This is a genomic window from Pseudomonas sp. URMO17WK12:I7, assembly GCF_003269045.1.
In the GTDB taxonomy this organism is placed as follows: Bacteria; Pseudomonadota; Gammaproteobacteria; order Pseudomonadales; family Pseudomonadaceae; genus Aquipseudomonas; species Aquipseudomonas putida_J.
The window spans coordinates 1-54,187 of the sequence record NZ_QLTL01000009.1 but is presented as its reverse complement, the minus strand read 5'-3'; the positions used below and the strand labels follow the sequence as shown (position 1 = coordinate 54,187).

Genomic DNA, 54,187 nt, shown 5'->3' with positions numbered 1-54,187 from the left:
CGTTTCGCGGGCGTGCCGATGATCACCGTCAACGGCGCGATCTCGATGTTCGCGGAACAGGGTGTGCGCCCGTATTTTTATGTGTGCACCGACACCGGGTTTGCGCACCAGCAGCCTGAGCTCTACGCCAAGGCGGTACGGCTCAGCCAGCGCCTGGCGATCTGGCCTAGTGAGGTCGAGGGGTTGCCGGTCACCTGCAAGGCGCAGATCTTCCCGCTGGCCAAGGCGGCTCGCTCGGGCCTGTACGACGCGCTGTTCAACCCCGATCCTCAACTCGTGCGCAGCCGGGCAATCTGGGGTAGCCGCTCGCGTTCGGTGGGCTTCAGCAAAGACCTGTCTCAAGGGTTTTTCGATGCGCGCACGGTGGCCTATGCGGCTATTCAACTTGCCTGTCACTTGGGTTTCAATCAGGTTTTTTTGGTGGGTGTGGACCTCGACCAGTCGGTGGGGCGGTTCTACGAGGCCCCCGGCCAAACGGTGTCGCGCTGCCATCTGGATGAAGCCTTTGAGCGACGCATCCTGCCCTCGCTCAAGCTGATGGCGGACCGGGTTGTCGATGAGCATTTCGCCGTCTACAACCTATCTGCCACCTCGAAGATCCCGCACACTGTCATCCCCAAGGTCACCCTCGACCAGGCCCGGGCGATGATCCTGGGTAACGCGCCTCAGGCCTTCATGTGCAGCCACCCTGCGTAACGGTTTTCTGCCTTCAGCACGCAGGGCGACCTTCAGCTAGCTGAAAGCGACAAGCTCATAGCTATTTGACACCATTTTGGCGCCAGCCCCTTGTTAGCAGGCCGGTAACGTTGCCACGCTTGGCCCTTGGCTAAACCTTGCACGGTGAAGGGGATCGGCGATGGCGGCGAGCAGGCACGGTGTTTTGGCCAACCTGGGCATGGCCCGCAAACTGGGCCTGGGGTTTGCCCTGGTGTTGCTGCTGACCGTAGCGGTGGCAGCCATCGGCATTGCGGCGCTGCATGGCGTTGGCCAGCGTTTCGACGGCCTGCGCCAACTGGGCCAATTCAATACCGACCTGCTGCGGTTGCGCCAGCACGAGCAGGCGTTTGCCTTGCGCTCCGACATCAAGGAGGCCGAGGCTTTGCGCAGCGGCTTGCAGAACCTTGCCGAGCGCGCCCGCAATCTGCCGGCGCTGGTTGCGGCCGAGGCTGACCTGTTGGCTTATGGCCAGGCCTTCGAGGCTTTCGTCGAGGCGGTGCAGGCCAAGGAGCTGGCGCTGGACATGGCCAGCTGGTCGGTGTCCAGCGTCGCTAACAACCTCGATGTGCTGCAGGCCGGTCTGGCCGACGATGCCGCCTACACGCTCAAACAGTCCCAGGGCCAGCAAGGGAGCGAGTTCCTTGAGCAGGCCGGGCAGGTGGCGCAGGTGTCGCGGCTGATGCTGCGGGCCATGGACGAGGCACGGGTGCGCCTGGACAAGAACCGCAAGGGCGAGGAGGGGGAACAAGGCCGTATCGCCCAGACGGTCGAGGCGGCGCAGTTGGTCGAGCAGCTCAAGGCCGGTGTCAGTGACGCGGGTTACCAGAGTGTGCTCGGCGAGGTGGCCGGGCACATTGCAAGCTTCTCCGACAAGCTCGACGAATACACCGACCTCCTGGGCAAGGAGCAAGGCATCAAGGCTCAGTTGCAGGCGCGTGCCGAGCAGGTCACTGGCCGGGTCGACCAGGCCTATGCCGTCGATCAGCAAGCCATGCAGGCTGAACTGTCGCGCAACCGCGTGGCCATTGCGCTGGCAACCGGGCTGGCGTTGCTGGTGGGCATCCTCGCTGCCTGGCTGATTACCCGAGCTGTAGTTGGCCCGCTCAAGCGCGTGATAGGCCGTGCCCAGCGCATCGCCGCTGGCGAGTTGGGCCTGGAGCACGAAGCGCCGCGCACGGACGAAGTCGGCCAGCTGATGCAGGCCATGCAGCAGATGGCTGCCGGGTTGTCTGGCGTGGTCAGCGGCCTGCAGCAAGGTATCGAGCAGCTGGAGGGCAGCGCCCAGGCGTTGTCGGCAGTGACCGAGCAGACCAACCGTGAAGTCGGCAGCCAGAAGGAAGAGACAGAGCAGGTGGCAACTGCCATGCAGCAGATGACTGCCACCGTGCACGACGTGGCGCGCAATGCCGAAGAAGCGGCGCAGGCGGCACAGGCGGCCGATGACAAGGTCGACGCCGGCCAGCGCGTGGTGCGCGAAAGCATGCAGCGCATCGAGCAACTGGCAACGGCTGCGGACACAGCCAGCGCCGGCATCGACAGCTTGAGTGCCGAGATCCACACCATTGGTGATGTGCTGGAGGTGATCAAGAGTGTTGCCGAACAGACCAACCTGCTGGCGCTCAACGCGGCCATTGAAGCGGCCCGGGCGGGTGAGCAGGGGCGTGGTTTTGCGGTGGTGGCCGACGAAGTACGGGCGCTGGCCCGGCGTACCCGGCAGTCGACCGAGGAAATCGAGCAACTGGTGGCCAGCTTGCGTGGCAATGCCCAGCAGTCGGTGGCGCAGATCCGTGGCAGTACCGAGCTGGTGCGCCTGGCCGTGGCCGATGCGCTACAGACCGAAAGCGCGCTGGACAGCATCGCGGTGGCGGTGTCGTTGATCCAGCAGATGAACCAGCAGATTGCTGCAGCGGCCGAGCAGCAGAGTTCGGTGGCCGAGGAAATCAGCCGCAGCGTGACGCAGATCCGTGGCAGTGCCGACCAGGCGGCGTTGGCCATGCAGGATAATGCCCGGTCCAGTATTGAGCTGGCTCAGCTGGGCAGTGACCTCAAAGGCATGGTCGGCCACTTCAGATTGTGAGGGGCTGGCGCAAGAATTTGCGGGGGGGGGATCGAGCGCCGCCCGCACGGCGCATCGCGGATGAATCCGCTCCTACATCTTTTTCGGGCCCATCGCGCCTGTGAGGTCACCGCTGTCCGCGTGTTCGTGCCTTTCAATATCGAGGTGGCAGCCCCTCTGGCACAGGACACACTGGCACGAAACAGATGCAGGAGCGGATTCATCCGCGATGCGCCGCGCGGGCGGCGCTCGGTCTCAATCGCGACACCGATCTACTGCCGAACACCTCGCGGATTGAGGATCAGCAAGGTCAGCACCCCCGCCACGATCCCCCAGAACGCCGAGCCGATCGAGAACAGGGTCAACCCCGAAGCCGTCACCATGAAGGTGATCAGCGCCGCTTCCCGCTCCCGTGCCTCACTCATGGCAACGGTCAACCCGTTCATGATCGAACCGAACAACGCCAGCGCCGCAATCGACAGCACCAGCTCCTTCGGCAACGCCGCGAACAATGCCGCCAGGGTGGCACCGAAGGTGCCGGCAATACCATAGAAAATCCCGCACCACACCGCCGCGGTATAGCGCTTGTTCGGGTCTTCATGGGCATGCGGCCCGGTGCAGATCGCCGCACTGATGGCCGCCAGGTTGACCCCGTGCGAGCCGAACGGTGCCAGCAGCAGCGAGGCGAATCCGGTCGCTGTAATCAGCGGCGAGGCGGGCACCTGGTAACCGTCTGCACGTAGCACGGCCACGCCAGGCATGTTCTGCGAAGTCATCGCCACCACGAACAGCGGAATGCCGATGCTGATGGTCGCGGCCAGCGAAAAGCTTGGCGTAGTCCACACTGGAGTAGCCACCTCCAGCTTGAAGCCGCTGAAGTCCAGCAGGCCGAGGGCGCCGGACAGTGCCGTGCCCACCAGCAATGCGGCCAGTACGCAGTAGCGCGGCGACAGGCGCTTGACCAGCAGGTAGCTGAAGAACATGCCCAGTACCAGCAGGGTACGGTGCTGAGCAGCAACGAAGATTTCGCTGCCGATCTTGAACAGAATGCCGGCCAGCAAGGCCGATGCCAGGGACGCCGGAATGCGCTTGACCAGCCGCTCGAAGCTACCGGTCAGGCCACAGATCACCACCAGCAGCGCACAGGTAATGTAGGCACCGATGGCTTCGCCGTAGCTGACTCCGCCAAGGCTGGTAATCAGCAGTGCGGCACCCGGGGTCGACCAGGCCACGGTGATCGGTGTGCGGTAGCGCAGCGACAGGCCGATGCTGCACACCGCCATGCCGATCGACAGCGCCCAGATCCACGAAGAAATTTGCGCGCTGGTCAGGCCGGCTGCCTGGCCGGCCTGGAACATCAGTACCAGCGAGCTGGTGTAGCCGGTGAGCATGGCGATGAAGCCGGCGACCACCGCGGACGGTGAGCTGTCTGCCAGGGGCCGCAGGCGTGCGGAGGTGGCATCGGTCATTGGGTTGGGTCCTTGTCCATGTGTAAGCAGTTTTTTCAGACTAACGCGGGCCGGATTGATCTTTGCCATACAGCAGGCATTGCTTTTAGCCGTACAGTCGCCAACTATTGGGCAAGTTCGCGTAACTGCATGGGAGGGGAGGGTCGATGTTCAAGGTGTATGGTGACTACCAGTCGGGCAATTGCTACAAGGTCAAGCTGATGCTCAGCCTGCTCGACCGCCCGTATGAATGGCAGGCGGTGGATATCCTCAAGGGCGAGACCGAGACGCCTGAGTTTCTGGCCATGAACCCCAACGGCAAGGTGCCTGTGCTCAAGCTTGAGGACGGAACCTGCCTGTGGGAATCGAACGCCATCCTCAACTACCTGGCCGATGGCAGCGAATTCCTGCCCAGCGAGCCGCGCCTGCGAACCCAGGTGCTGCAGTGGCAGTTTTTCGAGCAGTACAGCCATGAGCCATACATTGCCGTGGCGCGTTTCATCCAGTTCTACCTGGGGCTGCCGGACGAGCGCGTGGAGGAATACCGCAAGCTGCACAAGGGCGGCTACAAGGCGTTGAGGGTGATGGAGCGGCAGTTGCAGATGACGCCGTATCTGGTCGGGGACCAGTACTCGATCGCTGATGTGGCGTTGTATGCCTACACCCATGTGGCGCATCAGGGTGGCTTTGACCTGACGGATTACCCGGCAGTGCGCGAGTGGCTGGCGCGGGTGGCCAGCCATCCTCGGCATGTGCCGATGGTCGAGTAAGGCAGGACTGCCTTCTGTGGGAGCGGCCTTGCCGGGGCGCCGGACCGGTCGGAAAGCGCCGCAGAGCGACCCCGGAATTTCAGCGACGGTGCCACTATTGCTGGGGCTGCCTTGCAGCCCTTTCGCGACGCAAGGCCGCTCCTGCAAGGGCCGCGCAGGGCTTACGCGAAGCGCTTGTCCAGATAGGCAATGATGGCCTTGGATTCATACATCCAGGTCACCTTGCCTTGTTCCTCGATGCGCAGGCACGGCACTTTCACTCGGCCGCCACCTTCGAGCAACGCCTGGCGATGTGCGTCGTCATTCTTGGCATCACGCAACGCCACCGGCACGTTCAGGCGGTGCAGGGTGCGGCGGGTCTTCACGCAGAACGGGCAGGCATGGAACTGGTACAGCGCGAGGCCCTTGGCCTCTTGCTCGACACGCGCCTGGGCCGCCGCATCACGCTTCTGCTTGGCCGGGCGGCTGATCCAGTCGCCGAAAACGATGAGCTGGCCGAGGCCGACCCGCAGGGCTTTGACGATCATGGGCTACTCCTGAAATGAAAAAGCCGACCCCTGGGGGCCGGCTCGGGACACGCGCCGATCACTTGATCAGGCTGAGGAACTCGCCACGAGTCGAGGCGTTTTCACGGAACTCACCCAGCATCACCGAAGTGAGCATGGTCGAATTCTGCTTTTCAACGCCGCGCATCATCATGCACATGTGCTTGGCTTCGATGACCACCGCCACGCCTGCGGCGCCAGTCACTTGCTGCACGGCCTCGGCGATCTGGCGGCTGAGGTTTTCCTGGATCTGCAGGCGGCGGGCGAACATGTCGACGATGCGTGCGACCTTCGACAGGCCCAGGACCTTGCCCTTGGGCAGGTAGGCCACGTGGGCCTTGCCGATGAAAGGCAGCATGTGGTGTTCGCACATCGAGTACAGCTCGATGTCCCGGACCAGCACCATCTCACTGTTGTCGGAGGTGAACAGCGCGCCGTTGGTGACTTCTTCCAGCGTCTGCTCGTAACCGCGGCAAAGGTACTTCATCGCCTTTGCAGCCCGTTTGGGCGTGTCGAGCAGGCCCTCACGGGAGACGTCCTCGCCAAGTTGGCTGAGGATCTCGGTGTAGTTCTGTTCCAGGGACATGTATCTACCTGTGGGTAAAAATCGCAAAAATGAAGGGTACGGCGGAGCGGGCGGCGCTGCAAGCACGGCGTTACTCGTCGCGGCCTTCCATCATGGTTCGCTTGAGCATTACATACACCGCGCCGGTGCCGCCATGGCGGGCCTGGCACGAGGTGAAACCTAGCACTTGCGGGTGCTGGCGCAGCCAGGTGTTGACGTGGCTCTTGATCATCGGGCGCTTGCCGTCCAGGCGTGCGGCCTTGCCGTGGGTCACCCGCACGCAGCGTACTTCGAGTTTGGTGGCTTCGGCGATGAAGGCCCACAGGGTTTCCCGGGCCTTCTCCACGCTCATGCCATGCAGGTCGAGGCTGCCCTCGAAGGCGATCTGGCCGAGCTTGAGCTTGCGGATCTGGCTTTCCTGCACACCATCGCGGCGCCACATCAGTTCGTCTTCGGCACCGACGTCGATCACGAACTGGTCGGACAGGCCGTCGATGACCAGTGCCTGGTCACTGCGGATGGTTGCCGCCTGGCGCAGGCCGGCCAGTTGCTTGCGGTCAGTTTTCGGCTTGCCCACATCGGCGCGGTCGTGCTTGATCGGCTTGACGCCGCGCACTTCGGCACTGAACAGGGAAAAATCGTCGTCTTGCATGCTGCCTCCACGTGGGCGGCGTAGTTTACGCGATCAGCCTTGTGTCGTCAGTACCGGCCTCTTTGCGGCGTTCCGACGTCTCGATAAACCCGCTCCCCTGTACTTGTGGGAGCGGGTTCACCCGCGAAGCGCTCAGTGGCACAAACCACTAGTCGTGCTTCTTCATCAGGTGTGGCGACAGGTTCAGTTCGCGCCCGCGGCGCAGGCGAATGCGGCTGCGCCGCCAGAAGCGCACGCCAAGATACAACAGCAACAGCCCGACCACCGCCAGGATGCTGGCCAGCGGGCGGTTGGCATTGAGTTCGGCCAGGGCGGTGTAGTTGCCGATCAACCCGGCGATGCCGGCCATGGCCAGCAACACGCCGAGGGTGGCGATCAGGGCCGACAGGCCGGCGGCAATGCGCGCGCCCCAGTTACGCGGTTCCCGCGGGCGCAGACGCTTGGCGTCGAAACTGCCTTTGAGCTTCATTCCAGTTTCCTCTGTGGACATCCGGAATTCGACCTGGGCGCGGCCCTCGGGTTCCGCCCGGCTGCCGGGCGGTCATCGTAACGCCAGCTCAGATCAGGCTGGCGGTAGGGGCGACACAGGCGAAGTTGTCGGCCATCACGGCCATTTCGCACGCGTGGATCTGCGCGGCGGGGATCACCTGATCCTTGAGCGCCAGGTCGCGTGTTGCCGAGGCGTCTTCCACCAGGGTGCAACGATAACCATAGTCCTTGGCGCGGCGCACGGTGGTGCTGACGCTGGAGTGGCTCATGAAACCGCACACGATCAGGTCCAGGTGCCCCAGCTCCTGCAGTGTGTCGTGCAGCTTGGTGTTCTTGAAGGCGTTGGGCATGCGCTTTTCGATGATGATTTCACCTTCGCGCGGCTCCAGGCCCGGGATGAACTGGCCGGCCGGGCCCTGCGGGTCGAAGCGCCCACCAACGGTACCGAGGTGGCGAACGTGGATGATCGGACGGCCGGCCTTGCGGGCGGCGTCGAGCAACCGGGCGATGTTGGCCACGGCCTCGTCCATGCCCGACAGTTGCAGAGGACCGCTCAGGTATTCCTTCTGCGCATCGATGATGATCAGGCTGGCTTGGCTCAGCTTGGCCGGCGGATAGTCGCGGCCAGTGAGGCGGAACATCGTGGTTGGAACGGACATCAAGGGCTCCTTGGGTAGGGCTTTTGTATACCTATTCTCCCTTGCCTTGGCGCCAATGGGAATGGTTGACATCGCAAGCAGCGTGGTTACTGGCCTGTGGCCTGCCGTTGGGGCATCGCGAGGAACAATTGTGCGGGTTGGGCTGTTAGACTTTTGTACGGTCTGAATAGGAGTACCCCGTGATCACATCTCGTCTGCGCTCGTTGCGCGACCATATCCGCTGGGCGGTCAGCCGCTTCCACGAACACGAGCTGTTCTTCGGCCACGGTGCCGACAATGCCTGGGATGAAGCCCGCCTGCTGGTGCTGGGCGCGGTGCACCTGCCGTGGGAAATCGCCGACAGCTACCTGGACTGCCAGCTTGAGGACGACGAGCGGGTACGCCTGCAGCACCTGCTCAAGCGCCGCATCGAAGACCGTGTACCAACCGCCTACCTGCTGGGTGAGGCCTGGTTCTGCGGCATGTCGTTCATCGTCGACGAGCGCGTGCTGGTGCCCCGTTCACCGATCGGCGAGCTGATCGAAAAACGTTTCGAGCCGTGGCTGGCGGCCGAGCCGGCCCGTATCCTCGACCTGTGCACCGGCTCTGGCTGCATTGGCATCGTGGCTGCTGAAGTGTTCCCCGAAGCCGAAGTGGTGCTGGCCGACCTGTCGTTCGACGCGCTGGAAGTGGCCAACCAGAATATCGAGCGCCACGGCCTCGACGAGCGCGTGTTCACCGTGCAGGGTGACGGCTTCGCCGGCCTGCCGGGGCAGCGTTTCGACCTGATCCTGTCCAACCCGCCGTACGTAGATGCCGAGGACTTCGGTGACATGCCGGCCGAGTATCACCACGAGCCAGAAATGGGCCTGGCCTGCGGCAACGATGGCCTGGACCTGGTGCGGCGGATGCTGGCCGAAGCGGCGGATCACCTGACCGAAAAGGGGCTGCTGATCGTGGAGGTTGGCAACAGCCAGGTGCACGTCGAGGCGCTGTACCCGGAGGTGGACTTCGCTTGGCTGGAGTTCGAGCGTGGCGGGCATGGCGTGTTCATGCTCACCGCCGAGCAGTGCCGTCAGCACCAGGAGCTGTTCAAGGCTCGCGTCTGACGTGGGCCTGCCGGGGCTGCTTTGCAGCCTGTTCCGATCGGCCCGGCGCCCCGCTCCTTACCGGGTAGCGATCCAGATCAGCAACCCTGCCTGGAAAACGGCAAACGCCACCAGGCAGGTGATGGTAAAGCGCAAGCCGCTGTCTTCACGCCGGTACTTGGCTACCCGCTCATCGCGCTCGCGCAGCTGGCCCTCTTTTTCCAGCAGCTGCTGCTCGGCCTGCTGCAGCATGCCCGCAGCATCGAGCATGCTCACCTGCTGCACCTTTTCGGTATTCCAGCCGCCCTTGAGTTGGCTTACCGTGGTATCGAGCGTACGGCCCTTGAGGTGCTGCGGGTCGGCGTATTCCACTTCCAGGCCGGTGGCGGTGATGAAGCGGTCGCGGCGCAGGCGGGTGTCTTCGTTGAGCGCATCCTTGTTCGGCAGGGCCATGCCTTCGACCCGGTAGTTCGACCAGCGCCGCTGCAGCCACTGCACGGCCTGGCCCAGCATGAAGCGGCCGATGCCGCGATTGAGCGGCTCCAGTTGCAGGCCGCTGTCGCTGCCGAGGGTCACCAGGCGTTCCGCGTGATCCACCCGCACATCCAGCCGGTTCTGCTCCTTGCGAACCTTCTGCCCGGGCAGGCGGATTTCCATGCGCAGCAGGCTGTGGGCCTTGTCATGGCGCTCGGCATAGGCGAATTCGACGAAGCGCAATGGCCGTGCACCACTGTTGCGGTCGGTGGGCAAGGGCGCCAGGCGCAGCAGCTGGAAGTGTTCGACAGCAAGGTCGGCCCAGGGCAGGGCGGCGGGTTCCGTGGCGTGCGGCTCTTCGGCTGGCTCTACGGCGGCAGGGGCATCGGTCATCAGGGTGTTTCCTCGGATACGGGCTTGCACTGACCGGGGCTGCTTTGCAGCCCACCGCCGGCAAGCGCGGCGCCCGTAGGGGCAGCACAGGCCTGGATCCTGTGCGCACCCTGTAGGGGCCGCGCTTGCCGACGATGGGCCTTAAAGCGGCCGCAATCAACACCAATACCGCGTTATCGGCAGGTTTTGCCGATGTTTGAGGGTCAGGCCGATGGCAGTTGGTGAATGAAGCTGACCACCCGCTCGCCCAGTTCCCTTGCCAATGGCAATTCCGGGTTGAGGTAGCTGTCACGCTGCAGGTGCATGTCCTTGGGGCTGATGCGCAGCATGTGGTTCATGCCGTCGATCAGCACCAGCTGGGCGTCCGGCTTGGCCGCCTTGAGGCGTTCGGCGTCGGCCACGTCGACCTGAACGTCGTTGCGGCCCTGCACGATCAGCGCCGGCATCGGCAACCGGGCGAAGGCCTGCGCGGGGTCTTGCTGGAGCAGGGTGATCAGGTAGGGCTGCACGCTGGGGCGAAACACCTGGCGCAAGGGGGCCGGCACGTCCAGGCTGGTCTGCCCGGCTTGCAGGCGGTCGAGCAAGGCACTGCCTTGGGCCATCTGTGCCGGTGGCATGCGCTGGGCCAGTTGCTCGCGCAGTACGTCCGCCAGTGGCCGGCCCATGCCGGCCAGGGTGATCACTGCGCTGGCGCCCGCGCGTTCAGCGGCCAGGCTGGCGATCAGCGCACCTTCGCTGTGGCCGACCAGGATCAGCGGGCCGAAGCGTGGGTCTGCCTTGAGCTTGCGGCTCCAGGCCACCACGTCGTCGACGTAGCGTTGCACGCTAAGGTCGCGCTCATCGGGGGTGGCCGGCTGGCTGGCGGCCACTCCGCGTTTGTCGTAGCGCACGCTGGCGATGTGCTCGTTGGCCAGTACCAGCGCCAGGCGCTTGAGGTTGTCGATGCGCCCTGAGGCCGGGTTGTTGCCGTCGCGATCGGTCGGGCCGGAGCCCGCGATGATCAACACCACTGGCGGCGGTGTGGCCTGTTGCGGCAGCAGCAGGCTGCCATGCAGCACACCCTGGCCGGTGTCAAGGTCGATGGGGCGTTGCAGCACGGTGGGTGCAGCGGCCTGGGCCAGGCCCGTGCACAGCAGAAGGAAAAAGGCGACAAGGCGCGACATCATGCGGTACTACATGGAGAGATGACGGTTTGACCCAATGTTTGCGGGAAGGTTCGATGGCTGATACGGCAGGTCTGGCCTGTTCGGGGCGGTTCGACGCTTCGATGAACCCGCTCCTGCAGGCTTGGCGCGGCCCCTGTGGGAGCGGGTTTACCCGCGAAGAGGCCAGCACAGGCTACCAAAGCATCTGTATACTGCCCGCTTTCGTTCATCTCAGGCAGATTTCGCGGAGCGTCCATGTCCGGCAATACCTACGGCAAGCTGTTCACTGTCACCACCGCAGGCGAAAGCCATGGCCCGGCGTTGGTCGCCATTGTCGATGGGTGCCCACCTGGCCTGGAAATCTCCCTCGCCGACCTGCAGCACGACCTCGACCGGCGCAAGCCTGGCACCAGCCGGCATACCACCCAGCGCCAGGAGGCCGACGAAGTGGAGATCCTTTCTGGTGTGTTCGAAGGCCGTACCACGGGCTGCTCGATCGGCTTGCTGATCCGCAACACCGACCAGAAGTCCAAGGACTACTCGGCGATCAAGGACCTGTTCCGCCCGGCCCACGCCGACTACACCTATCACCACAAATATGGCGTGCGCGACTACCGTGGCGGCGGCCGCAGTTCGGCCCGCGAAACTGCCATGCGCGTGGCTGCTGGTGCCATCGCCAAGAAATACCTGGCCACCCAGGGTATCCAGGTGCGTGGTTACATGAGCCAGCTGGGCCCGATCGAAATCCCGTTCAAGAGCTGGGACTCGGTAGAGCAGAACGCCTTCTTCAGCCCAGACCCGAGCAAGGTGCCGGAACTTGAGGCCTACATGGACCAGCTGCGCCGTGATCAGGATTCGGTCGGCGCCAAGATCACCGTGGTCGCCGAAGGCGTGATGCCCGGCCTGGGCGAGCCGATTTTCGACCGCCTCGATGCAGAACTGGCCCATGCGCTGATGAGCATCAACGCGGTCAAGGGCGTGGAAATCGGCGCCGGTTTCGCCAGCGTTGCCCAGCGTGGCACCGAGCACCGTGACGAGCTGACCCCGGACGGCTTCCTCAGCAACAATGCCGGCGGCATTCTCGGTGGCATCAGCTCGGGCCAGCCGATCGTTGCCCACCTGGCGCTGAAGCCGACCTCCAGCATCACCACGCCGGGCCGTTCGATCGACGTCGATGGCAACCCGGTCGACGTCATCACCAAGGGCCGCCATGACCCGTGCGTTGGCATCCGTGCCACGCCGATCGCCGAAGCGATGATGGCCATCGTGCTGATGGACCACCTGCTGCGCCACCGGGCGCAGAATGCCGATGTGAAGGTCAACACCCCGGTGCTGGGCCAGCTCTGACTTAGCCAGGCCTGGCCTCTTCGCGGGTGAACCCGCTCCCACAGGCACTTCACTGAGCCTGCGGGCAGCGGGGCCTGCGGGAGCGGGTTTACCCGCGAAAGGGCCGGCACAGGCATACCACAAGGCCCATCCCATGCCCCCGATTCCCTACTGGCGCCTGTCCAGCTTCTACCTGTTCTACTTCGCCCTGCTGGGCTCCACTGCCCCGTTCCTGGCCTTGTACTTCGACTACCTGGGTTTCTCCCCGGCACGCATCGGCGAGCTGGTGGCCATCCCCATGCTGATGCGCTGCATCGCCCCGAACCTGTGGGGCTGGCTTGGAGACCGCAGCGGCCAGCGCCTGCTGATCGTGCGCCTTGGCGCCTTGTCGACCCTGGCCACCTTCTCGCTGATCTTCTTCGGCAAGAGCTACGCCTGGCTGGCGTTGGTCATGGCCCTGCACGCGTTCTTCTGGCACGCGGTGTTGCCGCAGTTCGAAGTCATTACCCTGGCCCACCTGCATGGGCAGACGTCGCGCTACAGCCAAGTGCGCCTGTGGGGCTCGATCGGCTTCATCCTCACCGTGGTCGGCCTGGGGCGGCTGTTCGAATGGCTGAGCCTGGACATCTACCCGGTGGCGCTGGTGGCCATCATGGCCGGCATCGTTGCAGCCAGCCTGTGGGTGCCCAACGCCCAGCCGGTAGAGCAGGGCGAGCGCCGTGAATCAGGCGGCTTCCTGCGCCAGCTCACTGCGCCGGGGGTGATTGCCTTCTACCTCTGTGTGGCGTTGATGCAACTCAGCCACGGCCCGTACTACACCTTCCTCACACTGCACCTGGAACACCTGGGCTACAGCCGCGGTGCCATCGGCTTGCTGTGGGCGCTGGGGGTGGTCGCCGAAGTGCTGATGTTCATGCTCATGAGCCGCCTGTTTGCGCGCTTGAGCGTGCAGCGGGTGCTGCTGGTCAGCTTCCTGCTGGCGGCGCTGCGCTGGCTGCTGTTGGGCAACCTGGCGGATGAACCGGCCGTGCTGATCTTCGCCCAATTGCTGCACGCGGCCACATTCGGCTGCTTCCATGCCGCTTCCATCGCCTTCGTCCAGGCCAGCTTCGGCGCACGTCAGCAAGGCCAGGGCCAGGCGCTGTATGCGGCTCTGTCGGGTACCGGTGGTGCACTGGGCGCCTTGTATTCGGGCTACAGCTGGAAACTGCTGGGGCCGACCTTCACCTTTGGTATGGCCAGCGCCGCAGCGTTGGCCGCAGCCGTTATCATTGCCACTCGTTCTAAATCGATCAGGACCCGCAGCCGATGAGCATCCTCTGTGTTTTCCACCCCTCCAGCCCGGACCTGCCGAACAAGGTGCTGACCCACCACGATGACATCGCCGCGACCCTGGCCGAGCAGGGCGTGCGCTTCAGCCACAGCCCGCTGGCGCTGCGGGTGCGCCCGGGCGGCAGCCAGGCTGAAGTGCTCGACGCCTGCCGTGAGCACCTCGACCAGCTGATGACGGCCCAGGGCAGTGTGGCGTTCACGCTGCTCAACCGTGATGGCCTCGCCCCGATGCAAATTGATGTGCGTGATGAACATGTACACGACAGCGACGAAGTGTTCGCCGTGGTAACCGGCCGCGCGCAAGTCGGCCTGCGCCTGGGTGAGTACGTGTACGCGGTGCTGTGCGAGAAGGGGGATCAACTGGTGGTGCCTGCGGGGACACGGCGCTGGGTGGAGCTGGGGGAAAATCCGTTCTGCCTGGCATTACGCCTGTATGCCAATGAGCAGGGGGTGGAGCCGCGGTTTACCGGTGATGCGACCGCTCGGGCGTTTCTTGGGATCGACGAGCTTTAAAGCCTGACCGGACCTCATCGCGGATAAATCCGCTCCTACAGTCAGGTACCCCGCCATCCCTAGGGGCAATGCAGTACCTGTGTAGGGGCGGACTGATCCGCGAGAGGCCGGTACAGACAAACCTCAGCGGTAGGTCGGCAGCGCAAACCGTTGCTGACTCTGCAGCATGGAAATCACCGGCAGTTCACTGGCCTGCTCGGCCAAGTCACGGCGAATTGCACTGATCGCCCAGGACAGTTGCTCGGCACTGTGCAATTGGCCGTAGGTCAGCACGCGGCGGGTAACCTTGCCGTCGGCAGCGCGCAGCGTCAGCAATACGCCACCGTCAGGGCGGGGCTGGGTGGCAACCTGGTAGGCCGAGAACACCGAGACGAATTTTTCCTGGATGAGGTCCATATCAACTCCTGACTGTTGTGTGGGCAGACTTGAGTTGATCGTTGCAGTGACCGTGCCAGAACGCAGGTGGCGAGAAAACCCAGTAAATACAGGGTGTTATGAAGCTTTTTCAGAAGGGGCATCGTGCAGGCTGCATGGTCGTGCATTTTGCACAGTGCATTTTGCACGGCTCAGGCTTTGCCTATCGACCTTATAGAATCTGAACCTTTGACCGAACTGGCATGCCTGACAAAGACTTGGGCAATCATTTATGCCAGGAGGTTCCTGATGTCCGCTCAACCCACCGCAACCGCCATGACCGATGATGAGACCGCTGCCTTTGCCGAGCAGGTATTCGAGCGTGCCCGCCAGGGCGACGCCGAGATGCTCGGGCGCCTGCTGGGCAGCGGCCTGCCGGCCAACCTGCGCAATCACAAGGGCGACACCTTGCTGATGCTGGCCAGCTACCACGGCCAGCATGAAGCGGTACGCGTGCTGCTGGCCAACGGTGCCGACCCGCTGATCGCCAACGACAATGGCCAGCTGCCAATCGCTGGTGCGGCATTCAAAGGGGACCTTGCGATGATCCGCCTGTTGCTGGACAGCGGCGTTCCGGTGGATGCCGCCGCGCAGGACGGGCGTACCGCGTTGATGCTGGCGGCGATGTTCAACCGCGGCGAGATTGTCGACTTCCTGCTGGCCCAGGGCGCCGACCCGGCGCACCAGGATGCCCGTGGCGCCACGGCGCTGATGGCGGCGCAAACCATGGGCGCGGTGGACGCCGCCGCGCGCCTGCAAGCGCTGGTCGGCTAACCGCCTGGGGGCATTTGCGGCTATCCTTGGCGACTTTTCACCCGCCGCAGGCCCCCGTCATGAAAAAACAGTTGCTCGAATTCATCAGCCTTATCGGCGCCGGCTGCATGCGCGATGAGGAAATCGAGCGTATCGCCGACGAGGCCGCCCAGGCCTACGCCGACTCCGCCGCCTTCCTGGCCGCCAACCCCGATATCAATTACGACGACAGCTTCCCGATCCCGCTGGGTGAATGGGTAGTGCTCGGGAGCCTGCCAGACACCGTGGTGTTCCAGGCTGACAGCTATCAGGAGCTGTTCCAGCACATCAGCGATTCGTTCGACCAGAGCGTGCCGTTCACCCTCAAGCCCAAGCAGCTGGCGCGCACCGAGCCACTGACCGCGCTCAACCGCATCCAGGTGCAGATGGGCGCGTTGAACAAGGAAGCCGGTGGCTATGTGCTGCTCAACTTCAGCCAGCTGCTTGATGACGAACTGCAGATGGTGATGGTTGGCCAGCACGACCTGGCGCGGGTGCTGGAGCTGGGGGCAGAGCTCGGGATCAAGGTGGAGCCGGCGCTTGAGGCACTGAAGGTCGCGGTTCACATCTGACAGCATTGTTTGCTTTTTCGTGGGCAAGCCCGCTCCCACAGGATCTCCACCCTCTCGAATAGAGTGCGGTCCCTGTGGGAGCGGGTTTACCCGCGAAGAGGCCAGTACAGGCTAACGATTGTTCCTAGCCCAGCGCGGTGTCGAGAAACATCATCACCGCAAACCCCCCCATCAACCCTAGGGTCGCCGATGTCTGGTGCCCGTTACGGTGGGTCTCGGGAATCACCTCGTGGGACACCACGAAGATCATCGCCCCTGCCGCCAGCCCCATGCTGATCGGGTAGGCCAGGGCAAAGCCGGTGGAAATGCCAAGGCCGATCACCGCGCCCAAGGGTTCCATCAGCCCCGAACCAATCGCCACCAGCGCAGCTTTCAGGTTCGACAGCCCGGTCGCCCGCAAGGCCAGGGCCACGGCCAAGCCCTCGGGGATGTCCTGGATGGCAATGGCGCTGGTCAGCGGCAGGCCGATGTTCATGTCGCCATTGGCAAAGCTCACGCCGATCGCCATGCCCTCGGGCAGGTTGTGCAAGGTGATCGCCAGCACGAACAGCCATACCCGGTTGATGCGCTCGGCCTCCGGGCCACAGGGGCCAGTGCTTTCATGCTCGTGCGGGGTGAAACGGTCGAGGCCGAGCATCAGCAGTACGCCCAGGCCCATGCCCAGCACCACGGTGAACGCGGCCGCCGGGCCATTGCCAGTGATCGCGCGGGCAGCATCCAGGCCCGGCAAAATCAGCGAAAACGAACTGGCAGCCAGCATCATGCCAGCGGCAAAGCCGAGCATCACATCCTGACTGCGCGCGCTGACATCGCGCAGCACCACGGCCAGTACCGCACCCAGAGCGGTGGCGGCAAAACCGGAAAGCCCGCCGAGCGCAGCCAGGTGCAGGTTGTCGGCATGGTCGCCGTTTATGGCGTTCCAGAAGCTGGCTGCCAGCAGCACGATGACCGCCAACAAGCTCACGGCCAGGCCTGCGCTGAGCCATGGCGTGCTGAGCGCTTGCTGGCGCCAGGCGCTCAGCAGGGAGGGTGGGTTGGCGCTTTGGCTGTGAGCGGGGGGCATGTGAACCTCGGATCCATGAATGGTTGCAGTTTATCCAGTGACCCGCGTGGCAGGCCAAGGATTCCCTTCTATGGCCTTGATAGAGGACTATGCTCAGCAACAGCCTTTCAAGGAGAACGTGGCAATGGGCTCTACTTTCAATGGCCTGGTCGGCCTGATCATCCTTGCCCTGGATATCTGGGCGATCCTCAACGTGATCAAGAGCGGTAGCGAAGTGGGGATCAAGGTGCTGTGGATTCTGCTGATTGCCCTGCTGCCGGTGATCGGCCTGGTGATCTGGGCGATTGCCGGGCCGCGGGGCAATGTCCGCATATGAAAGCCGCGTCCCAGACAAAATCAGCAACAGGGTCGTGACAAAATTTTCACATTGGTTTAAACAGAATCCGCACCCGCATAATGCTGCGTTGGGCCAGCCCCATCGCCATCTCCGCAAACCGCAATCCTAGGACTTTCCCATTCATGGCTAACACGGATGCCTTGAAGCAACAGGGCGCGCGAGCTTTCACGCCGACCTTGAAATCGCACCTGGCCTACACGCTGCTCAGCGGCCTGGTGATCATGTTGATGCTCAGCCTGGTGCGCCTGGCGCTGCTGGTCTACAACAGCGACATGATCGGCGACACCCCTTACTCGACCGTCGCCGAAGGCTTCCTCAACGGTTTGCGCTTCGACCTGCGGGTGGTGGTGTACCTGAGCATTCCTCTGCTGCTGGCCATGCTGAGTCCCTGGCTCATGGCTCGGCGCGGGCTGTTCCGCTTCTGGCTGACCCTCACCTCGAGCGTGGTGATGTTCCTCGGCCTGATGGAGATGGACTTCTACCGTGAGTTCCACCAGCGCCTCAACGGCCTGGTCTTCCAGTACATCAAGGAAGACCCGAAGACCGTGCTGAGCATGCTCTGGTACGGCTTCCCGGTGGTGCGCTACCTGCTGGCCTGGGCCTTCGGCACCTGGCTGCTGAGCCTGCTGTTCAAGGGTATCGACCGCCTGACCCGCGGTACCGGCGAGCAGCGCGTGGCGCCGTGGTACAACCGCCTGGCGGTGTTCATGGTGGTCCTGCTGGTAGCCGTGGTCGCCGCCCGCGGCACCCTGCGCCAGGGCCCGCCGATGCGTTGGGGTGATGCTTTCACCACCGACTCCAACTTCGTCAACCAGTTGGGCCTGAACGGCACCCTGACCTTGATCGATGCCGCCAAGAGCCGCTTCGGCGAAGACCGCGCCAATATCTGGAAGCCGGTGCTCAAACAGGAGCTTGCCACCGAGACCGTGCGCAAGCAGCTGCTGACCGCCAATGACACCTTGGTCGATGCCGACGAGGCTGCCGTGCGCCGCGATTTCGTGCCGCCGGCCGACCGCACCCTGCCGATCAAGAACGTCGTGGTGATCCTCATGGAAAGCTTCGCCGGCCACTCGGTAGGCGCCCTGGGCAGCCCGAACAACATCACCCCGTACTTCGACAAGCTGGCCAAAGAAGGCCTGCTGTTCGACCGCTTCTTCTCCAATGGCACCCATACCCATCAGGGCATGTTCGCCACCATGGCCTGCTTCCCCAACCTGCCAGGCTTCGAGTACCTGATGCAGACCCCTGAAGGCGGCCACAAGCTGTCGGGCCTGCCGGCGCTGCTCAGTGCCCGCGACTACGACGACGTCTATGTCTACAACGGCGATTTCGCCTGGGACAACCAGTCCGGTTTCTTCGGCAACCAGGGCATGACCACCTTCATCGGCCGTAACGACTTCGTCAACCCGGTATTCTCCGACCCGACCTGGGGCGTGTCCGACCAGGACATGTTCGACCGCGGCAACGAGGAACTGGCCAAGCACGACGGCAAGAAGCCGATCTACGCGCTGCTGCAGACCCTGTCCAACCACACCCCGTACGCGTTGCCTGCCAACCTGCCGGTCGAGAAAGTCACGGGTCAGGGCCGCCTGGACGAGCACCTGACCGCCATGCGCTACTCCGATTGGGCGCTGGGCCAGTTCTTCGAGAAGGCGCGTAAAGAACCGTACTTCAAGGAGACCCTGTTCGTCATCGTCGGCGACCACGGCTTCGGCAACCACCAGCAGGTCACCGAGCTGGACCTGGGCCGCTTCAACGTGCCGCTGCTGCTGATTGCCCCGGGCATCCAGGAGAAGTTCGGTGCGGTCAGCCACACCGTGGGTACCCAGGTCGACATCGTGCCGACCATCATGGGCCGCCTGGGCGGCGAGACCCGTCACCAGTGCTGGGGCCGCGACCTGCTCAACCTGCCTGAGGGCGACCCGGGCATGGGCATGATCAAACCGTCGGGCAGCGAGCAGATCGTCGGCCTGGTCAAGGGCGATCACTTGCTCATCGAGTCCAAGGACATGAGTCCGCGCATGTACCGCTACCAGCTGGGCAGCGAGTTCAAGGCCGAGCTGATCGAAAGCCCTGAGCAGCCGCAGATGCTGCAGCAGCTCGAAGCCTTCATCCAGACGGCGACCAAGAGCTTGCTGGACAACACGGCTGGTGTGGTTCACGGCACGCCCAAGAAGTAACCACTAAACAGCCAGCACCAGACAGAACGGGCCGCATTGCGGCCCGTTCTGTTGCAGGAACGAATCGCCAGGTCCAAGGTCTGCATCTACAGGCGTCACTGACCGGGTCTTCTTTGACTGAGGGCAATTCAATGAAAGAGTGGGAAGTCATCTTTGCCGACCAGAAAGGCGAGCCAACCACTTTGCTGCTGCACGGTGAACAGTGCCCCAGCGAGGAAGAGGCGGCCCGTGCCATTCGTTCGCACCTGTTTCCGGTCATGGATGAGCTGGACCTCAACGACTTCCAGGACCGCGCCCCATCCCCTACCGCACGCTGGCTCAAAGAGCAGAACGGCGTGATCATCACCAGCATCCACGAAGCGCCTTGATCACAGGTTGGCGTGGTGCCTGCGCAGGCACTACGCTGGTGGGAGGTGCCGGCCTTTTCTGCGGGCCTGCATCCATTCAATTCGCGTCTTGCATCAGCTCGATCTGCTGGCAGTGCCGGCAGGTGCGTAGTGCACGGAAAGTCTATCCATCGCATTATTCGGGAGGACGATTCATGAGCAGCCTGAACGACGATATCAGCAGTAATGTCCTGCGCCAGATGAAAGCTGGCGGTTTCGACTTCACCCGCATCCACCCCATCGAGTTCTATGCGGTATTTCCAGATGAAGCCGGCGCGCGAAGGGCAGCCGGGCAGTTTCGTGGCGAATCGTTGAATGCTCAGGTGCGTGAACGGGACGATGGTGCTTGGCACCTGGAACTGAGCAAGGTCATGTATGCCACCTACGGTGGGATTGGTGACTTCGAGGAGGCTTTCGAGCAGGTCGTGTCACCCTATGGCGGCGAAGTCGAAGGGTGGGGCGTCAAGCAGGAAAGGCCAATCGCCTGAGATTTTGGGGCCGCTCTGCGGCCCATTGCAGGCAAGCCAGCTCCCACAGGATTTCTACAGCACTCAGGGCTTGCAATGCCCCTGTGGGAGCTTGCTTGCCTGCGATGGGCTGCGCACCAGCCCCAACCATCTCAAAGCTTGCGCCCGGCCATATGCGCCAGATAAGCGAGCAGCTCATCCAGCTCCTGTTCACTCAGCACACTCTCGGCAAACCCCGGCATCCGCGCCTGCGGCCATTGCCGCAAGCTCTGCGGGTCTCGAATGTACTTGCGCAGGTATTCAGGCCGGAAATACTCGGTCGGGTTGTGCGGCACGTTCAAGTCCGGCCCGAACTGCGCATCCCCTGCGCCATTGAGCCGATGGCACGCCAGGCAATTCTGCTGGAACAGGGCAAAGCCCTGGCGCACCGGGTCATTGGCCGGCAGCCTGGGGTCGGGCAGCAGCGCCGGAAAACGCTGTTCTACCGGCGCCAGTCGGCGGATCGTGGCGACCTGGAAGGGCCATTGCTCGGGGCGGATGCCGCTTGCCTGTGGGTTGCTCCAGACCAGGTAGAACGGCCCTGCGCTGGGTTTGCCGTTGCCCAGCGCCGGCCACGGCCTGGCTGGGTCTTCGACGGCCAGCCAGGCGCGTGCCGGGCCTTCTTGCAGCAACGGCCCGGCCGGCATTTCGGCGGCAAAGCCATCCAGCGCCACTGCCTGCAGATGGTCATCGGCCATGACCCCTTCCAGCAGGGTTGCCAAAGGCACGGCGCGAAAATGCATGGGCCGCTTATAGGAAACGTCCTGTTCGATATCGATGTCGCGGGCCTGAGGGTGCTTGAGCAGTTCTTCAGTGGACCACTGCCGGGCGCTGTCGCCCAGCTCCAGGTGCAACTGCGCCGCCGATAGCGGCAGGCTCAACAACAGGGCTAGCGCGGCAAGGCCATGGCGCATGGGCAATCTCCGACCATAAAGCCGGAAGATTAACCCAAGCGAAGCATTGGCGCTGTCAGCCGAACAACCGCGTGAGGTTGGGAAGAATAAGCAGCAAAGTCGTGGCGAAGAGAATAAGCCCGGCTTGGCGAAGTTTCGATTGTCTGAACATGGCGGACCGCCTTCTTGTTGTTATTCCTGAATACCCGGTGGCTTCCTTGTCGGGTCTGCTTGCCTCATGTATGTGGATATAAACCACCCGCAGGCCGAGCGTTATCCATTATTGAGAACCCTTTGTTCTAAGCGGATAACTGATCAAGCACCATTCGCTATGAGGCCAGTGGCCATAACGCTGGCAAGCTCCGCCTAGACAGCCGCGTATCCACCAGCGTCTCTCCGACACAATGTGACCGTTCGTCAGTGCAGCCTACTTGCTTGTACGTGGCTTTCGCGGCAGTCTCTACAAGAGATTCCCACCCATGTCGTTCAGGACTATCCCTATGTCGTTACGCATCTGCATCCTTGAAACCGATGTCCTGCGACCGGAGTTGACCGCGCAGTACCAGGGCTACGGAAGGATGTTCGAGCAGCTCTTCTCGCGTCAGCCGATCGCAGCCGAGTTTCGCGTCTACAACGTGATGAACGGCGACTACCCGCCCGACGGCGAACGCTTCGATGCCTATCTGGTCACGGGCAGCAAGGCTGATTCGTTCGGCAGCGATCCATGGATCCAGACGCTCAAGGCTTACCTGCTCAAACTCTACGAGCGGGGCGAGAAGCTGCTGGGTGTGTGCTTTGGTCATCAGTTGCTGGCGCTGACCCTGGGTGGCAAGGCTGAGCGCGCCGACAAAGGTTGGGGCGTAGGTGTTCACCGCTATTCGCTGGCGGCGCATGCGCCGTGGATGGACCCGGAGGTTTCCGAGCTGACCTTGCTGATCAGCCACCAGGACCAGGTCACCGAGCTGCCCGAAGGCGCCACGGTGATTGCCTCCAGCGACTTCTGCCCGAATGCGGCGTACCACATCCGTGACCAGGTGCTGTGCTTCCAGGGCCACCCAGAGTTCGTTCATGACTACTCGCGGGCGCTGCTCGATGCGCGTCAGGAATACCTGGGTGACGAGGTGTACCACAAGGCCATTGCCAGCCTGGCCACCGAGCACCAGGGCGACCTGGTAGGCGAGTGGATGATGCGCTTCATTCAGCAGCCGGCCAAGGCCAGCGACAGCGCCGCCTGATCAATAGCTGGGGGCGCAAGCGCCCCCGGCAAACTAAAGCCAGCCGGATTTCTTGAAGCTGGCAAAGAGCCCGGTACACCCCAGCACGATCACACCCAGCACCCCGAAGTAGCCATAGTGCCACCCCAGTTCCGGCATGTTCTGGAAGTTCATCCCGTAGATGCCGGCAATCGCCGTGGGGAAGGCCAGGATCGCTGCCCAGGCGGCAAACTTGCGCTGTACGATGCTCTGCCGTGACGACTCCAGCAGCATGCCGATCTCGATGGTCTGGCTGGCAATGTCGCGGATCCCGGCCAGGTCCTCCATCTGCCGCGTGACGTGGATCTGCACATCACGGAAATACGGGCGCATGTTCTTGTCGATGAACGGGAAGCTCAAGCGCTGCAGTTCCTCGCTGACTTCCACCATCGGTGCCACGTAGCGGCGCAGGCGCAGGATATCGCGGCGCAGGCTGTGCAGGCGCTGAATGTCCTCTTCCTGCAACGAGTTGCTCAGTACGCTCTGCTCCAGCTCCTCGATTTCACCATGAATGGCCTCGCTGACCGGCTGGTAGTTCTCGGTGACGAAGTCGAGCAGGGCGTACAGGACGAAGTCTTCGCCATGTTCGAGCAGCAACGGGCGCGCCTCGCAGCGCTGGCGCACCAGTGCGTAGGATTTCGAGTGGCCGTTGCGGCAGGTGATGATGTAGCCATTGCCGGCGAAGATGTGGGTTTCGATGAACTCCAGCTTGCCTTCGTGGCGCACCGGCGAGTAGGTGACGATGAACAGCGCGTCACCGAAGGTTTCCAGCTTGGGCCGGCTGTGCTTTTCCAGCGCATCCTCGATGGCCAGTTCGTGCAGGTTGAACTGGCACTGCAGGTTGGCCAGTTCCTCGGCATTGGGTTCTTCCAGGCCAATCCACACGAAGTGCCCCGGCTTGCGCGCCCACTCGCTGCCTTCGTCGATGCTGATGTTGGTGACCTTTCTGCCAGCGGCATACACCGCCGATGCCACGACTCGACCCATGGTTATCCACTTTTTCGGTTGCACACGGGTTACAGCTTGGGCTGTAGTTGGCCGCAGAGCAACCTAGTGCTGGGCGAGTTCACCTTCCATATGGTCGATGCACTGCTGCATCTGCGTGCGGCACTGCTCGATCAGTGCCGGCACATCCTGCTGGCTGAGGCCGCTGGTGGCGATCGGTGGCAGTGAGCGCACGATCACGGTACGCCGCCGCCAGCTGTTGAGGCTCAGGCGCCGGGCATAGCGGCTGACGCACACCGGGACGATGGGCACGCCGGCTTCGATGGCCATGTGGAACGCCCCTTTCTTGAACGCCAGCAGCTGTTCTGCCGGGTTGCGCGTGCCTTCCGGGAAGATCCAGATCGAAGTGTCGTCACGCAGGATGCGCGTGGTGGTCTGCATGGCCTTGCGCGCCTGGTAGGCGTTCTTGCGGTCGATCAGCACATTGCCGCCGAGCCAGAACAGCTGGCCGAACAGTGGAATCCAGCCAAGGCTCTTCTTGCCGATGGCAACGGTGCGTTGCGGCACCACATGGCCAAGGATGAACAGGTCGAAGTTGGACTGGTGATTGGCGACGATCACGCAGCCGGGCGGCTGGTCCCACAGGGGGCCGACTTCAGCCTTGACCTTGATGCGCATCAGCCAGGTGGCCGGCAGGCTGTAAAGGCGGGCAAAGAGGCGGCTGTTGTCGCGGTTGAAGGGGCGCAGCAGGCCGATCAGCAAACCAACAGCGCCAACCAGCAAAAAGTGCAGCGCCAGCAGGAGCATGCGAAGGGAGTAAAGCATGGTACGACTCACACCAGACAGTCGCGGCGCAGTGTACGGCTGTGCACTGGCCGGGGCAAACCTTGGTGTGAGTCGGTGCAGTCAGCCCATGTGGCCCTGATCGAGCAGAATGGCTTCGTCCAGGGTATCCAGCAGCCCCTTGCGCACTTTCAGCTTGGTGTTCTTGTGCGCCAGCATGTTTAGCTTCTTCAGCTCTCGGGCAACGCCTTGGGCGACTTCAAGCAGCTGCTCGGCCGGTACCACCTGATCGAGGAAGCCGGCGTCCAGTGCGTCCTTGGGCTCGAACATTTCGGCATTGATCACCGAGCGGTGGAAGGCCGAGCGACGCAGGCGGTCGCGGGCCAGTTCGATGCCTGCGTGGTGCATGGTCATGCCGATCTGCACTTCGTTCAGGCCGATCTTGTAGGGGCCTTCGACGCCGATGCGGTAATCCGCCGACAACAGCAGGAAGGCGCCCTTGGCCACGGCATGGCCGGGGCAGGCGACGATCACCGGGAACGGGTGCGACAGCAGGCGGCGCGCCAGGGTGGACCCGGCAGTGACCAAGGCCACGGCTTCTTTGGGGCCGGAGGTCATTACCTTGAGGTCGTAACCGCCGGAGAGGATGCCCGGCTGGCCGGTGATGATCACCACGGCACGTTCTTGCGTGGCGCGGTCGAGGGCGGCATTGAAGGCTGCGATGACGTCTGGCGAGATGGCATTGACCTTGCCGTTGTTCAGGGTCAGGGTGGCGATGCCGTCTTCGGCGTGGTAGGTAATCAGCTCGCTCATGGCGGAATCCTTTGGGTGGCGTGGCGACGACGTTACCCAGCACGGCGGGCCAGGTAAAGCAGCAAGGCTGACCGGCCAGTCAGCGCCAGGGCGCGACGCCTTGCACGGCGAGGGTAGGGCGCTGGCAGGGGGGAAAAGCGCTGGCGAGATTGGCAGCTTTGCCCTGGCAGCCTCGGTTTTTCAGTGGGTTGGCTTAAATGCATGAAAAATTTGAAAAAAATGCTTGCCAAAGAAAAGCTCTTCTACTAAATTAGCGCGCCTCGACGGGGTGAAAGCCTTGAAGAGAAAACGGTGAAGTGTCCGAGTGGTCGAAGGAGCACGCCTGGAAAGTGTGTATACGAGAAATCGTATCAAGGGTTCAAATCCCTTCTTCACCGCCACATTCTGCGAAAGCCCCCGAGCTGAGAAGTTCGGGGGCTTTTTGCATTCTGGGCCTTTGTAGGAGCGGCCTTGCGTCGCGAAAGGGCCGCGACGCGGCCCCACGGTTTCAGCATCCCTGCCGATATTGCCGGGGCTGCTCTGCAGCCCTTTCCGACCGGTCCGGCGCCCCGGCAAGGCCGCTCCCACAAAGTGCCACCGGCTCATCCCAGGGTTTAAAAACTGACGGAAGCCAACAACCGCGCAGTCCGCGGCGCCCCCTGGAACAGGTAGTTGTCGCCCAGGTAATCCCCCACATCGCGCCAGTAGCGCTTGTCGAAGACGTTATCAACTGTCAGCCGCAGCGTCGTGTCGTAGCCGCCAATGCGTGTGTGGTAACGGCTGCCGATGTCGAACACGGTATACCCGCCCACCTCCACATTCCCCGCCTGGCTCGCATACTTGCTGGCGCTGTAGCGTGCCCCGGCGAGTAATGCCAGGCCGGGCAGCGGCAGGCTGTACTCGGCATGCAGGGCCGCGCGCAAGCGCGGTACGTTGATCGCTTGATGGCCTTCATAGGCGTCGGTGTCACTGCCCTGCACACGGGCACGAATTGCTGCGGCGCTGGCCTGAAGCTGAAGGTTCGAGGTTGCCCAGCCGCTGGCGCTCAGTTCCAGGCCAATGTTCTTCTGCTGGCCTTGCTGCACATAGGTGAAACTGCCGTCGCCTTCCGGGCGTGCATATTGGTACGCCTGGCGAATCTGGAACAGCGCGGCGCTGAAGCTCATGCCCTGCCAGTCGCGCTTGATGCCGAGTTCCAACTGGTGCGAGAGGGTGGGGGCGAGCATTTCCGCCGCGTTGCTGGCATACCATGGCGCTGTGCCGCCAGCTGACAGCCCCTTGGCGTAGCTGGCATACACGGTGGTGTCGGGGCGTGGTTTGTAGATCAGCGCGGCATTGGGCAACAGCTGGTATTGCCGGGTATGCCGCCCGGCCACGCCGCGCTCGTCCCAGGTCTCCTCATCCAGGCGCACTTCGCGTGCGCCAATCACGGTCTGCCATTGCTCGTTGAAGCTGATGCGGTCGCTGACGATCAGGCCGTACTGGCGGCTGTCCAGTCGGCGTTCGCTCGATTCTATGGGATTGGCAGATGGCTCCAGAAGCGGGGCACCCGTGTAGATATTTCCTTTGCCAATCCAGTCCATGTAGCTCGGACGTTGATCTAGAGTCCGACGCTGGGCGCTGCCACCTAACGTCAGGTCGTGTCCTGCACCGAGCGCTTCAAAATGCCCGCTCAGCATGGCTTGTGCTTCGTCTGTGCGCCTCCTGTCGTCAGGGCTGCGGAAGTCATAGATATCGTAGTCGCCATTACTGCCGAAAAACGCACCTTCACTAGAGCCCCAGGCGAACGCGCTGTAGTCATCGATCACCACCTTGCTGCGCGACGCACTCAAGGTGCCGGTCCAGGCCTCGTTGAAGCGGTACTCGAAGCGCCCAGCGAGGTTCAGCGAGTCGTTCTGCACCGGCTTGGCCCAATGCTGATAGGCCAGGCGGTCGCCCGGGTCGATGCCGTGGGGCAGTGCGTTGCCGCCGAGCAGCTGGTAGCCCGGCACCGAGCGCTGTTCGCGGTGCTGGTACTCGGCATCCAGCTGCAAGGTGGCATCGGGGCTGATCTGCCAGTCGAAGGCCAACGAGGCGAAATCGCGCTTGCCGTCGGCGTGGTCGACGTAGGAGCGGATGTCCTCGTGGGCCAGGTTGGCGCGCAGGCCGAACTGGCGCTCGCTGCCGAACCAGCCGCCGAGGTCGGTGGCAAGATAACGCTCGCCTTGCGCGTTGGTCGAAACCGTAACGCTGCGTACGTCTGCGGCGCGCTTGGTCACATAGTTGACTAACCCACCCGGCTCCGACACGCCGCTCTGCAGGCCGGACAAGCCCTTGAGCAACTCGACCTGCTGCTTGTTCTCCAGCGCCACGTTCTGCTCGCCGGCGATGGTCTGCCCGTTGATACGGTAGCTGCTGGCGGCGTTGAGCTCGAAGCCGCGCACGTTGAAGTTTTCGTAGTAGCCGATCGGGGCATAGCTTTCGCCCACCGAGGCATCGCTTTGTAGTACTTCGCTGAGCAAGCGGACCTGGCGGTCTTCCAGCAGTTGCTGGCTGAACACGCTGACCGAGGCCGGGGTGTCGAGCAGCGGTGCGGGCTGGAAGCCGCCGACCGAAGCCTCGCGCACCTGGTAGCCCTCATCGCCGTAGGTTTCGGACACTTGCACCGGGGCCAGTTCGAGGCTGTTCTCGGCCAGGCCCTGGGGGCTGTGCAGGGCCAGGCCCAGGCTGAGCAGGCTCAGGGGCAGGTGAGGGCGAAGCAGGGGCATGCGGGGGCGTCCTTGGGGCAAGTACTGCGCAGGCCTTTTCGCGGGCAAGCCCGCTCCCACGGGTATTGCACTGCCCACGAGAGCAGTGCAATACCCGTGGCAGCGGGCTTGCCGCGAAAGGGCCGGAACAGGCGAAAAAAGGGCCGCTATCTTAGCAGGGCCATGCCCCGCTGGGGCTCAATCGGCAGGTGCCGGGCGGCGATGCTGGCGCCAGGTGTCGTCGATCTTTGACCAGGTCCTGCCGTCGGTGATGGCCATCAGCTTGCGGCCATCCTTGAAGGTGGCCAGGAAGGTGGCTTCTTCCTCTTTGCCGCCCAGCCAGAGCCCGGCAAGCAAGCCCACGGGGCCAGCCACCAGTGCCCCGGCAACGCCCCAGCCGAGCGCAGTACCGAGGCTGCGGCTGGATTCCAGGCTGGCCAGGCGCAGGTCAGCGATGCGCGCGAGTGAAATGCGTTCGCCGGGTGAAGGGCTGCGCGGGGTCTTGAGAGTAAGCGATCCATTGCGAAACTCGCCTTCACCTTGCAAGAAATCGCCGGATTGCACCGTGAGTCTTGTCATGGGTTCGTCCTGTCAGTGAAAGGTCCTTGACCAGCGCCTACTGAGCGCCGCCGGGGCAGGCAAGTCAACGGCCAGGCGACGGAGGGTAATGCGCCGGTTTGTCGCACTCGATGGTGGCTTCAGGCTAGCTGCGCGGCGGCCTTGCGCTGCGCCACGCCCCATACCACCAGTGCCAGCGTGCCGATCACCAGGCCTGCCACCACGATGCCCATCCACCCTTGCCGCTGGAACAGCTGCGTGCCCAGCAACGAGCCTAGCGCACCGCCAATGAAGTAACAGGTGATGTAGCCGGCATTCAATCGCGTACGTGCTTCAGGTCGCAACGCGATCACCGCATTCTGGTTGCTCACGTGCACCAGCTGCACGGCCAGGTCCAGCACCAGCACCCCTGCCAGCAAGGCCGGCAGCGAGTGTTCGGCAAAGCCCAGCGGGACCCATGACAACAGCAGCGCCACCAGCCCAACGGTGGTGCCCAGCGAGCCGTGGCCACGGTCGGCCAGGCGCCCGGCCCAGTTGGCCGCCAGTGCGCCAGCCGCGCCGGCCAGGCCGAACAGCCCGATGGCGGCATCGGAGTAGTGGTAGGGCTCGCGCGCCAGCAGGAATGCCAGCGGCGTCCAGAACAGCGCGAACAGGCTGAACGCCAGCAGGCCTAGCAGCGAGCGCAGGCGCAGCACGGGCTCTTCGATGAACAGGCGGAACACCGAGCCGATCAGCGCCGGGTACTTCAAACCGGCATGGCTGTTGTGCTCGGGCAGGTTGCGGTACAGCGCCAGCGCCGCAAGCGCCATCAGCACTGCGGCCAGCACATAGATGCTGCGCCAGCCGCCCAGCTCGGCCATGAAGCCAGCTGCGGTGCGTGCCAGCAGGATGCCCAGCAGCAACCCGCTCATCAAGGTGCCCACCGCGCGGCCGCGCTGGTGCGGCTCGCTCAGGGTGGCGGCCAGCGGCACGAGGATCTGCGCCACCACCGAGAACAGGCCGGTGAGCGCGGTGCCGAGCAGCAACCAGGGCAGGCTCGGGGAGCAGGCGCTGATCACCAGGCCCAGGGTGGAAATGGCTGTCATCACCACGATCAGCCGGCGCTGCTCGAACAGGTCGCCCAGTGGTGCCAGCAGCAACAGGCCGGCGCCATAGCTCAGCTGCGCGGCGATGACGATGCTGCCGGCGCTGGCGGTACTCAGGCCGAACTGTTGGGCGATGCTGTGCAGCAGCGGTTGGGCGTAGTAGTTGCTGGCCACGGCCAGGCCGGTGGCGGTGGCCATCAGCAAGACCAGGGCGCGGCTGAGCGTTGGGGATCTCATGGGGCTCTCATGTTCAATGGCAATCTGGGGGCGCAAGGCCCCCAGTTTATCAGGCGGCAAAGCCACCATCGGCGGTCAGGCTGGCGCCAGTGATGTAGCCAGCCTCGTGCCCCGCGAGGTAGGCGACGAAGCTGGCAATCTCATCGGCCTGCCCATACCGCCCGATCGCCATCAGCGGTATGAGGCTATCGGCGAACTCGCCACTGGCCGGGTTCATGTCGGTGTCCACCGGCCCCGGCTGCACGTTGTTCACGGTAATGCCCTGCGGCCCCAGGTCACGGGCCATGCCCTTGGTCAGGCCGACCAGCGCCGACTTGCTCATGGCATACGGGGCGCCACCGGCGAATGGCATGCGTTCGGCGTTGGTGCTGCCGATGTTGATGATGCGCCCGCCCTGGCCCATGTAGCGCGCAGCCGCCTGGCTGGCGACGAACACGCTGCGCACGTTGATTGCCAGCGTGCGGTCGAAGTCGGCGAGGTCGAACTCCGCGAGCGGCGCCACGGCCAGCACGCCGGCGTTGTTGACCAGGATATCGAGGCGACCGAATGCCTTCACGGCATCGTCCACCGCCAGTTGCAGTGCGGCGGCGTCGGCGCTGTCGGCGCGCAGGGCCAGGGCCTGGCCGCCAGCCGCCTTGACCTCTTCGGCCAGCGCTTCGGCCGGGCCGGCGGAGCTGATGTAAGTGAAGGCCACGTGGGCACCTTCGCGGGCCAGGCGCCGCACGATGGCCGCACCGATACCGCGTGAGCCGCCTTGGACAAAGGCGACTTTGCCTTCGAGGGTAAGTTGCTTGGACATGCTGATCTCCTGCTGGAAGCAAGGCCGGATGCCTTGGATGGACGCAGTATCGACCGATGATTACCTGCTGATAAGATGGCAATCACTATCAGCAGAGTAAACCTTTGGTTGGCAATCATGGCCATGGAGTCTTTCAACGCCCTCGAATGCTTCATCCGAAGCGCCGAGGTGGGCAGTTTCGCCGAGGCAGCCCGGCGCCTGAGCATCACCCCGGCAGCAGTGGGCAAGCACGTCGCCCAGCTGGAAGCGCGCCTTGGGGTGCGGCTGTTCCAGCGTAGTACGCGCAAGCTGACCTTGACCGAGGCGGGGCAGCGTTTTCTTGGCGAGGTGAGCGACAGTTTTCGGACCATCCAGTACGCCGTGGCCAACCTGGCCAGCGCCGAGGGCCAGCCGGCCGGGCTGCTGCGGGTGAGCATGGGCACCGTGTTCGGTCGCCTGTACGTGCTGCCACTGCTGGGTGAGTTTCTGCGCCGTTACCCGGCGATTACCCCCGACTGGCATTTCGATAACCGCCAGGTCGACCTGATCGGCCAGGGCTTCGATGCGGCCATTGGGGGTGGTTTCGAGCTCCCGCTTGGGGTTGTGGCACGCAAGTTGACCCCGGCGCATCGGGTGCTGGTGGCGGCGCCCACGTACCTGAGTCGGCATGCCGCCATCGAAGACCCGCAGGTGTTGCAGGGCCATGACGGGATTCTGATCCGCTCGCCGCAGACCGGGCGGGTCCGTTCCTGGCCATTGACCAGTCGCTGGCAGGCGCAGCAGCCGTTGATGCTGCGCCAGGCAATGACCATGAGCGATTCGGATGCGGCATGTGCAGTGGCGCAGCAGGGCTTGGGGATTGCCTTGGTCAGCTTGCCGTTCGCCGTGCCTTATCTGGAGGCGGGGCAGCTGCAGCGGGTGCTGCCGGACTGGTATGTGGATGATGGGCATATCAGCTTGTATTACGCCGAGCACAAGCTGTTGCCGGGCAAGACCCGGGCGTTCATCGATTTTGTGGTGGAGCAGTTTGCCGAACGGAGGTTGGCGGAGCGCTTCGATGCCTTGGCTTAGAAATCTGTCGCCTGACCTGGCCTCTTCGCGGGTAAACCCGCTCCTACAGGTACGGCGCTGTGCTCAGGGGCGGTGATGAACCGGTGGGGGCGGGCTTGCCCGCGCAAGGGCCCTGTCAGGCAACATCAATGATGTAGAACAGTTGCGAGCCCAGGCTCACCTCGTCATCGGTCTTCTTGCCCGCCAGTTGCTGCCCTAACGGCGAGCGAGGGGTGATCACGGTCACCAACTCATCCCCCTCGCCAATCTTCAACCCCGCCGCCTCAGGCCCGAGGAACAGCAGGCGCTGCCCGCCGTGTTCATCTTCCAGGGTAATCAGGTTGCTCACCTGCACCCCTCGCGCCGGGTCGTAATTGCGCAACAGCAATTGCTGGTAAGTCAGCAGCGCCTGGCGAATTTCAGCCGTGCGCCGCGCCTGCCCGGTGGCCAGGTACGACGCCTCCAGCCCCAGGGTGTCGTACTTGTTCTCGGCGATGTTCTCTTCGGCGGTGGCCGCCTCGTAGGCGGTCTGCGCCGCACGGCGCAGTACCTCCATGTCGGTTTCCAGGGCCGTGACGATGCGGCTTAGCAGGAAGGCCTTGTCCATGGTCAGTAACAGAACTCCAGAACGTTGGCCTGGCTCTTGTCGGTCGGCGCGGTGCGGTTCTGCGCAAGCCAGAACTGGCACTTGGGGCTGCCGAGGTTGCGCGGGTTGCCTTGGGCGGCTTCGGCGGCCTGCTGGGCTTCCTGTTTGCGCAGGGTATCCTTGTAGCGCTCGAACATTTCGTCCTGCGCGTGCGCCGGTTGCGCGGGCGCCGTTGCAGGTGCCGGCTCGCGGAAGACAGCTGGCGGCAGTTCGGGCTCAAGCCGTTCGGGCCACAGGCCCAGGGCCAGCCACAGGCTCAGGCCAATTGCCAGGGCGCCGAGCCATAGGCCTAAGGCTATGCATAAAACCAGTTGCAGCGGTTGCAGGGTGATCTTTAGTTCACGGGGGCGGGGCATGGTGGCCTCCTGGCAGGGCGGGCGAGGGGGGCCATTGTCGCATGGCGCTGGCGCTTTTTTCCGTGCGGTGCTTTTGTCGGCGACAATTTATCCGCAGAATTCGCGGTTTTGCGCAGGGCGAGGCAGGGCACATGAAAACCACCTGGGACATTTTCTGCAGCGTCGTCGACAACTATGGCGATATCGGCGTGACCTGGCGCCTGGCCCGGCAACTGGTGGCCGAGCACGACCTGGCGGTGCGCCTGTGGGTGGACGACCTGAATGCCTTCGTGCCGCTGTGCCCGGGCGCCGATGCCGCTGCCGCGCAGCAATGGCAACAGGGTGTCGATGTGCGCGCCTGGCCCGCCGAATGGCAGCCCGCGGCGCCTGCGGATGTGGTGATCGGTGCCTTTGCCTGTCAGTTGCCGGCTGCCTACGTCGAAGCGATGCGCGCACGCGCGGTGCCGGTGCTGTGGCTGAACCTGGAGTACCTCAGTGCCGAGGACTGGGTGGAAGGTTGCCATGGCTTGCCATCGCCCCAGCCCAATGGCCTGCGCAAGGTGTTTTTCTTCCCGGGGTTCACGGCCAGGACCGGCGGGCTGCTGCGCGAGGCCAGCTTGCTGCCGCGCCGGCAGGCGTTCGAGCAATCGGCCGAGGCGCGCGCGGCGTTCCTGCAGGGCCTGGGTGTGCATCCGCAGCCCGGTGCGCTGCTGATGTCGCTGTTCGCCTACGAAAACGGGCAACTGGGCCGGTGGCTCGATGCGCTGGTCGAAGATGCCGACCCGGTCCACCTGCTGGTCCCGCAAGGGCGCATTCTCGGCGACCTGGGTGCCTGGCTGGGGGAGCAGCACCTACAGGCCGGCGATGTGCACACGCGCGGCACGTTGACCGTACAGATCCTGCCGTTCGTCAGCCAGGACGATTATGATCGCCTGCTGTGGAGCTGCGATTTCAACGCAGTGCGGGGGGAAGATTCGTTCGTGCGCGCCCAATGGGCCGGCCGGCCGATGCTGTGGCACATCTATGTGCAGGACGAGAATGCCCACTGGGAAAAGCTCGAAGCCTTCCTCGGCCATTATCGACAGGGCCTGTCGGACCCCGCCTGCGAGGCGTTGATGGCCTTGTGGCGTGCCTGGAACATGGACCGCGACATGCACGCGGCCTGGCAAGGTGCCCGCAAACACTGGGCAGAACTGCAGCAGCACGCCGCTGATTGGGCCGCGACTCAGGCCGCTCGGCCGGACCTTGCCGCAGCGCTAGTACACTTTTACCGAAATTCGCTATGATACGCGGCCTCGATTTTTATAAATCCATCCAGATTCGGATATTTTGCAATGAAAACTGGTAAAGAAATCAAACCCGGTACCGTTCTGCGCATCGATAACGATCCGTGGTTGGTTCAGAAGGCTGAGTTCACCAAGTCGGGCCGTAACAGCGCGATCATGAAGACCAAGCTGAAGAACCTGCTGACCGGCTACAAGACCGAAACCGTCTATGGTGCAGACGACAAGCTGGACGACGTGATCCTGGATCGCAAAGAAGCGACCCTGTCGTTCATCAATGGTGACGAATACACCTTCATGGACACCACCGACTACACCATGTACGAACTGAACGCCGAGGACATCGAAGCTGTTCTGCCGTACATCGAAGAAGGCATGGAAGACGTCTGCGAAGCCGTATTCTTCGAAGGCCGTCTGGTATCGGTTGAACTGCCGACCACCATCAGCCGTAAGGTTGTCTACACCGAGAACGCTGCTCGTGGCGACACTTCCGGTAAGGTCATGAAGCCTGCCAAGCTGGCAAACGGTACCGAGATCCAGGTTGCCGACTTCATCGCTATCGACGAGTGGATCGACATCGACACTCGCGACAACAGCTTCAAAGGCCGCTCCAAGAAGTAATCCTTCTTGCGAAACGCAAAAAACCCGGCCTTGGCCGGGTTTTTTTATGTGTCCAGAAATGTACGCGTTTTTTGTAGGAGCGGCCTTGTGTCGCGAAAGGACCGCAGCGCGGTCCCAGCGATACTGCGACGTAAGCGAGATCTTGGGGGCGCTTCGCACCCCTTCGCGACACAAGGCCGCTCCTACAGGGACCGTGGGCTTCAGACAGTCACGTGCAACCGGACGTCTACATTGCCGCGGGTGGCGTTGGAGTACGGGCAGACCTTGTGGGCCTTTTCCACCAGCCCTTCGGCGTCGGCCTGGGCCAGGCCCGGCAGGTTGATGTGCAGGTCGATATCCAGGCCGAAGCCACCGGGGATCTGGCCGATACCGACCTTGGCGGTGATCGAGGCATCCGCAGGCAGGGCTTTCTTTTCCTGGCCGGCGACGAATTTCAGCGCGCCGATGAAGCAGGCCGAGTAGCCGGCGGCGAACATCTGCTCAGGGTTGGTGCCGTCACCACCTGCGCCACCCAGTTCCTTGGGGGTGCTCAGCTTGACTTCCAGCTTGCCGTCGTTGGAGCGGGATTTGCCGTCGCGACCCCCGGTGGAGGTGGCTTCTGCGATGTACAGCGGAGTGACCTTTTGCATCTTGAGCCTCGCTAGTGTGCTGCGCGCCCCTGGTGATCAGGTGGCGTCGTGTGGGTACGGGATTTAAATTAGCGCGCAATTAGTTAGCGCGCAAGATAAATATTCACCGCTCATCCGAACGGGCATCACACAGCGTAGCCGTCAGAGATTTTTTTGCAGGCTGTCGCGCAGTTCCAGCAGGTCGGCCTGCAGCTGTTGCAGGCGTTCGAGGCTGCGGCCGCTGGCCTTGAGGATGCACTGCGGCACTTCCCGGGCTTGCTGCTGCAAGGCGCGGCCCTTGTCGGTCAGTTGCACCAGTACCACCCGCTCATCTTCGCGGCTGCGGTTGCGCTGTAGCAGGCCTTCGCTTTCCAGGCGCTTGAGCAGGGGCGTGAGCGAGCCAGGGTCGGTCAGCAGGTGCTGGCTGATTTCACCGACAGTGAGGCCGTCCTGCTCCCACAGTACGAGCATTGCCAAGTACTGCGGGTAAGTCAGGCCCAGCGCTTGCAGCAGCGGCTTGTAGACCTTGGTCATCAGCAACGAGGTGGAGTGCAGGGCGAAGCAGACCTGGTTGTCCAGCAGCAGCTCGTCACAGGAAGCTTGGGTGTTGGCGTTCATGCAGGTCCTTGAATGTCATCAATGGAGAAATCTAGCACGCTGAAGGTTGGTGCGCTTACTACCAGCGCAGCTCACCGCGCAGCGCCAGGCACCTGGGTGGAACCGAGCGCAAGCGGCTCTTGAGAAATTCGAGCAGCAAATGGCTGCGAGAGTTCGTTTCATGTTCAAGGCCCAGTGCATAATTGCCACTGGTTTCAGCTTCGGGTGGGCTGTTGTCGCAGAACAGCGGTATTCGTTGGCCGCGCAGCAGACAAACCGCCAGTTTCCAGCATGTCGAGGAACAGGCTCAGCGGGGCGGGCAGGGATCGGGGCTCATGGCCACTTTGCTTTTGCGAAGCGCGGGTAGCCATTGTGCGTCGTGGTGAGTTTCCCTGCCAGCGCGCAATCGTTAGCATGCTCGCATTCCAAACAGGCGGGTGAGACCCTGATGATCGAGTGGTTGTTGTATATCGTGCTGGGCGCTGCCCTGGGCACCATGGGTGGGTTGTTCGGCATCGGTGGCGGGCTTATCGCCATCCCGGCGCTAGGGGTGTTGTTCGGCCTCGATCAGCAACTGGCCCAGGGCACGGCGCTGGTGATGGTGGTGCCGAACGTGCTGCTGGCGCTGTGGCGCTATCACCAGCGCAACCGTATCGAGTTGCGCCATGCCTTGCCGCTGTCACTGTGCAGCTTCCTGTTCGCCTGGCTCGGGTCGATCTGGGCGGTGGGCATCGATGCGCATGCCATGCGTTTGGGGTTTGTCGGTTTCCTGGTGGCGCTGGCGGTGTGGAACGTGGCGCGGATGTTTCTCAAGGGGGCGCCGCCCACTGCCGAGCTGCGCCATGCCTGGCCGTGGCTGGGTGTGCTGGGCAGTTTTGCCGGGACCATGGGCGGCCTGTTTGGCGTGGGTGGGGCGGTGGTAGCCACGCCGATTCTGACCAGTGTGTTCGGCGCTACCCAGGTGGTGGCGCAGGGGCTGTCGCTGGCGCTGGCGGCACCGAGTACCTTGGTGACGCTGGTGACTTACGGGGTGCATCACAGTGTCGACTGGAGCGTGGGTATTCCGTTGGCGGTCGGTGGGCTGCTGAGTATCAGCTGGGGCGTGAAACTGGCCCATGCGCTGCCCGAGAAGGTACTGCGGGCGATGTTCTGCGTGTTTCTGGTTGTGTGTGCCGTGATGTTGACGTTTGAACTGTAAGATCGCCGGGGCCGCGTAGCAGCCCCAAATTATTGGAATCCTTCGACAATGTAATCGGCCATGCAGTCGGTAATCGGCGATTGGCTCTGGCTGTTGCGCAGCAGCATCACGTTGGCCACCGGCAACTGCGGTAACCCTTCGCTCTCGCCAAGAATGCGGATGTTGCCACCCACAAGGCTCTGCAACTGTGCCGTCACCGCGAGCCCCGCGGTGACGATGGCAAAGATCGCCGCCAGGCTGGGGCTGGTGTAGGCGATGCGGTAGTCGATGCCTTGGGCCTCCAGGGCATTGCAGGTCCAGGCGCGGCAAAAGCAGTCGGTGTTGAACAGCGCCAACGGCATGGGCCGTTGTTCCTGCGGGCAGAAGCCTTCGGCGGCAGCCCACACCAGCCGCTCCTGGCGCAACAGTTGGCCAACCTCGTTACCCGGCTCGCGGGTGACGATGGTCAGGTCCAGATCCTGGCGCAGCATCAGCTGCTTGGACGAGTCGCAATGCACCTCCACCTGCACCAGCGGGTAGGCCTGGGCGAAGCTCGAAAGGATGGTTGGCAGAAAGCGCATGGCGTAGTCATCCGGCGTGCCGATGCGCACCATCCCGACCATGTGCGGCATGCGCAGGGTGTTGAACACTTCCCCATGCAGTTTGAGGATGCGCCGGGCATACCCCAGCAGCACTTGGCCCTCGGCGGTGAGCCTGACCTGGCGGCCTTCGCGCTCGAACAGCTGGCGCTGCAGGATGTCTTCTTCCAGGCGTTTCATCTGCATGCTCACCGCCGACTGGGTGCGGTTGACCACTTCGCCGGCGCGGGTGAAGCCGCCTTGCTCGGCGATGGCGACGAAGGTGCGCAGCACGTCGGCATCGAGGCTCTGGTACTGGGACATTGCATCAATCTCCGAGATGCATGGCATCAGAAACATTCGTTGGATTGATCTTAAGCCCAAGCAGAAACTGGAGCCATCAACACGGAGGGCTTCACGATGAAAGGTCATGTCAGCAGCATCCAGCAACCTGCCTTTTCCCTGAACCACCTGTGGCATGTGGCCCTGGACCGTCCGGCCCGGTGGCTGCAGCTGTACCGCCAGCGCCAGGAACTGGCCAGCCTGAGTGATGCGACCTTGCATGACCTGGGCTTGAGCCGGGCGGACATCCAGCAAGAGGCCGAGCGGCATTTCTGGGATGACCCGTTGCGTAAATGAGCTAAGTTTGTCGGTGGGTCTACCGGCCTCTTCGCGGCTAAAGCCGCTCCTACAGGCGAAACGGTAGCCTGTGTAGGCGCGGCTTTAGCCGCGAAGAGGCCGGTAGACCCACCACAGGGAGCCCAGGCTTGGCGCTCAAGATGTCCATCAACCAGGCCCGCCGTCTGGCCTTGTCAGCTCAGGGCTTTGGCAAGCCACCCGAAGCTACTCCAGCGCTGCCGGCACTCAAGCGCATGCTGCAGCGCCTGGGCGTCGTGCAGATCGACTCGGTCAACGCCGTGGTGCGCTCCCATTACCTGCCGCTGTTCTCCCGCCTGGGCGACTACCCGCCGGCCATGCTCGACCAACTCGCCTGGGGCCGTGGCCGTCAGCGCCAACTGTTCGAATACTGGGGTCACGAAGCCTCGCTGCTACCTCTCAGCCTCCACCCGATGCTGCGCTGGCGCATGGCCCATGCCGCCGATGGCCGCGGCATCTACCGCCAGCTTGCGCAATTCGGCCGCGAACGCCAGGACGTGATCGCTCGCGTGCTGGCCGCCGTGCGCGAACAGGGCGCGCTGGGCGCGGGCAGCCTGTCCACCCGCCAGGAACGGGCCGGCCCCTGGTGGGACTGGAGCGAAGAAAAACATGCGCTGGAATGGCTATTCGCCGCCGGTGAAGTAACGGTGGCGGGGCGCCGCGGCTTCGAACGGCTTTACGACCTACCGGAAAAAGTACTGCCCAAAGCGATCCTCGATCAGGCGCTGCCGTGCGAAGCCGAAGCCCATCAAGGCCTGATGTTGCACGCGGCCACGGCCCTGGGCGTGGCAACCGAACGCGACCTGCGCGACTACTTCCGCCTTGAGCCCGCTCAGGGCAGGGCGGCACTGGACGAACTGGTTGCCGATGGCCGTTTGCAGCCGGTCGAGGTGCAGGGCTGGAAGCAGTTGGCCTACTGCGCCGGCTCACCACGTATCCCCCGGCGCATCGAAGCCAGCGCATTGCTGTCGCCATTCGATTCTCTGGTCTGGGAACGCAGCCGCACCGAGCGGCTGTTCGATTTCCACTACCGCCTGGAGATCTACACCCCGGCCCACAAACGGGTATATGGCTACTACGTGCTGCCATTCCTCTACCGCGAGCGCATTGCCGCGCGCCTGGACCTGCGCGCCGAGCGCGCCCTGGGGCAACTGGCGGTACACGCCGTGCATACAGAGTCGATAGCGTTGGACGATGAGGGGTATCAAGCCCTGGCGGGTCATCTGTTGCGCATGGCCCGGTGGCTGGGCCTGGAGCGGGTGCAATTGAACTGCCCTCGGGCAGAGGGCAGCCGGTTGCGTCAGGCTTTGCTCAGCGCCGTACCTGCTTGAGGGTTTCGGCGATCAGGAAGGCCAGTTCCAGCGACTGATCGGCGTTCATCCGCGGGTCGCAATGGGTGTGATAGCGGTCGGACAGGGCATCCTCGGTGATCGGCCGGGCGCCGCCGATGCATTCGGTGACGTTCTGCCCGGTCATCTCGATATGGATGCCGCCGGCATGGCTGCCCTCGGCCTGGTGCACCTGGAAGAACTGCTTCACCTCGTCGAGGATCTGCGCGAAGTCGCGGGTCTTGTAGCCGCTGCTGGCCTTGATGGTGTTGCCGTGCATCGGGTCGGAGCTCCACAGCACCTTGCGCCCCTCGCGCTCGACGGTACGGATCAGCCCAGGCAAGTGTGCGCCGACCTTGCCGGCGCCCATGCGAACGATCAGGTTGAGGCGGCCGGGGTCGTTGGCCGGGTTCAGCGTGTCGATCAGGCGGATCAGCGCTTCGGGGTTCATGCTCGGGCCGACCTTGACCCCGATCGGGTTGTGCACGCCGCGCAGGAACTCGACATGGGCGCCGTCGAGCTGGCGGGTGCGGTCGCCGATCCACAGCATGTGCGCGGAGCAGTCGTAGTAGTCGCCAGTCAGGCTGTCCTGACGCACGAAGGCTTCTTCATAGTTGAGCAGCAGCGCTTCGTGGGCAGTGAAGAAGCTGGTCTCGCGCAGTTGTGGCGCGCTGTCCAGGCCGCAGGCGCGCATGAAGGCCAACGTTTCGTCGATACGGTTGGCCAGCTGGTGGTACTTGTCGGCCAGCGCCGAGTTGGCGATGAAGTCGAGGTTCCATTTGTGCACCTGATGCAGGTCGGCGAAACCGCCTTGGGCGAAGGCGCGCAGCAGGTTGAGGCTGGCGGTGGCCTGGTGGTAAGCCTGCAGCAGGCGCTCCGGGTCGGGTACGCGGCTCTTTTCGTCGAAGCCGATACCGTTGACGATGTCGCCGCGGTACGCCGGCAGGGTGACATTGCCGATGGTTTCGTCACCCGAGGAGCGCGGCTTGGCGAACTGCCCGGCCATGCGCCCGACCTTCACCACCGGGCAGCCGGCGGCGAACGTCATGACGATGGCCATCTGCAGCAGCACCTTGAAGGTGTCGCGGATCTTCGCCGCCGAGAACTCAGCGAAGCTCTCGGCGCAGTCGCCGCCTTGCAACAGAAAGGCGCGGCCCTCGGTGACCTCGGCGAACTGCCGGCGCAGCTCACGCGCCTCGCCGGCGAACACCAGCGGCGGGTAGCTGGCCAGGGTCTGCTCGACCTTGAGCAGGTGCGCGGCGTCGGGATAGGTCGGTTGCTGCTGGATCGGCAGGGCACGCCAGCTGTCAGGGCTCCACGGTCGGTTCATCACAGGCTCGGTATTGTCTGTTTGGGCTGCCTGCCATGGTAACAGTTGGCGCCGCGCTTGTTGCATCCGGGGCGTTGGCGGACAATGCGCGTTTTTGCGCGGGTGGGTGGCAGGTAGATGGCGACGGAGCGGGAAGAAAAGCTGTTGGCCCGGGTCGAGGATGCCTTTGGCGTGATCAGCGTGTACGAGGTGGAAGACTACCGCTTCCTCGAGTTCGGTGATGCCATCGAGCAGAGCTGCGTATTCACCGCCGACCCGAGTTGGCTGGAATATGACTACACCCGCGCCATGCTGGTTGGCGCGCTGTGCCATGAGCAGCCGGAGAGCGCGCTGTTTTTAGGCCTTGGCGCCGGCACCCTGACCCAGGCGTGCATGAAGTTCCTGCCGCTGGAAGACATCGAGGCCATCGAGCTGCGCGCGGACGTACCTCGCCTGGCCATGGAACACCTGGGGCTGGACGATGACCCGCGCCTGTACGTGCGCATAGGCGACGCCCTTGAGTTGCTGCCCACGGCCGAGCAGACCGACCTTTTGTTCGTCGACCTTTACACCGACCACGGGCCCGGTGTCGGGCACCTGGCGTGGAATTTCCTCGAGAACTGCCAGAAGAAGCTGAACCCGGGTGGTTGGCTGGTGATCAACCAGTGGGCCAACGATGATGGCAAGCCGCTGGGCGCGGCGCTGCTGCGCGGGTTGTACCACCGGCATTACTGGGAGTTGCCGGTGAAGGAGGGCAATGTGATCCTGCTGGTGCCGGCGGATCTGGAGCAGGAACTGGACCTCGACGGTTTGCGGGCGCGGGCCGAGGCCTTGGCGCCGCGGTTGGGCTATGGCCTGGAAGGCTTGATTCGCGAGATTCGGCCAGCTACCTGAGATCGAGTCGCCCTTTCGCGGGCTTGCCCGCGAAAAGGGCGACTCGGATTACAGGTGGGAATCGATTCAGCAGGTCAGGGTTGATGGCCCGGTACTGGCCGTAGGGCCAGAAAAATTTACTCACCCCCTGGCATTAATTCGGGTATAGTACGCGCCGGTCTTTTAGCGGACCTCAAAATCAGGTGGTGCAAATCCTCCGAGTCCAGCTTCGGCTGCACGTCCGCTAGGCGGACCTTCTCAAGTTTTTCTTTTTCAATCGTTTTCGCAAATCCCCGCCGACAAAGCTGCCTGGGTGACCGTCCGGTCTTTCAAGGCATGTGCAGCTTTGCAGCATGGGTCTTTGCGGATGCACTTAGAGGCAGACCCATGACCCAGGAAACCGGCGGCTTCGCCGCTCTCGATCTTAATCCGAACATTGTTGCTGCCGTTCTGGCGACCGGCTATGAAGAGCCGTCCGCCATTCAGCAACAATCGATCCCGATCATCCTCGCCGGTCACGACATGATCGGCCAGGCGCAGACTGGCACCGGCAAGACCGCTGCCTTCGCCCTGCCGATCCTCAACAAGATCGATGTGAGCAAGCGCGAACCGCAAGCCCTGATCCTGGCGCCAACCCGTGAGTTGGCGCTGCAAGTAGCCACCGCTTTCGAAACCTACGCCAAGCAGATGCCTGGCGTTAACGTGGTGGCCGTATACGGTGGTGCTCCGATGGGCCCGCAGCTGCGTGCCATTCGCAACGGCGCGCAAATCGTCGTTGCCACCCCGGGCCGCCTGTGCGACCACCTGCGTCGTGACGAGAAAGTCCTGTCGACCGTGCAGTACCTGGTACTGGACGAAGCCGACGAAATGTTGAAGCTGGGCTTCATGGACGACCTCGAAGTGATCTTCGATGCCATCCCGGCCAGCCGTCAGACCGTACTGTTCTCCGCAACCCTGCCGTCGTCGATCCGCTCGATTGCCGAACGCCACCTGCGCGAGCCCAAGCACGTCAAGATCCAGAGCAAGACCCAGACCGTCACCGCGATCGACCAGGCTCACCTGATGGTCCATGCCGACCAGAAGATCCCGGCTGTTCTGCGTCTGCTGGAAGTCGAAGAGTTCGACGCGCTGATCGCCTTCGTGCGTACCAAGCAAGCCACCCTGGACCTGGCCGCCGCGCTGGAAGCCAAGGGCTACAAGGCTGCTGCGCTGAACGGCGACATCGCCCAGAACCAGCGTGAGCGCGTGATCGACTCGCTGAAGGATGGGCGCCTGGACATCGTCGTCGCCACCGACGTCGCTGCCCGTGGTCTGGACGTACCGCGCATCACTCACGTGTTCAACGTCGACATGCCGTACGACCCGGAATCCTACGTGCACCGTATCGGCCGTACCGGCCGTGCCGGTCGCGATGGCCGTGCACTGCTGCTGGTCACCCCGCGTGAGCGCCGCATGCTGCAGGTGATCGAGCGCGTGACCGGGCAGAAGGTTGCCGAAGCCCGTCTGCCGAACGCCCAGGCTGTACTGGACGCCCGCATCAAGAAGCTGACCTCGAGCCTGGCGCCGCTGGTTGCCGAAGCAGAAGCCACCCATGGCGAACTGTTCGACCGCCTGACCGCCGACCTCGGTTGCAGTGCACGTGCCCTGGCTTCGGCCCTGCTGCGCAAGGCCACCAATGGCCAGGCGCTGGACCTGGCCGCGGTAGAGCGCGAGCAGCCGCTGGTGCCGAGCTTCGCCCCGCGTGGCGAGCGTGCCGAGCGTGGTGAGCGCACGGAGCGCAGCGATCGTGGTGACCGCGAGCGTCGTGCGCCAATGCCGCTGGCCGAAGGCCGTGTGCGTTGCCGTACCGCCCTGGGTGCCCGTGACGGTATCGCCGCCAAGAACCTGCTGGGCGCGATTCTCAACGAAGGTGGCCTGGCCCGTGACGCCATCGGCCGCATCCAGGTACGCGACAGCTTCAGCCTGATCGAGCTGCCGGAAGATGGCCTCGAGAAGCTGCTGACCAAGCTGAAGGACACTCGTGTAGCCGGTAAGCAACTGAAGCTGCGCCGCTACCGCGAAGATTGATTCTGAAGCAATGAAAAATCCCCGGCCTAGGTCGGGGATTTTTTTGCCAGTACTATTTTGGGGCTGCTGCGCAGCCCTTTCGCGACACAAGGCCGCTCCTACAGGGATCGCGTATCGCTTGTAGGAGCGGCCTTGTGTCGCGAAAGGGGCGCAAAGCGCCCCCGGTAATCTTCAGTCGAACCGGTAGATGTCCATTCCCAAGGCGCCCAGGGTGAAGCCCTGGTGCACAATCCCGAACCTGTCCCCAGCCCCAAGGGCAAAGAACAACGGCAGCAAATGCTCATCACTGGGATGGTTGCGCGCCGCAAATGGCGCCTGCTTCCGGTAGTCCAGCAGCGCAGCCTGGTCATCCGCCTTCAACCGCTCCACCACCCAATCCCTGAATGCCAGTGCCCACGGCTCGATCACATCCGGCCCGGCGTGCCAGTCCAGTTCGCCCAGGTTATGGGTGATGCTGCCGGAGCCGATCAGCAGGATACCTTCGCGCCGCAGCCCTGCCAGCGCGTGGCCGACCTTGATCTGCAGTGCAGGCCCCATCTGGCTTGGCAGGGAAACCTGAATCACCGGCAGGCCGGCATCCGGATACATCAGCGACAAGGGCACCCAGGCGCCATGGTCGAATGGCCGCTGTGCATCCAGGCGCGCCGGCAGGCCCGCAGCGTTCAACAACTCACTGACTTGGCTGGCAAGGGCGGGCTCACCTGGCGCCGGGTACTGCACCGCGTACAGTGCCGGCGGAAAACCGTAGAAGTCGTGCCAGGTTTCTGGCTGTGCGCCACCGGTCACCAATAGCTCGCGGCTTTCCCAGTGCGCCGACACCACCACGATCGCTTTCGGCCGTGGCAGGGCATTGGCCAGCCCGGCCAACGCCGGCCCGCTGGCGCCGGGCTGCAGGGCGAGCATGGGGGAACCGTGGGAGATGAACAGGCTGGGCAGCATGACGGGGTCCTGAGGGTTAAGATGCAATCATCTTCGATCAAGTACAGATCGAAATCCAAACCAAGTTTTACCCGCAATCCATCTAAAAATCGGGAGTGATCATGGAACCTGCGTTTTGGCAGAAGCGATGGGACGATAACCAGATCGGTTTTCACCGCACGGACGTCAACCCCTTCCTCCAGTCGCATTGGCTCAAGCTGGCACTGCCCGTGGGCAGTCGCGTACTGGTGCCGTTGTGTGGCAAGAGCCTGGACATGGCCTGGCTGAAGGAGCAGGGGCACCGGGTGCTGGGCGTGGAGCTGTCCCGGCGGGCGGTGGAGGACTTTTTCCGCGAGCAGGCGTTGCCGGTGCAGGTGTCGGAGCAGGGGGCATTCGAGGTCTGGCGCAGTGGCGACATAGAGGTCTGGTGTGGCGATTTCTTTGTGTTGCAGGCGCAAGACGTTGCCGATTGCATGGGTCTCTACGACCGTGCCGCGGTCATCGCCCTGCCGCCCGAGATGCGGGCGCGCTACATGGCACATCTGGCGAAGGTGCTGCCTACAGGGTGCAAAGGGCTGCTGCTGACCATGGATTACGATCAGCAACTGCTGGCTGGCCCGCCTTTTTCGGTGCCGGATGATGAAGTGCGCCGAGGGTATGCGCGTGGCAAAGTGCAGGTGCTGGACGAACGGGAGGTCATTGAAGAAAGCCCGAAATTCCTCCAGGCCGGTGTCGAGAGCGTGGTGGAGCGGGTGTATCAAGTACAGTTCTGAATAATGTGTTTGCTGTGCCGGCCTCCTCGCGGGTAAACCCGCTCCCACAGGTGCGCGAAGAGGACGGCACAGGCAAAAGAAAAGGGCGACCGAAGTCGCCCTTTTCTTTTGCCAGGTGGATCAACCGCGGCGGCGCAGGGCCTCGATGCGGTCTTCCAGTGGCGGGTGGGTCATCAGCAGGCCGGCCAGGCCGTGCTTGAGGCCGCCGTTGATGCCGAAGGCCTTCATGGTATCGGGCATGTGCACTGGCAGGCCTTGCTCCACGCGCAGGCGTTGCAGGGCGCCGATCATTGCAGCGGTGCCGGCCAGTTGCGCACCGGCTTCGTCGGCGCGGTACTCGCGGCGGCGCGAGAACCACATGACGATCATGCTGGCGAGGATGCCCAGGATCAGCTCGGCGACGATGGTCGCCACATAGTAGGCGATACCCTGGCCTTCTTCGTTCTTGAAGATCACCTTGTCGACGAAGTTGCCGATGATGCGGGCAAAGAACATCACGAAAGTGTTCACCACGCCCTGCACCAGTGCCAGGGTGACCATGTCACCGTTGGCCACGTGGCCGATCTCGTGGGCCAGCACGGCACGCACTTCATCGGGCGAGAAGCGCTCCAGCAGGCCCTGGGAGACAGCGACCAGGGCGTCGTTGCGGTTCCAGCCGGTGGCAAAGGCATTTGCCTCGTAGGCCGGGAAGATACCGACTTCGGGCATCTTGATGCCGGCTTCGCGGGACAGCTCCTCGACCGTCTGCAGCAGCCACTGCTCATGGCGAGTGCGCGGCTGGCTGATGATCTGGGTGCCCGTGGTCATCTTCGCCATCCACTTCGAGATGAACAGCGAGACCAGGGAGCCGGCAAAGCCGAACACGGCGCAGAACACCAGCAGGCTGCTGAGGTTGAGGTCAACCCCGTTGGCGGCCATGAACCCGTTGAAGCCGAACAGGCTCAGGGTAATGCTTGCAACCAGCACCACCGCGAGGTTGGTGGCTACAAACAACAGAATGCGCATCATGGTTGTTACGTTCTCCTGACGGATAAGTCGTTGCTTACTGCGGGGTATATAAGGTGCCGGCCGCGGCGATTCAATCGGGCGACTATTTCAAACTGTGTACGGCGCAGTATGGCAGAGGATGGCGTGGAGGCTGTGAGACAGAGCGTTGCAGGATGTAAGAAAGGTGCATGCCTTGAGATTTGCGGGGTCTTTGAGATCGAGCGGCGCCCGCGCGGTGCATCGCGGATAAATCCGCTCCTACATTTGTTGCAACGTACCGAACCTGTTTCACCATGGTTGCCCGCCCTGGCGCATGACTTGAGCCGTGCGAACCGGCTGACAACCATGGCGTGTCAGGCATGGCTACGTTGCAACAGATGTAGGCGCGGATTTATCCGCGATGCGCCGCGCGGGCGGCGCTCGATCCCACAGGCATCACCAATGTCCCGTCAAACCTTACTGCGAATAAGTCCGCAGGAAATTGCCAATCCGCCCAATCGCCGCTTCCAGGTCATCCACCCGCGGCAAGGTCACCACACGGAAGTGGTCCGGCCAAGGCCAGTTGAACGCTGTACCCTGAACGATCAGCAGCTTTTCCGACAGCAGCAGGTCGAGGGCGAACTTCTCGTCGTTGAGGATCGGGCAGACCTTAGGGTCGATCCGCGGGAAGGCATAAAGCGCGCCCATCGGTTTGACGCAGCTGACGCCCGGGATGTCATTGAGCAGCTCGTAGGTGCGGTTGCGCTGCTCCAGCAGGCGGCCCGGTGGCAGCACCAGGTCGTTGATGCTCTGGTAGCCGCCCAACGCAGTCTGGATGGCGTGCTGGGCCGGCACGTTGGCGCACAGGCGCATGTTGGCCAGCATGTCGATGCCTTCGATGTAGCTCTGGGCGTGGTGCTTGGGCCCGGAAATGATCAGCCAGCCGGAGCGGAAACCGGCTACCCGGTACGACTTGGACAGGCCGTTGAAGGTCAGGCACAGCAGGTCCGGGGCCAGCGAGGCGGTGCTGATGTGCACGGCTTCGTCGTAGAGGATCTTGTCGTAGATCTCGTCGGAGAACACCACCAGGTTATGCTGGCGCGCCAGCTCCAGCATGCCCAGCAGCAGCTCTTTCGAGTACACCGCGCCCGTCGGGTTGTTCGGGTTGATGATCACCAGGGCCTTGGTGTTCGGGGTGATCTTGGCCTTGATGTCTTCCAGGTCCGGGAACCAGTCAGCCTGCTCGTCGCACAGGTAGTGCACCGGCTTGCCGCCGGCCAGGCTCACGGCCGCGGTCCACAGCGGGTAGTCAGGCGCCGGAATCAGCACTTCGTCGCCGTTGTTGAGCAGTGCCTGCATCGACATCACGATCAGCTCGGACACACCGTTGCCCAGGTAGATGTCCTCGATGGTGACGCCTTCGATTTCTTTCTGCTGGCAGTACTGCATCACCGCCTTGCGCGCGCTGAAAAGGCCCTTGGAGTCGCTGTAGCCTTGAGCGGTAGGCAGGTTGCGAATCACATCCTGGAGGATTTCGTCTGGCGCCTCGAAGCCAAACGGCGCCGGGTTGCCGATGTTCAGCTTGAGGATGCGGTGGCCTTCCTCTTCCAGGCGTTTGGCGTGCTTGAGCACTGGGCCGCGAATGTCGTAACAGACATTGGCGAGCTTGTTCGATTTGCTGAACTGCATGATGTGATCCCGATTGAGAATACGCGGTGCGCCGCCGTCGAAAGGTTTGAAAGGGCGGGGCGCGGGTGCCAGACTTGGAGCCCGTGCACACGAAGCCACCTAATATACGTGCCACCCGCGCTACGGAAAAGACGGCGCGAGGTGAAATTCAGCCTGCCGAGGTCCCCACATGCAAAAGATCGACAAAACCCTTGAAGAATGGCGTGCGATGCTCGACCCGGAGCAATACCAGGTGTGCCGCCTCAAGGGCACCGAGCGGCCGTTCAGCGGCAAGTACAACAGCGAACGCCGCGCTGGCATCTACCATTGCATCTGCTGTGACCTGCCGCTGTTCGATTCGCAGACCAAGTTCGACTCCGGCTGCGGCTGGCCGAGCTTCTACGCGCCGATCGAAGAAAGCGCGATGATCGAGATCCGCGATACTTCCCACGGCATGATCCGCACCGAAGTCACCTGCGCCCAGTGCGACGCTCACCTGGGCCACGTATTCCCCGACGGACCGCCGCCAACTGGCTTGCGCTACTGCATCAACTCGGTATGCCTGGACTTCAAACCCCACGACGGAGCCTGATAATGGCCGGATCGATGCTGGATATCCCCTGCGTGACCCTGGGCGGCGAGCAGAAAAAGCTCGGCGACTTTGCTGGCAAGGCGCTGCTGGTCGTCAACACCGCCAGCCAGTGTGGCTTCACCCCGCAATACAAAGGCCTGGAGCAGCTGTGGCGGGACTACCGCGAGCGTGGCCTGGTGGTGCTGGGCTTCCCTTGCAACCAGTTCGGCAAGCAGGAACCGGGCGATGCACGGGAAATTGCGTTGTTCTGCGAAGCCAATTTCGGCGTGAGTTTCCCGCTGTTCCGCAAGGTCGAGGTCAATGGCCCCGGTACTCATCCGCTGTTCGTCGAACTGAAACAGCGCGCACCGGGCTTGCTGGGCTCGCAGAAGATCAAGTGGAACTTCACCAAGTTCCTGGTCGACCCGGCCAGCGGCAAGGTTGTGCGCTATGCGCCAACCACCAAGCCCCAGGCCCTGGAAGCCGACATCGAGCGCCTGCTCAGCCGCTGAGCGGCACCCAGTGGTCGATCAGTGCCAGTAGCTCCTCGCGGCGGAACGGCTTGGCCAGGTAGTCGTTCATGCCTGCCGCGCGGCAGCGCTCACGCTCCTCGGGCATGGCGTTGGCGGTCAGGGCGACGATCGGCAGCTCTGGCCAACGCCCGCTCTGGCGAATGCGCCGGCTGGCCTCATAGCCATCCATCACCGGCATGTTGCAGTCCATCAGCACCATGTCGAAGTCTTCCCGCTCCAGCCATTCCAGGGCCTCGGCGCCCTGGGTGGCGAGTTGTACCTGGCAGCCGAGCTTGGCCAGCATACCTTTGGCGACCAACTGGTTCACCGGGTTGTCCTCCACCAGCAAGATACGCGCGCGGCCTTCGTTGGCCGTGAGCGGTGGGGTGGCCAGTGGGTGCTCCGGGGCATGCCCCTGCAAGGTGCGGCGCAAGGTCTGGTACAGCGCGTTGCGCGACAGTGGCCGGGCCAGCTGATGCAGGGGTGCCAGTTGCGCCGATTGTTCGCTGGACAGGAAGTTGCCGTAAGCAGTTACCAGCAGGATCGGTGCCTTGAGTGCCGGGCGCAGCTGAAACAGGTGTTCCAGGTCGTCAGTGATCAGCAGGTCGATGCTGTTGTCGATGGCTGCGCCACTGTCGTGCCGTTGATAGTCGAGGCCCCAGCCAGGCAGCAGAGCCTGTAGCAGTTCGCTGAGGCCACTGCCGGCGTCGCTGAGGGCGACGACTTTGCCCTGCAGGGCTGCCGGTGCAATAGCCTCGGTATGCGTAGTCAGCGGCAGCTCGGCGCTGAAGCGGCTGCCAAAGCCCGGTTCGGATTGAATGTGCAGGTGGCCCTGCATGGCCTTGCACAGGTTGCGGGTCAGGGCCAGGCCCAGCCCTGTGCCACCGTACTGGCGGGTGATGCCGACGCCAGCCTGGGTGAATGGCTGGAATATCCGCGCCTGGGCATCTTCGGGGATGCCGATGCCGGTGTCACGCACTTCAAGGCGCACACCGCCGACGATGCGTACCAGGCGCACATCGACGCGGCCGAAGCGGGTGAACTTGAGGGCGTTGGAGAGCAGGTTGCTGACCACCTGGCGCACCCGCGTGGGGTCGCCGAGCACCGAGCTTGGGAAGTCGCCGGCGATCAGGCAGGTCAGCTCGACGCTTTGTGCGGCATTCTGCGACAGCAGGTTGGCGGTGTCTTCGACCATGGCGCCCATGTCGAAGGGAATGCGCTCCAGCTCCAGCTGCCCGGCGTCGAACTTGGACAGGTCGAGAATATCGTTGAGCAACTCCACCAGCACCTTGCCCGAGTCGTGGGCGATCGACAGCTGCTGGCGTTGTTCGCCGGCCAGGGGGCTGTCCAGGGCCAGGGCGATCATGCCGAGCATGCCGTTGAGCGGGGTGCGGATCTCGTGGCTCATGTTGGCCAGGAAGGCGGCGCGTGCCTGAGCCATGTCGAGGGCGCGCTGGCGGGCCTCTTCCAGCTCCTGGTTGGACTGGCTGAGGCGGCTGTTGCTGGCCTTGAGTGCTTCGGTGCGGGCCGAGACGATGTCTTCCAGCTCGTTCAGGTATTGCGTCAAGCGGTTTTCCGCGGTGCGCCGCTGCTGAATTTCGGTGGCCATGCTGACGAACTGCTGGTTGGCGACCTTGACCAGCACGCCGATCTCATCGAGTTCGTGGCCAGGCGGGCAATCCACCCGGGTCAGCCCGGGCTGGCGAGGGTTGCGGCCAGTGAGGGCGCCGATCACCGTCACCAGCGGCTTGGTCAGCATCATGTAGAACAGCGCCAGGAGGATGCCGGTGAGCACCAGGCTACGGGCGAAGCCGTTGAGCAAGGTGACCCCGGCGCGGTCGAGGAAGCGGCTGCCGAAGGCGTAGGTGTCGACGTCCAGGTACAAGGTGCCGAGGTACTCCTCGGGCATGTGGGTCAGGAACAGGCGGTCCTTGAGCTGGCGCTTCTCGCCGAACAGAAAGTCGCTCAATGGCCGGTAGCGGTCTTGCAGGCGCGGGCGCTCGACATCGGCCAGCACCGTTTCGTTGTTGTCGATCAGCCGCGCACGGATGACCGCCGGTGACTGCAACAGGCCGCGGGTCAGCTCCAGCGCCAGCTCCGAGTCAATGTTGTAGGCGATGCGCGAAGCCGGATCGTGGCTGATTTGCAGCAAAGCCTGCACTTCACGGTTGATGGATGCGTCTTCGCTGGCATAATCGATGCCGATCTGGATGAGACTGAGCAATGTTCCCAGGATGAAGCCGACCAGGACTGTCAACCGGGCTTGCTTGTATGACAGGCGATTGGTGAACTTGATATCCATGAGTCCCGAGCCGGTTTCACGTCCCTTGCGCTGCGCAAGCATAGCCGATCAACCTTGGCTGCTGGCGGGTCTGTCGCACATTCAGCCTTGATTGCTCAATTGCCAGTGCCGGTCTCTTCGCGGCTAAAGCCGCTCCCACAGGTCAACGCATGCCTCAAAGGCAGTGATATCCCTGTAGGAGCGGCTTCAGCCGCGAAGAGGCCGGTACAGCAGCCGTGAATCTGAATTTGTAGGAGTCGTCATGGACGCTCGCTTGAATAGTTTCCTGGAGCGCGCCGAATCGGTGCTGGCGCGTCTCGAACCCCTGCTGCCGGCGCCGCGCCCGCACATCGACTGGGGCACCACCCTGGCCGCGCGCTGGCAGCGCGATGGCCGCAGTGGCTACCTGCTGCCGCTGGAAGTCAGCCTGGACATCCGCCTGACCGACCTGATCGGCGTAGACAAGCAACGTGAGCAGCTGGGGCGCAACACCCACCAGTTCATCAATGGCATGCCGGCCAACCACGCCCTGCTGTGGGGCTCGCGTGGCACTGGCAAGTCGTCGCTGGTGCGCGCCTTGCTGGCCGAGCATGCTGGCGCCGGGCTGCGCCTGATCGAAATTGAGCGCGACCACCTGGCCGACCTGCCACGCGTCGTCGAGCAACTGCAAAAGCTGCCGCAACGCTTCATCCTGTTCTGCGATGACCTGTCGTTCGAGGCCGGGGAGGGGGACTACCGGGTGCTCAAGAGCGTGCTCGACGGCTCGCTGGAACAGGCGCCGGACAACGTCCTGCTGTACGCCACGTCCAACCGCCGCCACCTGGTACCGGAAAAACAGAGCGACAACGAAAACTGGAAGATGGTCGACGGCGAGTTGCACCCCAACGAAGCGGTGGAAGACAAGATCGCCCTGTCTGACCGTTTCGGCCTGTGGTTGTCGTTCTATCCCTTCAGCCAGGAACACTTCCTCGACGTGGTCGAGCACTGGATTGGCCAGCTGGCCCGCCCTGCAGGCCTGGCCTGGCAGCGTGACGAAGCCCTGGAAATTCTCGCCGTGCGCTGGGCGACCGGGCGCGGCAACCGTAATGGCCGTTGTGCCTATCAGTTCGCCCGCTACTGGGTCGGGCTGCAATTGCTGGAGCAAAAGTAAACATGATCGATCTCAATGCCAGTGGCACCGGCCTCGATGGCTACAACCTGCTGGCAGCGCAAGTGCAGGCGCTGTTTGCCGACGAGCGCGACTTTATCGCCAATGCGGCGCAGTTCTCGGCGTTTCTCTATAACCAGGTGGACGACCTGAACTGGGCGGGGTTCTACCTCAACCGCAACGAAGAGCTGGTGCTCGGCCCGTTCCAGGGGCAGGTCGCCTGTGTGCGCATCCCCTTCAGCAAGGGCGTGTGCGGGGCGGCGGCGGCAACGCGGCAGACCCAGCGGGTGGAGGACGTGCATGCGTTTCCCGGGCACATTGCTTGTGACAGCGCATCCAACAGCGAGCTGGTGATTCCGCTGGTCAAAGAAGGGCGGTTGATTGGCGTGCTGGACCTGGACAGCCCGAAACTGGCGCGTTTCAGTGAGGCGGATCAGGTGGGGTTGGAGAGGTTGGCAGCGATCTTCCTGGAGCTGACCGATTGCTGATGTTGTGTTGACTGTACCGGCCTCTTCGCGGCTAAAGCCGCTCCTACAAAGATCCCTGTGGGAGCGGCTTTAGCCGCGAAGAGGCTGGTACAGGTTTCAAGTTCAGTCGTAGATCACCCGCTTTTTCCAGGTCTCGTCTTCATCGGTCTTGAGCCCTTCGGTCAGTTCGTTCTGCTCATTCTCCGCCGGCTCCATCTTGTCCATCACCTGGGCATTGGCCCGCGCCAGTAGTTTTTCCAGATACGTCAACTGCTCTTCATATACCTTCGGCTCCGGCTGCTTGCGCAGGTACTGCACGCCGCGTTCGAAGGCCAGCCGCGCCTGGCCTGGCTGTTCCTGCTGCAGCGCCTGCTGGCCGAGGTTGTTGAAGAACTCGATATGCAGCAGCACCAGGATGTGGCGGATCTCCTTGACCCATTGCTTGCCCTCGTTGGTTGGCAGCACGTTCTCCTGGGTGGCCTTGACGATCTGGGTGTGTAGCGCCTCAAGCAGGAAGCGCACATCCTTGGCTTTGACTTCGGTCTGGATCGGGCAGGGCGGGTTGTTCACCGGGATCCTCTCGCCCTGGCCGATCAGCCCTTCGAGCTCGGCGATGCGCGCCTTGAAGTCGGCGTTGTGCTTGTCCAGCGCCAGTTGCCGCTGGTTGAGGTTCAACTCCAGGCGAGCCAGCAGCAGCTTCAGTGCCGGGGTCATGAACTGGCCGGGGAAGGTCTCGGTGATTTCGCCACAGCGGCGGACCCGGTCGGCGAGGTCGATCTTCAGTCGCGCACGTTCGAGCTTGCTGTTTTCGACCACGTTGTTGAGGTAGCCGATCACGATCAGCAACGCGATACCCGCTACGATGAGCAGAGTGATCAGAAGTGGTGTCACCGTTAACGCCTCATCCAGAAGTTTTGCTTAATAGAGTGTAGTTGTAGCCGTCGCTGTCGCGAAGGGACCGGCGTGGCCTCCTCGATGCACTTTGTCGGCTGACTGCCAGATTCCTCAAGTGATGGCACTTTGCGACGGCCGTGTCAGAAAATCAACGCCAATCCTTAGGCGTGCCCTCGCGACGCCTTCTATACGGACCGAAGTCATTGATTTAAATAAATTTCTACAAAAGGGTTGACGGGTGTTCGAAGCATCCATAGAATGCGCGCCACTTGCAGCGTAAAGCACACAGCGAAACGCGGCAGGGAGTGAAAGCAGGCAGTAATGTCAGCAGCGTGTCCCCTTCGTCTAGTGGCCTAGGACACCGCCCTTTCACGGCGGTAACAGGGGTTCGAGTCCCCTAGGGGACGCCA

55 protein-coding genes, 2 tRNA genes and 3 pseudogenes (1 of these 60 cut by a window edge) are annotated in these 54,187 nt (G+C 63.3%); 30 read left to right on the top strand and 30 right to left on the bottom strand.

The genetic code is table 11. The annotated features are described in order from the left end of the window. The 3 genes and pseudogenes from H040_RS13815 to H040_RS28130 all read left to right on the top strand — a co-directional run. Positions 1 to 696: the 3' portion of an LPS biosynthesis protein gene (locus tag H040_RS13815; protein WP_027919530.1), read on the top strand. 132 nt of this gene lie to the left of the window's left edge; 696 of the gene's 828 nt are visible here — the last part of the coding sequence; its start codon lies beyond the left edge, outside the window; its stop codon occupies positions 694 to 696. A gap of 160 nt (positions 697 to 856) precedes the next feature. Next, positions 857 to 1,933, top strand: a pseudogene (locus H040_RS28135) (HAMP domain-containing protein); the annotation flags it as partial. Next, a complete protein-coding gene (locus tag H040_RS28130) occupies positions 1,913 to 2,794 on the top strand; it encodes a methyl-accepting chemotaxis protein (RefSeq protein WP_371260258.1) in 882 nt (293 codons plus the stop codon). The pseudogene H040_RS28135 and the gene H040_RS28130, both read left to right, overlap by 21 nt. Before the next feature lie 251 nt (positions 2,795 to 3,045). On the opposite strand, the gene H040_RS13805 is transcribed toward H040_RS28130, so the two are convergent. After that, on the bottom strand, positions 3,046 to 4,242 hold the full coding sequence (locus H040_RS13805) for a benzoate/H(+) symporter BenE family transporter (RefSeq protein ID WP_027919528.1): 1,197 nt from the start codon (positions 4,240 to 4,242) through the stop codon (positions 3,046 to 3,048). A 146-nt stretch (positions 4,243 to 4,388) separates the two neighbouring features. On the opposite strand from H040_RS13805, the gene H040_RS13800 reads away from it, so the two are divergent. Beyond that, complete coding sequence (locus H040_RS13800) at positions 4,389 to 4,991, top strand: glutathione S-transferase family protein (RefSeq protein ID WP_027919527.1); 603 nt, start codon at positions 4,389 to 4,391, stop codon at positions 4,989 to 4,991. Positions 4,992 to 5,152: 161 nt separating this feature from the next. Here H040_RS13800 and H040_RS13795 read toward each other — a convergent pair whose 3' ends face one another. The 5 genes from H040_RS13795 to H040_RS13775 all read right to left on the bottom strand — a co-directional run bounded on the left by H040_RS13795 (position 5,153) and on the right by H040_RS13775 (position 7,901). Continuing rightward, positions 5,153 to 5,518: a glutaredoxin family protein gene (locus tag H040_RS13795; RefSeq protein ID WP_027919526.1), complete on the bottom strand. Its 366-nt coding sequence runs from the start codon at positions 5,516 to 5,518 to the stop codon at positions 5,153 to 5,155. 58 nt (positions 5,519 to 5,576) lie between these two features. Next, positions 5,577 to 6,122, bottom strand: a complete 546-nt coding sequence (gene folE / locus H040_RS13790; RefSeq protein ID WP_027919525.1) for a GTP cyclohydrolase I FolE — start codon at positions 6,120 to 6,122, stop codon at positions 5,577 to 5,579. A gap of 70 nt (positions 6,123 to 6,192) precedes the next feature. Then, positions 6,193 to 6,753, bottom strand: coding sequence for a Smr/MutS family protein (locus tag H040_RS13785; protein ID WP_027919524.1), 561 nt, complete (start codon positions 6,751 to 6,753; stop codon positions 6,193 to 6,195). A gap of 148 nt (positions 6,754 to 6,901) precedes the next feature. Further along, positions 6,902 to 7,222, bottom strand: coding sequence for a hypothetical protein (locus tag H040_RS13780; protein ID WP_027919523.1), 321 nt, complete (start codon positions 7,220 to 7,222; stop codon positions 6,902 to 6,904). An 88-nt stretch (positions 7,223 to 7,310) separates the two neighbouring features. Beyond that, positions 7,311 to 7,901 (bottom strand): cysteine hydrolase family protein, encoded by a 591-nt coding sequence (locus tag H040_RS13775; protein WP_027919522.1) that lies wholly within the window; start codon positions 7,899 to 7,901, stop codon positions 7,311 to 7,313. Between the two features lie 179 nt (positions 7,902 to 8,080). On the opposite strand from H040_RS13775, the gene prmB reads away from it, so the two are divergent. Then, positions 8,081 to 8,989: a 50S ribosomal protein L3 N(5)-glutamine methyltransferase gene (gene prmB / locus H040_RS13770; protein WP_027919521.1), complete on the top strand. Its 909-nt coding sequence runs from the start codon at positions 8,081 to 8,083 to the stop codon at positions 8,987 to 8,989. 57 nt (positions 8,990 to 9,046) lie between these two features. Here prmB and H040_RS13765 read toward each other — a convergent pair whose 3' ends face one another. Then, complete coding sequence (locus tag H040_RS13765; RefSeq protein ID WP_027919520.1) at positions 9,047 to 9,835, bottom strand: hypothetical protein; 789 nt, start codon at positions 9,833 to 9,835, stop codon at positions 9,047 to 9,049. Positions 9,836 to 10,038: 203 nt separating this feature from the next. Beyond that, positions 10,039 to 11,001: an alpha/beta hydrolase gene (locus H040_RS13760; RefSeq protein WP_027919519.1), complete on the bottom strand. Its 963-nt coding sequence runs from the start codon at positions 10,999 to 11,001 to the stop codon at positions 10,039 to 10,041. 234 nt (positions 11,002 to 11,235) lie between these two features. Between H040_RS13760 and aroC the strand changes: the two genes are divergently transcribed. The 3 genes from aroC (at position 11,236) to H040_RS13745 (ending at position 14,151) form a co-directional block, all read left to right on the top strand. After that, positions 11,236 to 12,327 (top strand): chorismate synthase, encoded by a 1,092-nt coding sequence (gene aroC / locus H040_RS13755; protein ID WP_027919518.1) that lies wholly within the window; start codon positions 11,236 to 11,238, stop codon positions 12,325 to 12,327. Positions 12,328 to 12,460: 133 nt separating this feature from the next. Then, the gene (locus H040_RS13750) at positions 12,461 to 13,618 is read left to right on the top strand and encodes an MFS transporter (protein WP_027919517.1); all 1,158 of its coding nucleotides are present in this window, start codon (positions 12,461 to 12,463) and stop codon (positions 13,616 to 13,618) included. After that, on the top strand, positions 13,615 to 14,151 hold the full coding sequence (locus H040_RS13745) for an oxidase (protein WP_027919516.1): 537 nt from the start codon (positions 13,615 to 13,617) through the stop codon (positions 14,149 to 14,151). Before H040_RS13750 ends, H040_RS13745 begins: the two co-directional genes overlap by 4 nt. A gap of 123 nt (positions 14,152 to 14,274) precedes the next feature. Here H040_RS13745 and H040_RS13740 read toward each other — a convergent pair whose 3' ends face one another. Then, the gene (locus tag H040_RS13740) at positions 14,275 to 14,547 is read right to left on the bottom strand and encodes a DUF3509 domain-containing protein (protein WP_027596016.1); all 273 of its coding nucleotides are present in this window, start codon (positions 14,545 to 14,547) and stop codon (positions 14,275 to 14,277) included. A 267-nt stretch (positions 14,548 to 14,814) separates the two neighbouring features. Here H040_RS13740 and H040_RS13730 point away from each other — a divergent pair, with 267 nt between their 5' ends. Together H040_RS13730 and H040_RS13725 are read left to right on the top strand one after the other, a co-directional pair. Next, the gene (locus tag H040_RS13730) at positions 14,815 to 15,339 is read left to right on the top strand and encodes an ankyrin repeat domain-containing protein (protein WP_027919515.1); all 525 of its coding nucleotides are present in this window, start codon (positions 14,815 to 14,817) and stop codon (positions 15,337 to 15,339) included. Between the two features lie 59 nt (positions 15,340 to 15,398). Then, complete coding sequence (locus H040_RS13725; RefSeq protein ID WP_027919514.1) at positions 15,399 to 15,929, top strand: hypothetical protein; 531 nt, start codon at positions 15,399 to 15,401, stop codon at positions 15,927 to 15,929. A 124-nt stretch (positions 15,930 to 16,053) separates the two neighbouring features. Here H040_RS13725 and H040_RS13720 read toward each other — a convergent pair whose 3' ends face one another. Then, on the bottom strand, positions 16,054 to 16,992 hold the full coding sequence (locus H040_RS13720) for a ZIP family metal transporter (protein WP_027919513.1): 939 nt from the start codon (positions 16,990 to 16,992) through the stop codon (positions 16,054 to 16,056). Between the two features lie 124 nt (positions 16,993 to 17,116). Here H040_RS13720 and H040_RS13715 point away from each other — a divergent pair, with 124 nt between their 5' ends. From H040_RS13715 to H040_RS13700, 4 genes are all read left to right on the top strand, one after another. Beyond that, a complete protein-coding gene (locus H040_RS13715) occupies positions 17,117 to 17,308 on the top strand; it encodes a PLDc N-terminal domain-containing protein (RefSeq protein ID WP_027919512.1) in 192 nt (63 codons plus the stop codon). A 143-nt stretch (positions 17,309 to 17,451) separates the two neighbouring features. After that, positions 17,452 to 19,509, top strand: coding sequence for an LTA synthase family protein (locus H040_RS13710; protein ID WP_027919511.1), 2,058 nt, complete (start codon positions 17,452 to 17,454; stop codon positions 19,507 to 19,509). Between the two features lie 131 nt (positions 19,510 to 19,640). Continuing rightward, positions 19,641 to 19,877, top strand: a complete 237-nt coding sequence (locus H040_RS13705; RefSeq protein WP_027919510.1) for a hypothetical protein — start codon at positions 19,641 to 19,643, stop codon at positions 19,875 to 19,877. Between the two features lie 173 nt (positions 19,878 to 20,050). Then, positions 20,051 to 20,383 carry a ribonuclease E inhibitor RraB gene (locus H040_RS13700; protein ID WP_027919509.1) on the top strand — a complete coding sequence of 111 codons (333 nt, stop codon included), beginning with the start codon at positions 20,051 to 20,053 and terminating at the stop codon, positions 20,381 to 20,383. A 131-nt stretch (positions 20,384 to 20,514) separates the two neighbouring features. Here the strand turns inward: H040_RS13700 and H040_RS13695 are convergent, their stop codons facing one another. After that, entirely contained in the window at positions 20,515 to 21,315 is an 801-nt protein-coding gene (locus H040_RS13695; protein ID WP_027919508.1) for a c-type cytochrome, read from the bottom strand. A 479-nt stretch (positions 21,316 to 21,794) separates the two neighbouring features. On the opposite strand from H040_RS13695, the gene H040_RS13690 reads away from it, so the two are divergent. After that, positions 21,795 to 22,529 carry an amidotransferase gene (locus H040_RS13690; RefSeq protein ID WP_027919507.1) on the top strand — a complete coding sequence of 245 codons (735 nt, stop codon included), beginning with the start codon at positions 21,795 to 21,797 and terminating at the stop codon, positions 22,527 to 22,529. Between the two features lie 33 nt (positions 22,530 to 22,562). Here the strand turns inward: H040_RS13690 and H040_RS13685 are convergent, their stop codons facing one another. The 3 genes from H040_RS13685 to H040_RS13675 form a co-directional block, all read right to left on the bottom strand. Then, complete coding sequence (locus H040_RS13685) at positions 22,563 to 23,534, bottom strand: magnesium and cobalt transport protein CorA (protein ID WP_027919506.1); 972 nt, start codon at positions 23,532 to 23,534, stop codon at positions 22,563 to 22,565. A gap of 63 nt (positions 23,535 to 23,597) precedes the next feature. Continuing rightward, positions 23,598 to 24,317 carry a lysophospholipid acyltransferase family protein gene (locus H040_RS13680; RefSeq protein ID WP_027919505.1) on the bottom strand — a complete coding sequence of 240 codons (720 nt, stop codon included), beginning with the start codon at positions 24,315 to 24,317 and terminating at the stop codon, positions 23,598 to 23,600. 81 nt (positions 24,318 to 24,398) lie between these two features. After that, positions 24,399 to 25,088 carry a crotonase/enoyl-CoA hydratase family protein gene (locus H040_RS13675; protein ID WP_027919504.1) on the bottom strand — a complete coding sequence of 230 codons (690 nt, stop codon included), beginning with the start codon at positions 25,086 to 25,088 and terminating at the stop codon, positions 24,399 to 24,401. 290 nt (positions 25,089 to 25,378) lie between these two features. On the opposite strand from H040_RS13675, the gene H040_RS13670 reads away from it, so the two are divergent. Next, positions 25,379 to 25,468: transfer RNA gene (locus H040_RS13670), tRNA-Ser, on the top strand. 213 nt (positions 25,469 to 25,681) lie between these two features. Here H040_RS13670 and H040_RS13665 read toward each other — a convergent pair. From H040_RS13665 to H040_RS13650, 4 genes are all read right to left on the bottom strand, one after another. After that, a complete protein-coding gene (locus tag H040_RS13665) occupies positions 25,682 to 27,814 on the bottom strand; it encodes a TonB-dependent siderophore receptor (protein WP_027919503.1) in 2,133 nt (710 codons plus the stop codon). A 177-nt stretch (positions 27,815 to 27,991) separates the two neighbouring features. Then, complete coding sequence (locus H040_RS13660; RefSeq protein ID WP_027919502.1) at positions 27,992 to 28,372, bottom strand: hypothetical protein; 381 nt, start codon at positions 28,370 to 28,372, stop codon at positions 27,992 to 27,994. Positions 28,373 to 28,491: 119 nt separating this feature from the next. Beyond that, positions 28,492 to 29,673, bottom strand: a complete 1,182-nt coding sequence (locus tag H040_RS13655; RefSeq protein ID WP_027919501.1) for an MFS transporter — start codon at positions 29,671 to 29,673, stop codon at positions 28,492 to 28,494. A gap of 49 nt (positions 29,674 to 29,722) precedes the next feature. Then, a complete protein-coding gene (locus tag H040_RS13650) occupies positions 29,723 to 30,472 on the bottom strand; it encodes a 3-oxoacyl-ACP reductase family protein (protein WP_027919500.1) in 750 nt (249 codons plus the stop codon). A 117-nt stretch (positions 30,473 to 30,589) separates the two neighbouring features. Between H040_RS13650 and H040_RS13645 the strand changes: the two genes are divergently transcribed. Beyond that, entirely contained in the window at positions 30,590 to 31,522 is a 933-nt protein-coding gene (locus H040_RS13645; RefSeq protein ID WP_027919499.1) for a LysR family transcriptional regulator, read from the top strand. Positions 31,523 to 31,637: 115 nt separating this feature from the next. Here H040_RS13645 and H040_RS13640 read toward each other — a convergent pair whose 3' ends face one another. Both H040_RS13640 and H040_RS13635 read right to left on the bottom strand, forming a co-directional pair. Then, positions 31,638 to 32,108, bottom strand: coding sequence for a GreA/GreB family elongation factor (locus H040_RS13640; RefSeq protein WP_027919498.1), 471 nt, complete (start codon positions 32,106 to 32,108; stop codon positions 31,638 to 31,640). Positions 32,109 to 32,110: 2 nt separating this feature from the next. Continuing rightward, a complete protein-coding gene (locus tag H040_RS13635) occupies positions 32,111 to 32,503 on the bottom strand; it encodes a hypothetical protein (protein WP_027919497.1) in 393 nt (130 codons plus the stop codon). 131 nt (positions 32,504 to 32,634) lie between these two features. Between H040_RS13635 and earP the strand changes: the two genes are divergently transcribed. Together earP and efp are read left to right on the top strand one after the other, a co-directional pair. Continuing rightward, positions 32,635 to 33,768, top strand: a complete 1,134-nt coding sequence (gene earP / locus H040_RS13630; protein WP_027919496.1) for an elongation factor P maturation arginine rhamnosyltransferase EarP — start codon at positions 32,635 to 32,637, stop codon at positions 33,766 to 33,768. A 48-nt stretch (positions 33,769 to 33,816) separates the two neighbouring features. Then, positions 33,817 to 34,386 (top strand): elongation factor P, encoded by a 570-nt coding sequence (gene efp, locus H040_RS13625; protein ID WP_027919495.1) that lies wholly within the window; start codon positions 33,817 to 33,819, stop codon positions 34,384 to 34,386. A gap of 200 nt (positions 34,387 to 34,586) precedes the next feature. Here the strand turns inward: efp and H040_RS13620 are convergent, their stop codons facing one another. From H040_RS13620 to H040_RS27760, 3 genes and pseudogenes are all read right to left on the bottom strand, one after another. Continuing rightward, the gene (locus H040_RS13620; protein ID WP_027919494.1) at positions 34,587 to 35,015 is read right to left on the bottom strand and encodes an organic hydroperoxide resistance protein; all 429 of its coding nucleotides are present in this window, start codon (positions 35,013 to 35,015) and stop codon (positions 34,587 to 34,589) included. Between the two features lie 141 nt (positions 35,016 to 35,156). Next, positions 35,157 to 35,612, bottom strand: coding sequence for a MarR family winged helix-turn-helix transcriptional regulator (locus tag H040_RS13615; protein ID WP_027919493.1), 456 nt, complete (start codon positions 35,610 to 35,612; stop codon positions 35,157 to 35,159). Positions 35,613 to 35,670: 58 nt separating this feature from the next. Continuing rightward, positions 35,671 to 35,865: pseudogene (locus tag H040_RS27760) on the bottom strand (LysR family transcriptional regulator); the annotation flags it as partial. A 174-nt stretch (positions 35,866 to 36,039) separates the two neighbouring features. On the opposite strand from H040_RS27760, the gene H040_RS13610 reads away from it, so the two are divergent. Beyond that, positions 36,040 to 36,789: a sulfite exporter TauE/SafE family protein gene (locus tag H040_RS13610; RefSeq protein ID WP_027919492.1), complete on the top strand. Its 750-nt coding sequence runs from the start codon at positions 36,040 to 36,042 to the stop codon at positions 36,787 to 36,789. A gap of 29 nt (positions 36,790 to 36,818) precedes the next feature. Here the strand turns inward: H040_RS13610 and H040_RS13605 are convergent, their stop codons facing one another. Beyond that, positions 36,819 to 37,670 carry a LysR substrate-binding domain-containing protein gene (locus H040_RS13605; RefSeq protein ID WP_050437248.1) on the bottom strand — a complete coding sequence of 284 codons (852 nt, stop codon included), beginning with the start codon at positions 37,668 to 37,670 and terminating at the stop codon, positions 36,819 to 36,821. Positions 37,671 to 37,766: 96 nt separating this feature from the next. Here H040_RS13605 and H040_RS13600 point away from each other — a divergent pair, with 96 nt between their 5' ends. Continuing rightward, the gene (locus tag H040_RS13600) at positions 37,767 to 37,985 is read left to right on the top strand and encodes a DUF1127 domain-containing protein (RefSeq protein ID WP_027919490.1); all 219 of its coding nucleotides are present in this window, start codon (positions 37,767 to 37,769) and stop codon (positions 37,983 to 37,985) included. A gap of 128 nt (positions 37,986 to 38,113) precedes the next feature. After that, the gene (locus H040_RS13595; RefSeq protein ID WP_027919489.1) at positions 38,114 to 39,334 is read left to right on the top strand and encodes a winged helix-turn-helix domain-containing protein; all 1,221 of its coding nucleotides are present in this window, start codon (positions 38,114 to 38,116) and stop codon (positions 39,332 to 39,334) included. Here H040_RS13595 and H040_RS13590 read toward each other — a convergent pair. Then, positions 39,315 to 40,661 carry a class II 3-deoxy-7-phosphoheptulonate synthase gene (locus tag H040_RS13590; RefSeq protein WP_027919488.1) on the bottom strand — a complete coding sequence of 449 codons (1,347 nt, stop codon included), beginning with the start codon at positions 40,659 to 40,661 and terminating at the stop codon, positions 39,315 to 39,317. The genes H040_RS13595 and H040_RS13590 overlap by 20 nt on opposite strands. A gap of 117 nt (positions 40,662 to 40,778) precedes the next feature. Here H040_RS13590 and H040_RS13585 point away from each other — a divergent pair, with 117 nt between their 5' ends. Then, on the top strand, positions 40,779 to 41,534 hold the full coding sequence (locus tag H040_RS13585) for a spermidine synthase (RefSeq protein ID WP_027919487.1): 756 nt from the start codon (positions 40,779 to 40,781) through the stop codon (positions 41,532 to 41,534). 332 nt (positions 41,535 to 41,866) lie between these two features. Beyond that, a pseudogene (locus tag H040_RS13580) lies at positions 41,867 to 43,580 on the top strand (DEAD/DEAH box helicase). A 171-nt stretch (positions 43,581 to 43,751) separates the two neighbouring features. Here H040_RS13580 and H040_RS13570 read toward each other — a convergent pair. Continuing rightward, complete coding sequence (locus H040_RS13570) at positions 43,752 to 44,519, bottom strand: DODA-type extradiol aromatic ring-opening family dioxygenase (RefSeq protein WP_027919485.1); 768 nt, start codon at positions 44,517 to 44,519, stop codon at positions 43,752 to 43,754. Between the two features lie 101 nt (positions 44,520 to 44,620). Between H040_RS13570 and H040_RS13565 the strand changes: the two genes are divergently transcribed. Continuing rightward, on the top strand, positions 44,621 to 45,271 hold the full coding sequence (locus H040_RS13565; RefSeq protein ID WP_027919484.1) for a thiopurine S-methyltransferase: 651 nt from the start codon (positions 44,621 to 44,623) through the stop codon (positions 45,269 to 45,271). A 120-nt stretch (positions 45,272 to 45,391) separates the two neighbouring features. Here the strand turns inward: H040_RS13565 and htpX are convergent, their stop codons facing one another. Both htpX and H040_RS13555 read right to left on the bottom strand, forming a co-directional pair. Beyond that, positions 45,392 to 46,279: a protease HtpX gene (gene htpX / locus H040_RS13560; protein WP_027919483.1), complete on the bottom strand. Its 888-nt coding sequence runs from the start codon at positions 46,277 to 46,279 to the stop codon at positions 45,392 to 45,394. Positions 46,280 to 46,714: 435 nt separating this feature from the next. Beyond that, on the bottom strand, positions 46,715 to 47,926 hold the full coding sequence (locus tag H040_RS13555) for a pyridoxal phosphate-dependent aminotransferase (protein ID WP_012313392.1): 1,212 nt from the start codon (positions 47,924 to 47,926) through the stop codon (positions 46,715 to 46,717). 169 nt (positions 47,927 to 48,095) lie between these two features. Here H040_RS13555 and msrB point away from each other — a divergent pair, with 169 nt between their 5' ends. After that, positions 48,096 to 48,497 carry a peptide-methionine (R)-S-oxide reductase MsrB gene (gene msrB, locus H040_RS13550; protein WP_027919482.1) on the top strand — a complete coding sequence of 134 codons (402 nt, stop codon included), beginning with the start codon at positions 48,096 to 48,098 and terminating at the stop codon, positions 48,495 to 48,497. 2 nt (positions 48,498 to 48,499) lie between these two features. After that, entirely contained in the window at positions 48,500 to 48,988 is a 489-nt protein-coding gene (locus H040_RS13545) for a glutathione peroxidase (protein ID WP_027919481.1), read from the top strand. On the opposite strand, the gene H040_RS13540 is transcribed toward H040_RS13545, so the two are convergent. Then, on the bottom strand, positions 48,978 to 51,332 hold the full coding sequence (locus H040_RS13540) for a hybrid sensor histidine kinase/response regulator (protein ID WP_027919480.1): 2,355 nt from the start codon (positions 51,330 to 51,332) through the stop codon (positions 48,978 to 48,980). The genes H040_RS13545 and H040_RS13540 overlap by 11 nt on opposite strands. A gap of 199 nt (positions 51,333 to 51,531) precedes the next feature. On the opposite strand from H040_RS13540, the gene H040_RS13535 reads away from it, so the two are divergent. Together H040_RS13535 and H040_RS13530 are read left to right on the top strand one after the other, a co-directional pair. Continuing rightward, the gene (locus tag H040_RS13535) at positions 51,532 to 52,419 is read left to right on the top strand and encodes an ATP-binding protein (protein ID WP_027919479.1); all 888 of its coding nucleotides are present in this window, start codon (positions 51,532 to 51,534) and stop codon (positions 52,417 to 52,419) included. Positions 52,420 to 52,421: 2 nt separating this feature from the next. Then, positions 52,422 to 52,904: a GAF domain-containing protein gene (locus H040_RS13530; RefSeq protein ID WP_027919478.1), complete on the top strand. Its 483-nt coding sequence runs from the start codon at positions 52,422 to 52,424 to the stop codon at positions 52,902 to 52,904. A 102-nt stretch (positions 52,905 to 53,006) separates the two neighbouring features. Here H040_RS13530 and H040_RS13525 read toward each other — a convergent pair whose 3' ends face one another. After that, complete coding sequence (locus tag H040_RS13525; RefSeq protein ID WP_027919477.1) at positions 53,007 to 53,774, bottom strand: hypothetical protein; 768 nt, start codon at positions 53,772 to 53,774, stop codon at positions 53,007 to 53,009. Positions 53,775 to 54,111: 337 nt separating this feature from the next. On the opposite strand from H040_RS13525, the gene H040_RS13520 reads away from it, so the two are divergent. Next, positions 54,112 to 54,187, top strand: a tRNA-Glu gene (locus tag H040_RS13520).

Coding starts and splice junctions, on each gene's coding strand:
- H040_RS13685 (WP_027919506.1), bottom strand. CDS start 23,534: ATGGGTCGAGTCGTGGCATCGGCGGTGTATGCCGCTGGCAGAAAGGTC.
- H040_RS13690 (WP_027919507.1), top strand. CDS start 21,795: ATGTCGTTACGCATCTGCATCCTTGAAACCGATGTCCTGCGACCGGAG.
- H040_RS13795 (WP_027919526.1), bottom strand. CDS start 5,518: ATGATCGTCAAAGCCCTGCGGGTCGGCCTCGGCCAGCTCATCGTTTTC.
- H040_RS13675 (WP_027919504.1), bottom strand. CDS start 25,088: ATGAGCGAGCTGATTACCTACCACGCCGAAGACGGCATCGCCACCCTG.
- H040_RS13780 (WP_027919523.1), bottom strand. CDS start 7,222: ATGAAGCTCAAAGGCAGTTTCGACGCCAAGCGTCTGCGCCCGCGGGAA.
- H040_RS13565 (WP_027919484.1), top strand. CDS start 44,621: ATGGAACCTGCGTTTTGGCAGAAGCGATGGGACGATAACCAGATCGGT.
- H040_RS28130 (WP_371260258.1), top strand. CDS start 1,913: ATGCAGGCCATGCAGCAGATGGCTGCCGGGTTGTCTGGCGTGGTCAGC.
- H040_RS13530 (WP_027919478.1), top strand. CDS start 52,422: ATGATCGATCTCAATGCCAGTGGCACCGGCCTCGATGGCTACAACCTG.
- earP (WP_027919496.1), top strand. CDS start 32,635: ATGAAAACCACCTGGGACATTTTCTGCAGCGTCGTCGACAACTATGGC.
- H040_RS13605 (WP_050437248.1), bottom strand. CDS start 37,670: ATGTCCCAGTACCAGAGCCTCGATGCCGACGTGCTGCGCACCTTCGTC.
- H040_RS13635 (WP_027919497.1), bottom strand. CDS start 32,503: ATGCCCCGCCCCCGTGAACTAAAGATCACCCTGCAACCGCTGCAACTG.
- H040_RS13600 (WP_027919490.1), top strand. CDS start 37,767: ATGAAAGGTCATGTCAGCAGCATCCAGCAACCTGCCTTTTCCCTGAAC.
- H040_RS13775 (WP_027919522.1), bottom strand. CDS start 7,901: ATGTCCGTTCCAACCACGATGTTCCGCCTCACTGGCCGCGACTATCCG.
- H040_RS13745 (WP_027919516.1), top strand. CDS start 13,615: ATGAGCATCCTCTGTGTTTTCCACCCCTCCAGCCCGGACCTGCCGAAC.
- H040_RS13660 (WP_027919502.1), bottom strand. CDS start 28,372: ATGACAAGACTCACGGTGCAATCCGGCGATTTCTTGCAAGGTGAAGGC.
- H040_RS13740 (WP_027596016.1), bottom strand. CDS start 14,547: ATGGACCTCATCCAGGAAAAATTCGTCTCGGTGTTCTCGGCCTACCAG.
- H040_RS13715 (WP_027919512.1), top strand. CDS start 17,117: ATGGGCTCTACTTTCAATGGCCTGGTCGGCCTGATCATCCTTGCCCTG.
- H040_RS13620 (WP_027919494.1), bottom strand. CDS start 35,015: ATGCAAAAGGTCACTCCGCTGTACATCGCAGAAGCCACCTCCACCGGG.
- H040_RS13665 (WP_027919503.1), bottom strand. CDS start 27,814: ATGCCCCTGCTTCGCCCTCACCTGCCCCTGAGCCTGCTCAGCCTGGGC.
- H040_RS13535 (WP_027919479.1), top strand. CDS start 51,532: ATGGACGCTCGCTTGAATAGTTTCCTGGAGCGCGCCGAATCGGTGCTG.
- H040_RS13750 (WP_027919517.1), top strand. CDS start 12,461: ATGCCCCCGATTCCCTACTGGCGCCTGTCCAGCTTCTACCTGTTCTAC.
- H040_RS13725 (WP_027919514.1), top strand. CDS start 15,399: ATGAAAAAACAGTTGCTCGAATTCATCAGCCTTATCGGCGCCGGCTGC.
- H040_RS13640 (WP_027919498.1), bottom strand. CDS start 32,108: ATGGACAAGGCCTTCCTGCTAAGCCGCATCGTCACGGCCCTGGAAACC.
- htpX (WP_027919483.1), bottom strand. CDS start 46,279: ATGATGCGCATTCTGTTGTTTGTAGCCACCAACCTCGCGGTGGTGCTG.
- H040_RS13590 (WP_027919488.1), bottom strand. CDS start 40,661: ATGAACCGACCGTGGAGCCCTGACAGCTGGCGTGCCCTGCCGATCCAG.
- H040_RS13585 (WP_027919487.1), top strand. CDS start 40,779: ATGGCGACGGAGCGGGAAGAAAAGCTGTTGGCCCGGGTCGAGGATGCC.
- H040_RS13805 (WP_027919528.1), bottom strand. CDS start 4,242: ATGACCGATGCCACCTCCGCACGCCTGCGGCCCCTGGCAGACAGCTCA.
- H040_RS13695 (WP_027919508.1), bottom strand. CDS start 21,315: ATGCGCCATGGCCTTGCCGCGCTAGCCCTGTTGTTGAGCCTGCCGCTA.
- H040_RS13545 (WP_027919481.1), top strand. CDS start 48,500: ATGGCCGGATCGATGCTGGATATCCCCTGCGTGACCCTGGGCGGCGAG.
- msrB (WP_027919482.1), top strand. CDS start 48,096: ATGCAAAAGATCGACAAAACCCTTGAAGAATGGCGTGCGATGCTCGAC.
- H040_RS13570 (WP_027919485.1), bottom strand. CDS start 44,519: ATGCTGCCCAGCCTGTTCATCTCCCACGGTTCCCCCATGCTCGCCCTG.
- H040_RS13615 (WP_027919493.1), bottom strand. CDS start 35,612: ATGAACGCCAACACCCAAGCTTCCTGTGACGAGCTGCTGCTGGACAAC.
- H040_RS13680 (WP_027919505.1), bottom strand. CDS start 24,317: ATGCTTTACTCCCTTCGCATGCTCCTGCTGGCGCTGCACTTTTTGCTG.
- H040_RS13645 (WP_027919499.1), top strand. CDS start 30,590: ATGGCCATGGAGTCTTTCAACGCCCTCGAATGCTTCATCCGAAGCGCC.
- H040_RS13610 (WP_027919492.1), top strand. CDS start 36,040: ATGATCGAGTGGTTGTTGTATATCGTGCTGGGCGCTGCCCTGGGCACC.
- folE (WP_027919525.1), bottom strand. CDS start 6,122: ATGTCCCTGGAACAGAACTACACCGAGATCCTCAGCCAACTTGGCGAG.
- H040_RS13785 (WP_027919524.1), bottom strand. CDS start 6,753: ATGCAAGACGACGATTTTTCCCTGTTCAGTGCCGAAGTGCGCGGCGTC.
- H040_RS13655 (WP_027919501.1), bottom strand. CDS start 29,673: ATGAGATCCCCAACGCTCAGCCGCGCCCTGGTCTTGCTGATGGCCACC.
- H040_RS13765 (WP_027919520.1), bottom strand. CDS start 9,835: ATGACCGATGCCCCTGCCGCCGTAGAGCCAGCCGAAGAGCCGCACGCC.
- H040_RS13710 (WP_027919511.1), top strand. CDS start 17,452: ATGGCTAACACGGATGCCTTGAAGCAACAGGGCGCGCGAGCTTTCACG.
- efp (WP_027919495.1), top strand. CDS start 33,817: ATGAAAACTGGTAAAGAAATCAAACCCGGTACCGTTCTGCGCATCGAT.
- H040_RS13540 (WP_027919480.1), bottom strand. CDS start 51,332: ATGCTTGCGCAGCGCAAGGGACGTGAAACCGGCTCGGGACTCATGGAT.
- H040_RS13720 (WP_027919513.1), bottom strand. CDS start 16,992: ATGCCCCCCGCTCACAGCCAAAGCGCCAACCCACCCTCCCTGCTGAGC.
- H040_RS13555 (WP_012313392.1), bottom strand. CDS start 47,926: ATGCAGTTCAGCAAATCGAACAAGCTCGCCAATGTCTGTTACGACATT.
- H040_RS13705 (WP_027919510.1), top strand. CDS start 19,641: ATGAAAGAGTGGGAAGTCATCTTTGCCGACCAGAAAGGCGAGCCAACC.
- H040_RS13650 (WP_027919500.1), bottom strand. CDS start 30,472: ATGTCCAAGCAACTTACCCTCGAAGGCAAAGTCGCCTTTGTCCAAGGC.
- H040_RS13730 (WP_027919515.1), top strand. CDS start 14,815: ATGTCCGCTCAACCCACCGCAACCGCCATGACCGATGATGAGACCGCT.
- H040_RS13800 (WP_027919527.1), top strand. CDS start 4,389: ATGTTCAAGGTGTATGGTGACTACCAGTCGGGCAATTGCTACAAGGTC.
- H040_RS13700 (WP_027919509.1), top strand. CDS start 20,051: ATGAGCAGCCTGAACGACGATATCAGCAGTAATGTCCTGCGCCAGATG.
- aroC (WP_027919518.1), top strand. CDS start 11,236: ATGTCCGGCAATACCTACGGCAAGCTGTTCACTGTCACCACCGCAGGC.
- H040_RS13760 (WP_027919519.1), bottom strand. CDS start 11,001: ATGATGTCGCGCCTTGTCGCCTTTTTCCTTCTGCTGTGCACGGGCCTG.